We start from the raw sequence: 56,451 nt of genomic DNA, 5'->3' as shown, positions 1-56,451 counted from the left end.
CGCCACGGCCGACGTCGTCTGCTTCTGCGACTGCGACGCCTCCCTCGACCCGGCCGGCCTGGTGCCCTTCGTGCGCCGGATCGCCGCGGGCGAGGCCGACCTGGTCCTCGGCAGGCGCCGCCCCGCGAGCCGCGGCACCTGGCCCGCGCACGCCCGCGCCGGCAACCTCGCCGTCACCCGGCTGCTGCGCCGCCGCACTGGCGTCCGCCTGCACGACCTGGGCCCGCTGCGCGCCGCCCGGCGCGAGGCCCTGCTCGGCCTCGGCCTCACCGACCGGCGCAGCGGCTACCCCCTGCAGATGGTCGTCCGCGCCGCCGACGCCGGCTGGCGCATCGCCGAGTACGACGTCCCCTACCTCCCGCGCACCGGCGCCTCGAAGGTGACCGGCACCTGGCGCGGCACCTGGCAGGCGGTGCGGGACATGAGCCGGGTGCTGTCCGAGCCGCCCGTGGCACCCCGCGTACCGGAAGGAACCTGCCCGTGACGCCCCCGGTCACCCTGCTCGTCATCGCCAAGGAGCCCCGCCCCGGCCGGGTCAAGACCAGGCTGACGCCGCCGTTCACCCCCCAGGAGGCCGCGGGGCTGGCCGAGGCGGCGCTCGCCGACACGCTGGACGTGGTCGCGCGCACGCCGGCCCGCCGCCGCGTACTCGTCCTGGAAGGCGAGCCCGGCCCCTGGCTGCCGCCCGGCTTCGACGTCGTACGGCAGTGCCCGGGCGGTCTGGACGAGCGGCTGGCCGCTGCCTTCGCGCAGTGCGACGGCCCGGCCCTCCTCGTCGGCATGGACACCCCCCAGGTCACCCCCGCCCTCCTCACCGTCGACTTCGCCGGCTGCGACGCGTACTTCGGTCCCGCCGCGGACGGCGGCTTCTGGGCCCTGGGCCTGGCCGAACCGGACCCCGGGCTGCTGCGGGGCGTGCCGATGTCGACGCCGTTCACCGGCGCCGCCCAGCGCGCCCGCCTGAACGGCCTGCGCGTGCGGGACCTGCCGGAGCTGCGGGACGTGGACACCGCCGACGACGCGGACCTGGTCGCGAAGGCGGCGCCGGAGGGGCGCTTCGCCACCGAACTGGCGCGCCTGGCTCCGGTGGGCCGATGAGCGGCGTACGGGAGGCGACCGGAGTCCGGATCGGTCGCCAGCCGGACAGCGCGCGGGAGTCCGCAAGCTGGTCCAACGACCCCTACTCCCGTGCCCTGCGCACCGGCCGGGGCCCGCTGTTCCTGCGGCGCGCCGACGGCTGGCTGCTGCCGCTGGACGTGGAGCGGTGGTGTGCGGAGGCCGACGCCGTCGATCTGCAGGTGCTGCGGCGCTGCGAGGGCGCCGTGCTGGACGTCGGCTGCGGACCGGGCCGCCTGGTCGCCGCGCTGGGCGCCCTCGGCCGGCCGGTGCTCGGCATCGACGTGAGCGCGGCGGCCGTCGCGCGCACGAACCGCCTCGGCGGTCAGGCCCTGCGCCGCTCCGTCTTCGAGTCCCTGCCCGGCGAGGGCCGCTGGGGCACCGCGCTGCTGATCGACGGCAACGTGGGCATCGGCGGCGAGCCGGTCGCACTGCTCGACCGGATGTCCCAACTCCTGTCCGCCGACGGTCTGCTGATCGTCGAGACGGTGCCCGGGACGGATGTCGACGAGCGGGTGCGGGTGCGGGTCACCGACGCCAGGGGGGCCGTCGGGAGCCCGTTCCCCTGGGCGCGGATCGGCACGCCGGCCCTGCTGCGCCTCGCGGAGCGCGCGGGCTGGCGTGCCGTCGATCAGTGGGCGGCCGGCGGCCGCTGCTTCGTCGCCCTGCGCCGGCGTGACGCCCGCAGCGCGAACAGCAGCGCCGAGCCGCCGAACAGCGCCGCGGTCACCAGCAGCCAGCGGGCCGGATAGCCGTCCGAGGACAGTGCGGTGGCGTGGCCGTAACGGCCCGCCACCTGCCCGCTGATCAGCGGGAACCACACGAGCAGGAGCAGCAGCGACAGCGCGGCGGGCACGCGCACGTAGGCCACCGCCCGCCGCCCGCGCGCTCCGGCGCCCTTCACCAGGGCGCGGTCCGCCGCCGCGTACAGCGGAAGCAGCACCAGGTCGTGCAGGAGCGCCGCGCCCACGACCCACAGCGCGACGCCGAACCAGTCGCCGTCCAGCAGGCGCACGCCCGCATAGGCGGCGAGCGCGAACGAGCAGACGAGCAGCAGGAGTTGGAGCGGGCTGCCGAGGACGATCCTGGGGCGCATCACAGGTCTCCGAAGGTCAGTTCGGCCACCCACTTGGTGTTGAGCACACCGGGTGCCGCGGGCACGATGATCCGCGCCGGGTGGCCGTGGTCGGGGGTGAGGTCCTCGCCGTTGACGGACAGGGCGAGCAGGGAGCGGGGGTCGGCGACCTGGTTGGCCCGCAGGGCGGCCCGGCGGAAGGCGCCGTGCCGTTGCAGCGACTCGACGAGGACGTCCGGCGGATCGGTGTCATGGCCGACGAGCGCGGCGAGGTCCCGCAGCCGTACGCCACGCCACCACTGGTCGGAGGTCGACCAGCCCTCGACGCAGGCGATGGGCAACGCAGCGCTGTGCAGGGGCAGGTGAAGCAGCTCGGCCCGGCTGAGCCGGACGGTTCCGCCGCGCCCCCGCACCACCAGCCGCCAGGCGTCGCCGGCGGTCTCGGCGGGGCGGATCCCGGCGTAGGCGGCGGTCTTGTTGATCTGGAAGCCGCCGGGTCCGGAGCCCGGGTCGCGGCGGCCGTGCGGGGCGAAGAGCGCCGTCCAGCGCAGTGCGTCGGAGCTCTGCCCGGCCGTGGTGGCGAACAGCAGAAGCGAGCCGCCGCCGACCAGGCCGAGCGCACCGCGCCGGGAGACGGTCTCCGGGTCCGGGTCCGGGGCGGTCAGCCCGGTCGGCTCGGCGCGCTCGGCGCCCTCCGCCGGCTCGGCCCGCTCCTCCCGCATGCGCCGCAGATTGCGCAGGGCGGCCGGCGTCTTCAGCACGGCGTGGGCGACGAACGCGGCGAAGAAGATCCAGGCGCCGTAGAAGTGCAGCGGGTAGAAGGAGCCGGGGAAGACGTAGTCCAGCTGGACGTTGAGCACGCCGGTGACGAACTCGAACAGGCCGCCGCCGACGAGCAGCAGCAGGGAGAGGCGTTCCAGGGCGTGGGCCAGGGAGCGGGCGGGCGGCAGCGTGAACAGCCTGGGCACGACCGACCACAGCTTGGCCAGCAGGACGGGGATCAGGGTGATGCCGAGGGTGACGTGCACGCCCTGGGTGAGCCGGTACAGCCAGTGCGGGTGGGTCGGCCAGGCGAAGAGGTAGAAGCCGAGGACGCCCTTGTCCGGCGTCTTGTCGTTCACCGGGGACAGGCCCGGGTTGTACGCGGCGTAGGACAGCAGCCCGGTCACGAACAGCACGGTGATCCCGACGAGCAGGACGACACCGAGCACCGAGGTGAGCCAGGGGCCCCGCAGCGGGCTGCGCCAGAAGCGGGGGGAGAAGGGAGAGAAACGCGACGGTTCCATGCCCCGACCGTAGGTCCGCGCGCCCCCGGGAAGGGGCTCGCGAACCATGACGAAACTCTGACGTCCGCGCATGTCAGCGCTCCGGACGGCGCCGCGCGCCCTAGCGTCGTCGGCGTGTCCCCACCTCCTCCGCACCCTCCCCGCCGTGCGCTGCGCCGCGATCTGTACGCCGTCGCGGCGGCCGCGCTCCTCGTCCTGGCGGCGGTGACGATCGGCACCGCGATCGAGCATCGTGACGGCTCGCTCCGCGTCGGCTGGCCGCCGCTCCTGGCGACCTGGGACCCGCACGTGGGCCCCGGCACCCCGGCCGCGCTCGCCGTGGCGGTCGCGGCCGTCGCCTACGGCCCGGCGCTCGCCGCCCGCCTCCCCTGGCGTGCCGTGCTCCTGGCCGGGTGGGGCGCGTCCCTGGCCTGGACGTGGTCGCTCGCGCTCGTCGACGGCTGGTTCCGGGGCGTCGCCGAGCAGTTGACGACCCGCAACGAGTACCTGCGGGTGATCGACCGCTTCCACGACATCCCGCGCGCCTTGCGGGACTTCGACCACCACATCCTGATCGACGCGCCCGCCAACTGGCCCGCCCATGTCGCCGGCCACCCGCCGGGCGCCACCCTCACCTTCGTCCTCCTCGACCACGCGGGGCCTGCGCGGCGGCGGCTGGGCGGGCGCGTTCGTGATCACGGTCGGTACGACCGCCGCGGTGGCGGTCCTGATCACCCTGCGGGCGCTCGCCGACGAGCAACGCGCCCGTCGCGCCGCGCCGTTCCTGGTGCTGATGCCGGGTGCGGTGTGGGTGGGCACGTCGGCCGACGGGTACTTCACCGCGGTCGCCGCCTGGGCGGTGGCGTTCCTGGCGCTGGCGGTCACCGGCCGCCGTCCGGCCGCGGCCGGCTTCGCCTCGGGCCTGCTGTTCGGGCTGACCGCCTATCTGTCCTACGGCCTCACCCTGTTCGCGCTGCTCGCGGCGGCCGTCCTGCTCCTCGGCCACCGCCGCACCCGCCCCCTGCCCTTCCTCCTCGCCGGACTCGTCATCGTCCCGGTCGTGTTCACCGCGCTGGGCTTCGACTGGTGGGAGGCGTACCGCCTGTTGGTCACCCGCTACCGCCAAGGAGCGGGCGGGGTAAGGCCGTACGGCTACTGGGTGTGGGCCAACCTGGCCTGCACGGTGTTCATCGTCGGCCCGGCGACGGTGGCGGGCCTGCGCCGTACGTGGGTGTCGCGCGCCGATGCCCTCGGCGGCACGTGGGTGTCGCGTGCCGATCCCCTCGGCACGCTCGTGGCCGCCGCACTCCTCGCCGTGCTGGTCGCCGACCTGTCCGGGATGAGCAAGGCGGAGACGGAGCGCATCTGGCTGCCGTTCGCGCTCTGGCTGCTTCCGGCGTGCGCGGCGCTGCCCCGGCCGCGCGTCTGGCTCGCGGCCCAGGCGGTGCTGGCGCTGCTCGTCAACCACCTGCTGCTGACGGGCTGGTGAGCCTCAGGGCAGCGGCTGTTCCGTCCAGATCACCTTGCCCTCCGGCGTGTACCGGGTGCCCCATCGCTCGGTGAGCCGGGCGGCCAGGAACAGCCCGCGGCCGCCCTCGTCCTCGTTGCGGGCCCGGCGCAGGCGGGGGGAGGTGCCGGAGCGGTCGGAGACCTCGCAGATCAGCGCGCGGTCGCGCAACAGGCGCAGCTGGACGGGGCCGTGGGCGTGCCGGATGGCGTTGGTGACCAGTTCGCTGACGACCAGTTCGGTGGTGAAGGCGAGGTCGTCCAGCCCCCAGGCGGTGAGCTGTTCGGTGGCGGCGGTGCGGGCGCGGGAGACGACCGCGGGGTCGCTGGGCAGGTCCCACTGGGCGACCCGGTCCGGGCCGAGGACATGGGTGCGGGCTACGAGGAGGGCCACGTCGTCCGTCGGCCGGGCCGGCAGCAGGGCGTCGAGGACGGCCTCGCAGGTCTCCTCCGGGGCCCGTTCGGGAACGGCCAGGACGGCGCGCAGCCGGTCCAGTCCGGCGTCGATGTCCCGGAGCCGGTCCTCCACCAACCCGTCGGTGTAGAGCACCAGTTGGCTGCCCTCGGCCAGCTCCAGCTCGACGGTCTCGAAGGGCATGCCGCCCAGGCCCAGGGGCGCACCGGCGGGCAGGTCCACGAACTCGACGGTGCCGTCCGGCCGTACCACCGCGGGCAGGGGGTGCCCGGCGCGGGTGAGGGTGCAGCGCCGGGACACCGGATCGTAGACGGCGTAGAGGCAGGTCGCCCCGACGATGCCGGAGTCGGCCGGGCCGCCCTCCACCGCCCAGCTCTCGCCCCGGTCCAGGCGCCCGGCGAGGTCGTCGAGGTGGGTGAGGAGTTCGTCGGGCGGCAGGTCCAGGGCGCAGAAGTTGTGCACGGCGGTGCGCAGCCGGCCCATGGTGGCGGCCGCGTGCAGGCCGTGCCCGACGACGTCCCCGACGACCAGCGCCACCCGGGCGCCGGACAGCGGGATCACGTCGAACCAGTCGCCGCCCACGCCCGCCTGCGCGGGCAGGTAGCGGTGGGCGACCTCGACGGCGCTCTGCTCCGGCCGCCCCCTGGGCAGCAGGCTGCGCTGCAACGTGAGGGCGGTGTGGTGCTCGCGGGTGTAGCGGCGGGCGTTGTCGATGCAGATCGCCGCGCGGCTCGTCAGCTCCTGGGCGAGGGAGAGGTCGTCGTCCTCGAAGGGGGCGGGCTTCTCTGACCGGTAGAAGGAGACCGCGCCGAGGGTCGCGCCGCGGGCCCGGAGCGGCACGGTGATCAGGGAGTGTATGCCGGCCGCGAGGGCCCGCTCCAGCCGCGAGGGGTCCTGCGCCCGCCAGCCGCCCGAGTCCGAGAGCACGGGTTCCAGCACGGCCCGTCCGCTCTCCAGGCAGCGGGCCTGCGGCGTGGACGCCACGTACGCGACGGCGTCGCCCACGGACCACAGATGGGACTCCTCGTGCACGGCGCCCAGGGCCACCCGGCGCAGCCGGGTCTTCGCCCCGAGCGGTCCGGGCTCCTCGCCCCGCAGCACCGCGTCGGGCAGGTCCACGGCGACGAAGTCGGCGAACCGGGGGACGGTCACCTCCGTCAGTTCCTCGGCGGTGCGCGCCACGTCGAGGGTGGTGCCGATGCGCACCCCGGCCTCGTGCAGCAGCTCCAGCCGCCTGCGCGCGAGCACGGCCAGCCGCCCGACGCCGGGCTCCCCCACCAGCAGCAGCCGGCTGCCGCCACCGCCGAGGATGTCCCCGACGGTCTCGGGAGGAGCGGTGGCAGAGGGAGTGGGTGGTACGGACGTGGTGACCAGACGTGCGGACACGGCGGGCGCCTTGGGCGCGCGCATCTCGCCACGGACGCCGGTACCAGCACTGTCACGCACGCTGGTACCGACACCGGCACCAGCACCAGCACCAGCACCAGCACCAGCACCAGCACCCGACAACGGTCCTGCGCCGGCGTCCGTGTCCGGTGCGGCCGCCGTCCCGCCCAGCCCCGTCACTCGCGTCCCGCCGGAGACACGGGCCTCGACCGCCACTCCCAACTCGCCGTCCGCACCGCGGACCAGGCGCCGCAGCAGGGTGGCCACCCGGCCGCCCGGCAGCGCGACCTCGTCCAGCGTCCGGCGCGGGGAGGCGAGCAGTTCCTCGGCGCGTTCCCGCAGGAACGCGAGGTCGATGCGGCCCAGTGCGACCCCGTCCCCGTCGCCGCGCTCGTCCCGCCGCCCCATGCCGCCCGGTGCCGGCCCGGCCCGCCGGTACGCGGCGAGCAGCGCCCGTTCGCGTCGCGTCGCCTGCTCCAGCATCCGGGGCCTCGATGTCGCGGGCGGCCTCGCGGACCAGCCGCACCATGGTGGGGTCGCCGTCGTCCCGCAGACAGGTCAGGTCCAGGACGGCCTCGATGCGCCCGCTGAGCGGATCGCGCACGGGGGCGCCCGCGCAGGCGAAGGGCTGCAGGCAGTCGGCGAAGTGCTCGCGGCCGACCACGTAGACGGGGCCGCGTTCGGCGAGGGCGGTGCCGATGCCGTTGGTGCCGACCACCGGCTCGGAGGCGTCGAAACCGGGGGCGAAGCTGACCGCGTCGAGCCGGTCGCGCAGCCGCCGGTCGCCGCCGAACCGCCGCACCATGCGCCCCCGGGCGTCGCACAGCGCGACGGCCATGCCCACGTCGGCCAGCGAGGCGGTCAGCGTCCGCAGCACCGGCTCGGCCGCCCGCAGGAGCCGCTCGTCCATACGCACGTCGGGCGCGTAGGGGACGAGGAGCCGGTCCGGTTCGAGCCCCGCGGAGCGGCACCGCTTCCAGGACTCGAGCACGGGGCCCCGTACGTCCGCCTCGACGAGCGCACCGGCCAGGAATCGTTCATGGGCATCGACGAGCCCGCCGATGTCGTCCCAGGGGACGGACAACGAGATCACTTCCCTCGCCCGGAGCCGGTCCGGTCGCGCGCCGCCGATCGGCGCGCCCCGGCGGGGCCTCCAAGCGCTTTCACCCTAGACCTGGTGTGACCCACGCCACAACACCGACACTTGTGGGGCGGGACCCCCACGGGGAGGGAGGAAGGCCGCTCACCCGGCTAACCGGCGGTGCGCCTGATCCGGCCGGCGTACCGCTTCTCCAGTTCCAGGTTGCCCTCGAAGCCGCCGGGCACGTTGGCCGAGACGTACACCGGCGGCCGCTCCCCGGCGTCGAGCAGCATCCTGGACGCCTCGGCCACCGCCATCTGCACCAGCATCACACCGGTCAGGGTGGACAGCGCGCACACCGAGCCGCCGTCGGGCAGTTCCAGCAGCGCGTCCCCGCGCGGCGCCCGGTTGTCGAGCACGACGTCGGCGATGTCGGCGAGCTTCCTGCCACTGGCGTGTCCGGCCGGGACGGCCCGGGTGTGGCTGAGCGAGGTGATGGCCAGCAGCGGGTGCCCGTGCTCCTTGGCGAGCAGCGCCGTCTCCACGACGACGTTGTTGACGCCCGAGTTGGAGATGATCACGAACAGGTCCTGGGGGCGTGGCGCGGCGAGGCCGTACAGCCGCTCGGCCACCCCCGCCCTGCGCTCCAGGAGCGGGTCGTCGAGGACAGCGGGGTCCTCGCCGCCGTAGAGCACGAGGTCGGCGATGCTCAGGCGGTTGGTGGGCACCAACCCGCCCGCGCGTCCGGCGAGTTCGAGGACGATGGCCTGGGAGTGGCCGGTGCCGAAGGCCTGGATCACGCCCTCGGAGCGCACGCAGTCGGCGATGAGCCCGGCGGCGCCCGCGACCTCCTCACGCCCGGAGGCGGTGATCCGCGTCAGGACGGCCAGGCTCTCCCGCGCGAAGCCCTCGGCGCTCACAGACTCGACGGACACGCGACACTCCCCACTGGTGGATCGAACCACCCTGTACTACCCGCTGGTGAATCAATAGATCACACGGCCGGGGCGGCGGGCAACGAGCCAGCGTGAACCACGTGATCGGGGCCTTGATCCGGTCCTGGTATTCACATCATGCCCTCAGGGGTGGCTGATACCTTCTCCTCATGCCCTCGACGGACGTCACCACACTGATCCGCACCGAGCTGCCGCGGCTGGCCGGCTCCCTGAGGAAGGTCGGCGAGCTGATCCTGGCGGACCCCGCGGCCGTCACCCACTGCTCGGCCGCCGAGCTGGGCCGCCGCACCGGGACCTCGCAGGCGACGGTGACCCGCTTCTGCCGGGCGATCGGCCTCGACTCCTACCAGCACCTGCTGATCGAGCTGGCGCAGGAGCGCGGCCGGGGCGAGGCGTCCGACTGGGGTTCCGCCGAGATCATCTCCGAGATCTCGCCGGACGACAGCCTGGAGAAGGTCGTCCAGATCGTCGGCAGCGCGGACCTGCGCGCGATCCAGCAGACCGTCGACCGCATCGACCTGGACGCACTGGAGCGCTCGGCCCAGGCGCTGGCCAAGGCCCGCCGCATCGACGTGTACGGCGTCGGCGGCAGCGGCGCGGTGGCGCAGGAGACGGAGACCCGGCTGTTCCGCATCGGCTGCGCGGTGCGCGGCTGGACCGAGGTGCACGGGGCGGCCACCTCCGCGGCCCTGCTCACCCCGGCCGACGTGGCGATCGGGATCTCCCACTCCGGCGCGACCCGCGAGACCCTGGAGCCGTTCGAGATGGCCCGCGAGCGCGGCGCCACGGCCGTCGCCATCACCACCGACCCGCGTTCGCCGCTGGCCCGGGCCGCCGACGTCCGGCTGATCTCGGCCGCCTCGGAGACCAGCTTCCGCACCGGCAGCATCGGCGGCCGGCACTCGGTCCTGATGATCGTCGACTGTCTGTACGTCCGCGTCGCCCAGCTCTCCTACCAGCGCGCGAGCGCCTCCCTGGCGCTCACCGACCACATCACGCCGCAGCACGCGGTGAAGTCGCGCCGGACGAGGTGAGCCCTCGCGCGTCCTTCGCACCCTCCGCGTCGCATGGATGAACCACCAGTGAGACGTAAAGATGGTTGCCCGGGCCGGTCACCGGAGTTGGTGACGTCGACGGTAACGAGTACGGCGGCTACGTCGACGAGAGCGCCGAGCCGCGCCACGTCTTCTGCCACGGGCTGTCGTACACGGCCTCCCACTACGGGCCGCCCCGCCTCGACGGCCGTACCGTCTGTCCTTGTGGTTGTAGAACACGGGGCGTTGGGCCGCCGAACGTGGGAGGGACACGGGCAGCCGGCGGGCCGGTTCGGCCCGCCCGAGCAGCACCTCGGCGATCGCCTCGAACCCCCAGCTCTCCCGCAGCAGTGTCGCGGTAGCGGGGGCCGTCCTCGGGCGCGCGGGTGGCCGCGGGCTGGGGAGTCGGCATGAGGCCGGTCCTCTCGGGGTGCGGTCAGAGGGAGAGACGGGCGAGGGACACCGCTCCCGCGCAGCCGTCGGTGACCCGGTCGAGGGTGAGGCCGAGGGCGGTCAGGCGGATGGTGAGGGGGGCGGTCAGCGGGCCGTCGGGGCCGAGCAGGCCGCCGGTGACGACGAGTCGCTCCCCCGGCAGTGGCGCCAACGCCCGCACGGCGTCGGCCAGATGGTCGGCCGCCCGGTCGAGGATCTGCTGCGCGAGGGTGTCCCGCTCCCGGGCCGCCTCGGCCACCAGCGGAGCCAGCCGCGCGAGCCGGGTCGGCGCCTCGGCCATGACGACGGGCAGCAGATGCGCCCGGTAGGCCTCGCGCGCGGCCCGCGTCCAGTCGCCGTTCGACGGCTCGTCCGCCCCGGAACAGGCGGACGAGCCGTCGGCGCCGCGACGGCCCACGGAACCGCTCCCCGGCAGCACCCGTGCCGGCAGCCCCAGCGCCTGTCCCACCGCTCGCGCCAGCACCGTCCCGCCGCCCCGCCCGTCGGCCATCCGCAGCGCGGCCCGCACCGCCTCGCGGCCGATCCAGAAGCCGCTGCCGTCGTCGCCGAGGAGCCAGCCGTCGCCGTCGACGGTGAACGCGCAGCGGCGGTCGGCGATGCGCATCGCGACCGCGCCCGTGCCGGCGACCAGGGCCAGCCCGTCGGCCGGTGCGCCGGGCGCGGAGGCGAAGGCGGCCTCGATGTCGCTGCTGACGGTGAGCCGTTCGGTGGCGATATCCAGCCGGCGCAGGGCGGTCGTGAGGGCGGTCAGGGCGTTGCGCCGCCCGGGGTCGGCCTCGTCGGCGCCCGTGGCGCCCGCGAAACCGCCGGCCACGGCGGCGACGGCGCCTCGCGCGGACTCCGGCACGGCGCGGGCGACGGCCTGGGCGAGGTGCTCGGTGAGCCGGGGCAGCGGGACGGTCAGGGCGTTGCCCGGACCGGCGGCGCCCTCGCCGAGGGTGCGGCCGTCGGCGGCGTCGGCCAGCACGGCACGGGTGCGGGTGCCGCCGGCGTCGAGGCCGACCACCAGCGCTCGCGCCCCGCTCGAAGCTTCTGCCGGGCCCGGCTCCGGTGCCGCCCCACCCACAGCTTGGTTCAAATCGCTATTCATTACCGGCCATGGTGGTTGATACATTCAACGAGGACAAGACCCGTCCCCTGACGGACGCGCTCCGTTCCGGGGACCGGCCCCGGCCCGAGGAGGATCCCATCCCCGCAGTCCGCTTCGGCGTCAACCACACGCCCCGCCGCGGCTGGTTCCACTCCTGGCACGACTTCGACCCGGAACACGCCCGCGAGGACCTCGCCCGGACGCCCGCACTCGGCCTCGACCACATCCGGGTCTTCCACCTGTGGCCGCTGCTCCAGCCCAACCGCACCCTCATCCGCACGGCCGCCGTCGACCAGCTCCTGCGCCTGGTGGACCTGGCGGCCGAGACCGGCCTCGACGTCATGGCCGACGGCGTCCAGGGCCATCTGTCGAGCTTCGACTTCTACCCCGAGTGGACCCGCGGCCGGCACCACCGCGACGCCTTCACCGACCCCGAGGCGATCGAGGCCCAGGCACGGCTGCTGCGCACCCTCGGCCACGCCCTGGCCGACCGCCCGAACCTCATCGGCCTGCAGCTCGGCAACGAGCTCAACAACCTGGTCGAGCACAACCCGGTGACACCGGCGGAGGTGGACCACTACCTCGACACGCTGCTGGCGGCGGCCCGCGAGGGGCTGCGCGAAAGCCGGCTGGCCACCCATTCCGTGTACGACGCGGCCTGGTACGGCGACGACCACCCGTTCACCCCCGAGGCCTCGGCCCGCAAGGGCGATGTGACGACCGTCCACCCGTGGGTGTTCTCGGCGAACTGCGCCCGCCGCTAGGGCCCCCGCTCCTTCGAGGTGCTGCACCTCGCCGAGTACGGCACGGAGCTCGCCGAGGCGTACGCCGACGCCCCCTCCCGCCCGGTCCGGGTCCAGGAGACCGGCGCCCCGGAACCCCACATCCCGGCCGCCGACGCCCCGCACCTCGCCCGCGCCACCCTCCTCAACGCGGCCGAGTGCGCGCGCCCGTGGGGCGTGACGTGGTGGTGCTCCCACGACGTGGACTTCGAGGCGTGGACGCGGCTGCGTGCGGAGGGCGGCCGTCCGGCGGTGGTGCTCGCCGACGGGCGGACGACGCCGGTCACTTGGCGGCGCGGGGCATCGACAGGATCGTACGGCTGCCCTGACGGGCCGACCTCAGACGCCGGCCAGCACCTCGGCCACGGCCCGCAGGTTGACCCGTCCCCGCCCGTAGGAGCAGAGGGCGCCGCCCTCCGGCAGCCCGGTGTCCACCCGCATCGCGTCCGGACGCCGGGCCAGCAGGGCGTCGCGCAGCCGGGCCTGCCAGGGGTGCAGCCCGGCGTCGCACGTGGCCACGACCAGCGGCGCCCTGGCCGAGATGCGCAGGATGCCGTCGGCGAGGGCGGCGGGGTCGGCCGGCTCCCCACTGACCGCGGTGCCGCCCGCCGTGGGGTCGGCCTGCCGCAGCTCGCTCAGCAGGTCCTCGCCGCCCCAGTTGAGGGCGGGATGCGGCGGCGGGAAGAGGTCGACGAGGTGGGCGCCGGGCACCGGGGACGGCACGCCCCGGGCCCGTACCGCGCGGCGGGCCGCCTCCGCGCCGGCCCCGGCGTCCCAGGCGGCGACCGGTCCGGCGACCGGCTTCGCGTACCGCTCGGCGAGCCGCCGCACCCGGCCGGCCGCCTCCATGATCCGCTCCTCGGTCAGCCGGCCCGAGCGCACCGCGTCCAGGACCTCGTCGCGGCAGCCGAGCGAGACCTCCAGGTCCGGTACGGCCACGACGACCTGGTCCGCGCCCGCGGCGAGCGCGATCCGGGCGCCGGCCGCCTCGCCGTAACGGTCGGCGATCGCCTTCATCTCCAGCGCGTCACTGACCAGGACGCCTTCGAAACCGAGGTCGAGGCGGAGGATGTCGCCGAGGATGCGGCGGCTGAGGGTGGCGGGGCGGTTGGTGTCGAGCGCCGGGTAGACGACGTGGGCGCTCATCAGCATCGGCACACCGGCGGCGACGGCCGCGCGGAACGGTTCGAGATCGGTGAGCAGTTCGCCGTACGGCCGCGGGTCGACGGCGATGTCGTGGTGGCTGTCGGTCTCGGTGCCGCCGTGGCCGGGGAAGTGCTTGGCGCAGGAGGCGATGGACCGGGCCTCGGTGGCGGCGATCCAGGCCCGCAGGTGGCGGGCGGCGAGTTCGGGGTCGGCGCCGAAGGAGCGGGTGCGCACGAGGGGGTTACGCGCATGGTGCTGGAGGTCGGCGACGGGGGCGTAGGAGGCGGTGACGCCGAGGGTGGCGAGGTGACCGGCGAGGGCGTCCGCGCAGCGGGCGGTGAGGTTCGGGTCGTCGACGACGCCGAGGGCGTAGGAGCCGGGGACGTCGGGGGCGCCCGCGGTGACCAGGTGGCCGATGCCGCCGCCCTCGTTGTCGATCGCGACGAGCAGGTCGGGCCGGATCGCCCGCAGTGCGTCGGTCAGCTCGCGGACCTGCTCCGCGTCGCGGACGTTGCGGGTGAAGAGGATGACTCCGCCGAGCCCGCGGTCGATGAGCCGCTTGAGGGTGTCGGGGAAGGTCGTGGTGCCTTCGAAACCGGCGACGAGGCAGCGGTGCACCGCCTCGTCCAGCTCGGAGGAGACGGGAGACGGGGGCTGGGTCTCGAAGATGTGCGCGGAGCTCACCTCTAGAATTCTTCTGACTCAATCATCCAGAAGTCAACCCTTAATTGGATGATTGATTCACGGGGCGGGCCGTCCTCGGCCAGTGTCCCCCCTGTCCGCCATGTCCGCCATGTCTGCGGCGTCGCTGATTCGCCCGCCCCGCTCAGGCTCCCGGACACCACCCCGTCACGCCGGGAGGGAACGGTCCCGCCGTCCCCTCCGCCTCGCCCCCGCCACGCCCCGTGCCGCGCCGCGGTCCGGGGCCGACGTGAAAGGACGACGTGCGCCGTGCCCCCACCGCCGCTCGACGAACCCCGCGGACTGCTCGCCACCCCCGCCCTCGCTCCGGCCGCCGTCTTCCCCGTTGCCCTCACCGGCCTCCTCCCCGCCCCCCGCCGCCTGCTCCGCCGCCTGCTCGTCCTGCTGCCCCCTGTCCTGCTCGGGGTCTGGGCGGCGGTGGACTGGCGGACCGTGTCCGACGGCACCGTGCGGCTCGGGTCCGCCGACCCGGGGTGGATGCTGGCCGCGCTGTTCTTCACCTGTCTGACCTGGCTGCCGGCCGCGTGCGTACGGCAGGGTGCGCTGCCCGAGCGGCTCCGACGGGGCATCTGATCGCCTCGCAGTTCGCCGCCGGCGCCGCCGACCACGTCCTGCCGACGAGCCTCGGAGCCCACGCCGTCACCCTGCGCTTCCTGCGCGGCCAGGGCGTCCCGCTCGCCCGCGCGACCGCCTCGGCTGCTGATCGCCTCGCAGTTCGCCGCCGGCGCCGCCGACCACGTCCTGCCGACGAGCCTCGGAGCCCACGCCGTCACCCTGCGCTTCCTGCGCGGCCAGGGCGTCCCGCTCGCCCGCGCGACCGCCTCACTGGCCCTCTGCTCGCTGGTGCGGCCGGTCGCGAAGACGCTGGTGCTGCTCGCCTTCCTGATGACCTCGCCCGGCTGCTGCGCCTCGGCGCCCTCCTGCCGGACGGCCGCACGTCGACGCTGGTCGGGTCGGGGGTGCTGCTGGCCGGGGTGACGAGCGTCGTGCCGGCGACGACCGTGCCGCCCCTGCGGCGCCCGGTCCTTGAGTGCGCCCGTGCCGCGCTGACGGACGTACGGGCGCTGCACCGCCGTCCCGCCCGGGTTCTCGCCCCGTGGGGCGGCGCGGCGGCGGCACCCGTGCTCCAGGCGACGGTGATCTTCTGTGTGGGGGCCGCGCTGGGTCTGCCGCTGACCTGGGCGCAGGTCGCCTTCGGGTTCCTGGCCGCCAGCACCGCGGTCGGTTCCGTCCCGGCCCACGGCGGCATCGGCCCGTCGACGCGGCCCGGGTGTTCACGCTCTCCGGCGCGTACGGCGCCCCCGTGGAGCCGGCCACGACGGCGGTGATCGGCTACCGCGTCCTGACGGTCTGGCTGCCGCTGCTGCCGGGCGCGCTGCTGCTGTCGGTGCTGGCGCAGCGCAAGGTGCCGTGAGCCGGCGGCGGGGTCGGCACCCGGCCGCCGGCCGTGATCTCAGCTCTCGTCCGGCGTCAGCCGCAGCGAGATGGAGTTGATGCAGTACCGCTGGTCCGTGGGCGTGGGATACCCCTCACCCTCGAACACGTGCCCGAGATGTGATCCGCAGCGCGCGCAGCGCACCTCGGTCCGCACCATCCCGTGCGAGCGGTCCTCGATGAGCTCGACCGCGTCGGAGTCCTTCGGGTCGTAGAAGGACGGCCAGCCGCAGTGCGACTCGAACTTGGTGGTGGACGTGAACAGTTCGGCGCCGCAGGCCCGGCAGGAGTAGACGCCCTTGGTCTTGGCGTCGGTGTACTCACCGGTGAACGCCGGCTCCGTGGCGGCCTGCCGCAGGACCGCGTACTCGGCCGGGGTCAGCTCCGCACGCCACTGCTCGTCCGGCTTTTCGACGTCGTACGACATGAAGCTCAGCCCCTTACTTGGCGAGACGGTCCAGAATGCGCGGGCCGAGGTCGGTGACATCGCCCGCGCCCATGGTGAGAACGAGATCACCGGCCTTCGCCATTCCCGCCACCGCCGCCGGCACCTCGTCCTTGTCGTGGACCGCCGTCACGTCCGCGCCCGCGGCCCGCGCGGCCTCGATGATCAGCTCGCTCGTCACCCCGGGGATCGGGTCCTCGCGGGCCGGGTAGATGTCGAGGACCACGGAGGCGTCCGCGAGGGCGAGCGCCTGCCCCATCTCCTTGCCGAGCTCCTGCGTCCGCGAGAACAGGTGGGGCTGGAAGACGACCAGGATGCGGGAGCCGCCTGCGGCCGCGCGCATGGCCTCCAGGTCGGCCGCCATCTCGGTCGGGTGGTGGGCGTAGGAGTCGATCACCTGGACGCCGGCCGCCTCGCCCTTGAGCTGTAGCCGCCGCTTCACACCGGTGTACGCGGCCAGCGCGGGCGCCAGCTCGGCGGCCGGGACGCCCAGTGCGACGCCGGCGGCGAGGGCGGCCACGGCGTTGTGCGCGTAGTGCCGGCCGGGCACGGAGACCGTGAAGGTCAGCTCCTCGCCGCCGAGCAGGACGGTGACCTCGCTCTTGAGTCCCTGCGCCCGTACCGCCAGCACGCGGACGTCGGCGTCCTCGGCGTCGCCGTACGTCACGGTCCGCACCGAACCGGCCAGCCGCCGGGTCAGCTCCCGCGCGCCCTCGTGATCGGCGTTGATCACCAGCGTGCCGCCGGGCACGATCCGTCCGGCGAACGTCTCGAAGGACTCGTAGATCTCGTCCATGGACGCGTAGTTGGCGTGGTGGTCGAGCTCCACGTTGAGGACGATGGCGACCTCGGGCGCGTACTTGTGGAAGCTGCGGTCCGATTCGTCCGCCTCGGCGACGAAGATCTCGCCCTCGCCGTGCAGCGCGTTGGAACCGGGGGCGTCCAGGTCGCCGCCGATCGCGTACGACGGGTCGAGGCCGAGCTCGGAGAGGGAGACCGCCAGCATCGAGGTGGTGGTCGTCTTGCCGTGCGTACCGGCGACGGCGAGCGGACGCAGGTTCTCCATCAGCGCGGCGAGCGCGTCGGACCGGTGGACGACCGGGACGCCCAGCTCGGCCGCGCGGGCCAGCTCCGGGTTGTCCTCGCGGATCGCCGACGACACGACGACACAGCTCGCGTCGTCGGCGAGGTGCCCGGCCGCATGCCCGATGTGCACGGTCACGCCCAGCGCCCGCAGCGCCGCGGCGGTCTCGGAGTCCTTGGCGTCGCTGCCGGCGACCTTCGCCCCGCGCTGCGCCAGGATCTTCGCGATCCCCGACATCCCGGCGCCGCCGATGCCGATGAAGTGCGGTCGGTCCATGGCGAGGGGAAGGCCGGGTGCCATGCGGTGTCTCCTGGGGTACGGCGGACTGTGAGCCACCCAACCCTATGGCACCCGTCCCGGCGGGCGGGTGAGGCCTCAGGCCTTGCTGTGCGAGAACAGCTTCAGCACCGGCACCCCCACCTTGTGGCGCGCCCTCGACGCCCAGTCGCGGTGGAAGAACTCCTCCACGTAGTGCGGGTCGGTGAGCACGATCACCTCGTCCGCGTTCACCTCGTCGACCAGGGTCTTCAGGGCGTCCAGCGGGTGGTCCTCGATCAGCCGGCCCTCGGCCTCGCTGCCCGAGACCCGCAGCGCCTGCAGGGAGACCTCCAGGGCCCGCTCACCGAAGGGCCGCGCGGCCTCGCCCTCGGGGACCTCGTGTTCCCGGGCGGCCTCGTCCAGCTCGCCCAGCGCCACGTCGTCGATCGCCCGCAGCAGGCGGTCCGCCTGATCGCCGCGGGGCTGGAGCAGCACATGGAAGAGCACCTGTTCGTCCCCGTGCAAGCCGGTGACGAACTCCACATCTGCGGACGTCAGGGCCTTCTCGATCATCAATACGCTTGTGAACAACGGGGCGCCCCTTCTGCGGAAACCATCCTGCCCCGTCGTGTCACGGGGACTGCGAAAATCAGTGTGCCCGCCGGAACCAAAGCGGAACGGTAGATTCCACTGTTTCCGGGACCATCGGCACCGCTGAACCAATATCAGGTGCGCTGGTAGCGCCCGTACAGGAACCCCTCTTCCTCCAAGAGGGAGACCAGCGCGAAACGTTGCGGAACCGGAACCGACGGACCGCCCGCGATGCGCTGGGCGTCGCCGGCCGTGAGCATCGGCGACACGGTCACGCAGAGCTCGTCCAGCACGCCCGCGGCCACCAGCTGGCCCAGCAGCCGCGGCCCGCCCTCGGTCAGCAGCCGGGTGTGGCCCAGCTCGGCGAGGGCCCGCACGGCGCGGTCGGGTTCGACCCCCATGCCGTCGCCGGCGATCAGCACGCGCGCCCCGGCCTTCTCCGCCGCCACCACCCGCTCCGGAGCGGCCGCGGCGCCGGTCAGGACCAGGGTGGGCACCAGCGGCGAGGCGAACAGCGGCAGCGAGAAGTCCAGGTCCAGGCTGGCGGTGACCACGGCGATCGCGGGCGCCGGCGCCTGACCGGCCGCCGTGCGCGCGGCCGCGAACTCCGCACGCGCGCGGGCGGGCCGGTACCCCTCCTGACGGACGGTTTCCGCACCGACGACCACGACATCGGCCAGCGCCCGCAGCGTCCCGAAGATCCGCATGTCGGTCGCGTTGGAGATCGGCTGCGACTTCCCGTCGTGCTGCGCCGCCCCGTCGAGCGTGGAGACCATGTTGGCCCGCAGCCACGGCACCCGCTGCCCGCCGGCCGACGGCTCGGGGTAGGCGTAGGCGGTGGCGAGTTCGGCGAGGCTCCACTCGCGGTCGTCCGGGTCGCCGGCACGTCCGCCGGAGGCCGTCGGCACTGTCTGGTCGGTCACAGGGAACAGGCGTCGCATGTCGTGCAGTGTTCCACGACGCTTAGCATGGGTAACCGTGTCGTCCATGCCTTCCGCTCCCGGTATCGATGCGATAGCCGACGCGGCCCCGCTGTCCCTGTGCGCCCGTGAGCCGCACGTCCCCGCGGACCGCCTGGTGGCCGAGATGGTGCCGCCGCCGCGCTTCGACTCGGTGCGCTTCAGCACGTACATCCCGGACCCGAACCAGCCCAGCCAGACCGAGGCGGTGCGGGTCCTGGAGGGCTTCGCGGCCGGGCTCGGCGGAGCGCACGCGGTCGGCGGCGGCAAGCGCGGCTTCCTCGGCCTCGGCAGGCCCAGGGCGCCCAAGGCGCCGGCCGGCCCCCGCGGGGTCTACCTCGACGGCGGCTACGGCGTCGGCAAGACCCACCTGCTCGCCTCCCTGTGGCACGCCACCCCGGCGGAGCCCGCGCTGAAGGCGTTCGGCACCTTCGTGGAGCTGACCAACCTGGTCGGCGCCCTCGGCTTCCAGAAGACGGTGCAGACCCTCTCCGGCCACCGGCTGCTGTGCATCGACGAGTTCGAGCTCGACGACCCGGGCGACACCGTCCTGGTCTCCACCCTGCTGGGCAAGCTGGTCGAGGCGGGCGTCGCCCTGGCCGCCACCTCCAACACCCTGCCCGGCAAGCTCGGCGAAGGCCGCTTCGCGGCGGCCGACTTCCTGCGCGAGATCCAGGGCCTGTCCGCCCGCTTCCGCACCCTGCGCATCGACGGCGAGGACTACCGCCACCGCGGTCTGCCCGCGGCACCGGCGCCGTACGCGGAGGAGCAGGTGACGCAGGCCGCCCACGCCACCGCGGGCGCCTCGCTCGACGACTTCCCGCGACTTCTCGGCCATCTGGCCAGGGTCCACCCCAGCCGCTACGGCGCCCTGACCGACGGCCTGAGGGCGGTCTGCCTCACCGGTGTCGAGCCGGTGCCCGACCAGTCGACGGCGCTGCGGCTCGTCGTGCTCGCGGACCGGCTCTACGACCGCGAGGTACCCGTCGTGGCCTCGGGGCTGGCCTTCGACCGGCTGTTCAGCGAGGAGATGCTGAACGGCGGTTACCGCAAGAAGTACTTCCGGGCGATCTCCCGGCTCACGTCCCTGGCCCGGGACGGCGCGCGGCTCGTCGCGACCGACTAGATCACGCCACCCCAGCAGCGCATTTCAGGCTCTCTTCCACTGGAAACGTCGCGTTAACCCTGCAAACAACTTTGCAGGGTTAACGTGTTTCTTGACCGGTAGTTGACCATCCCTTGGTCGACGCAAAAGCCGTGGTGCGCGGGGAGGGAGGGGCATGTTCCGAGGCAGGACGCGTTCGGCCGCGGTGGCCCTGTTCGCCGCACTCCTGCTCGCCCTCCAGTTCTTCGCGCCGACCGCCTCCTTCGCAGCCGCGCACACGGCCCGTCACGCACTGGCCAAGGATCTGCCCGGAACCAACCCCTCCGGCAAGGCGCTGCGTGACGAGTCGGCGACGGTCCGCCACTGCGATCCCTCCGGTGGCCCCACCGGTCCCCTGCGCACCCGCGACCGTCACCCGAGCACCGGCTGCGCCTCCGAGGAGCCCGAGCGCCGGCCTTTGGCCGACGGCCCGGCGTCCGGCCACGAACCGGTCGCGCTGCGCGCCCTTCGTCTGTCGAGACCCTCGACATCCCCCTCTCCGGCGGCACTTCAGGTCTTCCGCTGCTGAGAGAGCCGAGCAGAACAGAGCAGTTCCCCCACCCTGTCCTGCCCACACCGACGCGCCCCCCACGGCGCGCCAGGAGGAGACGCCACCATCATGCAGCCCCTCATCGACAACGCCCGTACGTTCGGACAGCGCCCTGAGGAGTTCGCCGGACTCGCCGAAGGCCAGTCCCCGCAGGTGCTGTTCATCACCTGCTCCGACTCCAGGGTCGTGCCGGCCCTGATCACCGGCGCCCGCCCGGGCGAGCTCTTCGAGCTGCGCACCGCGGGCAACATCGTGCCCCCGTACGCCTCCGAGCACCCCACCAGCGAGGCCTGCACCATCGAATACGCCGTGGAGGTCCTCGGCGTCCGCGACATCGTGGTCTGCGGACACTCGCACTGCGGCGCCGTCGGCGCCCTGGTGCGCGGCGACGACCTGGACGCCGTACCGGCGGTGCGCGACTGGCTCGCCCACGCCACCCCGCGCCCCTCGGGCGCGGCCGAGGACCCGACCGTCGCCGAGGGGGTCCAGAGCCACGTCCTGACGCAGCTGCTGCGGCTGCGCTCGTACCCCTACATCGACAAGAAGCTGACGGACGGCGACCTCACCCTGCACGCCTGGTTCTACGAGGTCCACACCGGCGCCGTCCTGGCGCACGACCCCGCCGCCGACGCCTTCAAGGCCCTGTGAGCCGGCGATGACGACCAAGTACCCCTATCTGAGGCAGGACTTCCTCGCCTCCATAGTCGTCTTCCTGGTCGCCGTGCCCCTGTGCGTCGGCGTGGCGGTCGCCTCCGGTGTCCCGGCGGAACTGGGCCTGGTCACCGGCATCGTGGGCGGCCTCGTCACCGGGTTCCTGCCCGGCAGCAGCCTCCAGGTCTCCGGGCCGGCCGCCGGTCTGACCGTGCTGGTCTTCGAGGCCGTCAGCGAGTTCGGCGTCGGCACCCTCGGCGTCATCGTGCTGATGGCCGGCCTGTTCCAGCTGGCCATGGGCTTCTTCAGGATAGGCCGCTGGTTCCGGGCGATATCCGTGTCCGTCGTCGAGGGCATGCTCTGCGGCATCGGCCTGGTGATCATCGCCGGGCAGATCTACGCGGCGGCGGGGCTGAAGGCCCCGCAGACCGGCATCGGCAAGATCGCGGGCCTGCCCGGGGCGTTCGCCGACGCGCTCGGCAGCAGCAAGGCCCTGGCCTCGCTCGCGATCGGAGCGGGCACCATCGCCGTCATCGTGCTGTGGAAGCGGCTGCCCAAGGCGGTGCGGTCCGTGCCGGGCGCCCTGGCCGCGGTGGTCCTGGCCACGCTCGCCACGCTCGCCTTCGGGCTGCCGGTCGCCACCGTCGAGGTGGAGGGCCTGTTCGGGGTCGTCCAGGTGCCGGGCGCCGACGCCTTCGGCGAGCTGGCCTCCCCGGCCGTCTGGGGCACCATCGTGGCGTTCACGTTGATCGCCTCGGCCGAGAGCCTGTTCAGCGCGGCGGCCGTGGACCGGCTGCACGACGGTCCGCGCACCCAGTACGACAAGGAGATGGTCGCCCAGGGCGTGGGCAACACGGTCTGCGGTCTGCTCGGCGCGCTGCCGATGACCGCGGTGATCGTGCGCAGCTCCGCGAACGTCGCCGCGGGCGCGCGGACGAAGGCCTCTCGGGTGCTGCACGGCGCCTGGCTCCTGCTGTTCGCCGCCGCCCTGCCGTCCGCCCTGGCGCTGGTCCCCATCCCGGCCCTGGCCGGCATCCTGGTCCACGCGGGCTGGAAGCTGATCCCGTTCCGCCAGATCACGGCGCTGTGGCGCGGCCACAAGGGCGAGGCGCTGATCCTCGTGGCCACGGCCGTGTCGATCGTCGCGGTGAACATGTTCGAGGGCGTGCTCATCGGTCTGGCCCTGTCCGTGGCCAAGACCGCCTGGGAGGCCTCGCACCTCAGGACCGAGATCGTCGACAAGGGCGCGGGCCCGGTCCAGGTCCACCTGACGGGCAACGCCACCTTCCTGCGGCTGCCGAAGATCCTCGACAGCCTGGAGGCGCTGCCCCAGGACCGCCCGGTGGAGCTGGACCTCTCCGGCCTGCACCACCTGGACCACGCCTGCCGCACGGCCCTGGAGAACTGGGCGGAGCGGCACAGCTCGGCCGGGACCGAGCCGGTGCGCGTGACGACGGCCGCATGACCCTCCGTTTGACGACGGCCGGATGACCGTCCGACGGCCGGTCCGGGGCCCCTCGTGGCCCGGGACCGGTCATCGGGCATATCGTGGCAGGGGCAGACAGAAAGACCTCTCACACAGGGGGTCACCATGGTCCCTGAGCTGGTGACGGCCGCCGTGGCGGTGGGCACCGCCGGCCTCGTCTACGTGGCGTCCGCGGCGCGCGTGGTCAAACAGTACGAGCGCGGGGTGCTCTTCCGGCTCGGGCGGCTCGGCGGTGAGGTGCGCAGCCCCGGGTTCACGATGATCGTGCCGTTCGTGGACCGGCTGGCCAAGGTCAACATGCAGATCGTCACGCTGCCGGTCCCGGCCCAGGAGGGCATCACCCGGGACAACGTGACCGTGCGTGTGGACGCCGTCGTCTACTTCAAGGTCGTCGACGCGGCGGCGGCGCTCGTCAACGTCGAGGACTACAAGTTCGCCGTCTCGCAGATGGCGCAGACCTCCCTGCGCTCGATCATCGGCAAGAGCGACCTGGACGACCTGCTCTCCAACCGGGAGAAGCTCAACCAGGGCCTGGAGCTGATGATCGACAGCCCGGCCATCGGCTGGGGCGTGCAGATCGACCGGGTGGAGATCAAGGACGTCTCGCTGCCGGAGTCGATGAAGCGCTCGATGGCCCGGCAGGCCGAGGCCGACCGCGAGCGTCGGGCCCGCATCATCAACGCCGACGCCGAACTGCAGGCCTCCAAGAAACTCGCCGAGGCCGCCAAGGAGATGTCCGAGCAGCCCGCCGCGCTGCAGCTGCGGCTGCTGCAGACGGTCGTCGCCGTCGCCGCCGAGAAGAACTCGACACTGGTGCTGCCCTTCCCGGTGGAGCTGCTCCGCTTCCTGGAGAGGGCCCAGGAACAGCACCCGCCGAACCCTCGACTGGAGAAGTGACGGGTGCCGCGCGGCGTGGGCCGCGGGCGCGTGCTCATGGCCCTGGCGGCGGTGACCGGGCTCGTGTCGGCCTGCGGGGACGGCGGCGGTACGTCCGTACCCTCTCCCAGCGCCGCGCACCGCATCTCGGTGTCCTCTCCCGCCTTCACCGACGGCGGCACCGTCCCGCGCCGCCACACCTGCGACGGCGAGGACGTCTCCCCCGCGCTGGACTTCTCCGGTGTCCCCGCCGGCGCCACCACCCTGGCGGTCCTGGTCCAGGACCCCGACGCCCCGCACGGCGCCTTCACGCACTGGCTGGTGTGGAACGCGGACGCGAGGCGCGCCGGCTGGCCGGCCGGTCAGGTGCCCCCGGGCGCGACACAGGGCCGCAACGGCTTCGGGAAGCGGGGGTACGGCGGCCCCTGCCCGCCCAAGGGCACCCGGAGCAGCCCCCACCACTACGTCTTCTCGGTCTACGCCGTCGACCGCACCCTCCGCCTGCCCGCCGGTGCCTCGGCCGCCGACCTCGAGCACGCGCTGGCCGACCACGTGCTGGCCGCGGGAACCCTGACGGGCCGTTACGGCCGCTGATCGCTGGCAACCCGCCCACCGAGGCCGCAGGATCGAGTCAGACCGGACCGGAAGGGGTGCCCCGTGTCCCAGGACGGCAAGAGGCAGAAGGCCGCGACGGCGGATCTCAAGGCGCTGTTGCGGGTGCCCCGCGGCGAACCGATCGACCTGGCGGCGTACGACACCCGGGCCGCCCCCGCCGGGCCCGGCGGCAAGTCCGCGGGCCGCGCGGCCACCGCACGCCTCGGCAAGCGCCTCGCCGGGCTGCAGGAACGCCTGTGGGCGGCGGGCCTCACCGGCGACCGCCGCCGGGTGCTGCTGGTGCTGCAGGGCATGGACACCAGCGGCAAGGGCGGCACGATCAAACACGTGGTGGGCCTGCTCAACCCGGCCGGCTGCCGGGTCAAGGGCTTCCGTGCGCCCACTCCGGAGGAGCGGGAGCACCCCTTCCTGTGGCGGATCGAGAAGGAACTCCCCCGGCCGGGCGAACTGGGCGCCTTCGACCGCTCGCACTACGAGGACGTGCTCGTCCCCCGCGTCCGCGCGCTGGTCCCCCGTGACGAGATCGAACGCCGCTACGACGAGATCAACCGCTTCGAGCAGCGCCTGGTCGACGACCGCGTCACCGTCGTCAAGTGCTTCCTGCACATCTCCTACGAGGAGCAGCGCCGCCGCCTGCTCCGGCGCCTGGACCGCCCCGACAAGCGCTGGAAGTTCAGCCCCGGCGACATCGACGACCGCGCGCTGTGGCCCGCCTACCAGGAGGCGTACGAGATCGCACTGCACCGCTGCTCGACGCCGTACGCCCCCTGGTACGTGATCCCGGCCGACCGCAAGTGGTACCGCGACTGGGCGATCGCCCGGTTGCTCCTGGAGCATCTGGAGGCACTGGACCCGCGCTACCCGGAGCCGGACTTTGACCTTCAGGAGTGCCGGGAGCGGCTGCAGAAGGGGGCTTGAGGCCCGGCACGCCCGCACCGGTCCACAAAGGGAACGATTCATCCCTTTATGTTCGTAGGGTGATCATTCGAGTACGACGAGCTGCGGCCGCCTGTGCGCTCGGCGCCGCGCTCACCGCCTGCGGCGCACCCGCCGCACCCCGTGCCGCCCACCCGGCGCCCACGGCGACCCGTGCCATCCCCTCCAGGCCCCCGACGCTCGCCCCCGGCCCCACCGGTCTCACCCCCGTCTTCAGCAACGGCCCCCGCACCGACGGCCGGACGGTCGCCCTCACCTTCGACGCCGACATGACCGCCGACGAGGGCGCACGGGCGGCACGCGGGGAGCGCTTCGACAATCCGCAGCTCATCGCGACGCTGCGGGCGCTGAAGGTGCCGGCGACCGTGTTCATGACGGGGCGCTGGGCCGACGAGTATCCGCTGCAGGCGCGGTCCATCGACCGGGACCCGCTCTTCGAGATCGCCAACCACTCCTACAGCCACTACGCCTTCACCGGGGACTGCTACGGACTGCCGACCGTGCCCGAGGACCGCATGCGGGCGGACGTGGAGCGCGCGTACGCCGCCTTCCGCAGGGCCGGCGTGACGGACGCGATGCCCTACTTCCGCTTCCCTGGCGGGTGCTACGACCGGGCGGCCCTGAAGGCGCTCACCCCGACCGGGGTCACCGCCGTCCAGTGGGACGTGGTGAGCGGGGACGCGTTCGCCACGGACTCCGACGCGGTGGCCCGGCAGGTGCTGGAGGGGGTGCGTCCGGGCTCGGTCGTCGTCATGCACTGCACCCGCAGCGCGGCGCCGGCGACCGAGCGGGCGGTGCGCACGATCGTGCCCGAACTGCGCGCGAAGGGCTACCGGTTCGTGAAGGTCTCCCAGCTGATCCGGTCCGCGGGCGAGCGCAGGTGAGCCGCTTACGCTGGAGGCATGAGCGACGAAGGTGACGGCTACTGCGCGATCGGCGACACGACGAGGCCGCCGAAGGCGGACAGGCCGCCGTACGCGGAGTGCGTGCTGTGCCGGGAGCCGACGGAGTACGCGGAGTCGTACAGGGGCGTCACGCTGTGCCCCGTGTGCGAGTGGCAGGAGGCCCAGCGGAGCGCCTGTTCAGGGTGAGCGGCGGGACGCCAGGGCGCAGGCCGCCGCGGTCGCCGCTGCCGCGAGGGCGGCCGCCGCGGCCAGCGGCAGCAGCGGTACCGGGACCGTTCCCGACTGCGAGCCGGTGACCAGGCCGCTGACCGCCGCCTGCGCCGGGGAGCCCGTCGCCACCACCGACGTCAGCGCCGCCAGGAGCATCGCCGGGACCGCCCGGCCCGGTGAGCGCAGCAGCGGCCAGTTGGTGAGCGCCCCGACGGCCGTGCCGAGCAGCGCGCAGGCCGCGGCGGCGAGCAGGCCGGCCGCGGCGGCGGGCAGCACGGCCACCCGGGTGCGGTGGTCGGTGCTCACGGGATCGCTGATCAGGGTCACGACGAGGACGGCGGCCGCGCCGAGCGCCGCCGCGGCGGCCAGGGCGACGAGCAGCCGGGCCAGATGCGCCCGCCCGGGCCCTGCGGCGGCCGCGACGCACGCGCGCGCGGCGGCGGGCTCCACGCCGACGCAGATCCGTACCAGCCAGGCGGCGACCGGGAGCAGGGCCGCGGCCGCGTAACCCAGGGAGTCGAGGACCGGCTGGCCGCTCTGCACGCCGATGCCCAGGAAGGCCGCGTAGAGGACGACCGGTGGCAGCCAGCGCTGGGAACGCAGCAGAAGGGCCGTCTGGTAGCGGAGAAGGGCGGTCATCCGTCGCTGTCCTTGTCATTGTCGTGGTCGTCGTCTTCGCCGGGGCCGTCGTTCTCGTCGCCTTCGCCGGGGTCCTCGCCGAGGGGGCGCACGCTGACCACGTGCCACGGCGGACGGGCCGTCAGCAGGGTGCGCAGCACGACGTCCGAGTGGGACGCGGGGACGCTGAGCCGGTGGCGGCCGGGCGCGGTCTCGGTGACGGTCGCGAGGGGGTGCGCGGGCGGTGGACCCTGCACCTCGATGTCCGTCCGGGCGCCGGAGCCGGTGCCGTCCTGCCGGACACGGCGTTCCAGACCGCCGTCGCGCACGGTGTACGTCGTCTCGGGCGTCCCCGCGAGGCGGTGCGGATCGTGGTCGACGAAGACGACGGCACCGCCGGCCTCGGTCCGCTCGGCCACCGCCCGTTCCAGCTCCTCGCGGGCGTCGACGTCCAGGCCGGTCCATGCCTCGTCGAGAACGAGGAGCTCCGGCTCGGCGAGCAGGGCCTGGGCCACGGCGACCTTCTGGCTGCTTCCCTTGGAGAGCCGGGCCATGGGGGTGTGGGCGTACGCGCCCGCGCCGAAGCGCTCCAGGTGGACGGCCGCCGCCCGCTCGGCCGAGGCGCGGGACAGTCCGTGCACCGCGCCGAGGTGGGTGAGGTAGCCGAGCGGGGTGAAGGGCAGGGACGCCGGGAAGCGTTCGGGGACGTACGCGGTGCGGGGGCGGCCGGTGACGCGGCCCTCGGTGGGGCTGTCGATGCCGGCGAGGAGACGGAGGAGGGTGGACTTGCCGGTGCCGTTGGGGCCTTCGATGCGGGTGAGGGTTCCGGGGGCGATGGTCAGGTTCAGGCCGCGCAGGACCCAGGGGCCGCGCAGGCCGTAGCGGCGGCCGACGTCGTGCAGCCGTAGATCGCGTCGCATGAGGGCATCTTGCCCTGCCGGGCGGCTGCGTGGGCCGCCCCCTTAGGGTGGGCGGATGTGAGCCACACGTCGACGAGTGACAGTCCCTTCCGGTCCGAGCGCACCCCCCGTGACGAGGCGCCGCAGTTCGTGCTGCCCCTTGTGGTACGGGTGGAGAAGGCCGCGCCTCCGGCTCGTACCGACGCGCTGGAGACCGCCGCGCGGGCCGTGCTCGTGATGCTCGCCGACGAGCGGTCGGCCGGCGACGGCGAGTGGGCCCAGGTCATGCGGGACTGGCAGGACGCCCGCATCCGCAAGGTCGTGCGGCGGGCCCGCGGGGCGGAGTGGCGGCGGGCCGAGACGCTGGAGGGGATCACCGTCGCCGGGAAGTCGGCCGAGGTGCGGGTGTTCCCGCCGGTACCGCTCGACGGCTGGCCGAAGGACCTGGCCAGGCTGCAGGTGTCCGGCACCGAACTCGACGATCCGGAGCCGGTGTTGGCGGCCGAGCCGGGGGTGCCGGTGCTGTGGATGAACCCCGAGCTCGGCATGTCGGCCGGGAAGGCGATGGCCCAGGCGGGACACGGGGCCCAACTGGCCTGGTGGGGGCTGTCGGACGAGGAGCGGGCCGCCTGGCGTGACGCCGGGTTCCCGCTGGCCGTGCGGACCGCTGAGCCTGGGCGCTGGCGCGAACTGACCGGCAGCGGGCTGCCGTTGGTACGGGACGCGGGGTTCACGGAGATCGCGCCCGGGTCGTGCACGGTGGTCGCCGATCATCCGGCGCTGCGCACCCGGTAACCGCCTCGACTTCGCCTGCCACCGGGGCCCGTCCGTCCGCGAACCTCAAATGTTGCTCTGAAGGTGAGCGGCGCGCGGTTCGGGCGCGGGCGCCGGGGCCATACCCCCGTCACGTTCTCGCGGGGAGACGGCAGGGAGGGGAAGACCATGGAGCGACTGGGGACGGGCATCGGATGGCGGCCGGAGATCGCCGGCGCGGTGGAGTCGATGCCCGGCATCGACTGGGTCGAGGTCGTGGCCGAGAACGTGTGCCCGGGCCATCTGCCGGAGTCGCTCGGGCGGCTGCGCGAGCGCGGGGTGACCGTGATCCCGCACGGTGTCTCGCTCGGCCTGGGCGGGGCGGAGCGGCCCGACGCCGGTCGCCTCGCGGCGCTCGCCGACCGCGTCCAGGCCCTGGGGGCCCCGCTGGTCACCGAGCACATCGCCTTCGTCCGGGCCGGCGGCGCCCGCACCGCCTCTCCCCTGCTGGAGGCCGGGCACCTGCTGCCCGTGCCCCGCACCCGGGACGCCCTCGACGTGCTGTGCGAGAACATCCGTATCGCCCAGGACGCGCTGCCGGTGCCGCTCGCCGTGGAGAACATCGCCGCGCTGATCTGCTGGCCGGGCGAGGAGATGACCGAGGGGCAGTTCCTGTACGAACTGGCCGACCGCACCGGCGTGCGGCTCCTGATCGACGTGGCCAACCTGCACACCAACCACGTCAACCGCGGCGAGGACCCGGCCAAGGCGCTCGCCGAGCTGCCCCTGGAGTCCATCGCCTACGTCCATGTGGCGGGCGGCTTCGAACGGGACGGCGTCTGGCACGACAGCCACGCCCATCCCGTCCCGCAGCCGGTCCTGGACGTGCTGGCCGACCTGGCCTCGCGCGTCTCGCCGCCCGGCGTGCTGCTGGAGAGGGACGAGAACTTCCCGGAACCGGCCGAGCTGGAGCGGGAGCTGGAGGCCGTCCGGGGGGCGCTGGAGAAGGGGGCGGCGGCACGGGGGGCCGCTCGGGCGGCGGGGGCCGCGGAGGGGCTGCGGGCGACGGCCTCCGGGGAGCCGACCGAGCCCGCCCGGCAGCGGCTCGCGCTCGCGCAGACCGCGCTGCTGTCCTCGCTGGTCTCCGGGACGCCGGTGCCGGAGGGCTTCGACGGGGTGCGGCTGGGGTCCAGGCACGGGCGCTCGCCGGGAAGCGGGCCGATGTGGTGGGGAAGATCGCGCCCGAGTTGCCGGTGATCCTCGGCACGGCGTACCGGGACCTCTTCCTGGCGTACGCCCACGGGCACCCGATGAGCGGCGGATATCGGCGCGACGCGCTGGACTTCGCCGAGCACCTGCTCGCCTCGCAGGCCCTGCCCCAGGGCCCTGCGCGGCGGGAACTGCGCGCGTGGTGGCTGGAACGGTCCGGGCCGGCGCCGCGCTCGCGCAAACCCGTGGTCCGGGCGGTGCGGGCCGCGCGGAGGGTGCTGCAGCACCGGTGACCCCGCAGCGGTCGCCCAGGACTGCGCAGTAACATGCCTGCCAGTCCCGCACCCGAAACCGCCCAGCGTGCGGTGCCGTACCAGGAGGCACCATGCGACCGCGACCGCCCCTCAGGGGCCGAGGCATCGTCAGTGGCACCGGCGTCATCGTCGTCGGCCTGACGGCGACGCTGCTGGCCCTGATCTTCCCGATCTTCTCCTACGCCGACCGTTCGGGCACCGGCGTGAACGTGCTCAGCGACCAGACCGTCGCCACGAGCTACGGACCGCTGTCCGGGCTCGACCGGGACTTCGTCACGAAGGTCCGGCTGGCCGGTCTGTGGGAGCTGCCCGCCGGCCAGCAGGCGCAGCAGAAGGGCACCACCCAGGCCGTACGGACGGCCGGGGAGCACCTGGTCGAGGGGCACACCGCCCTCGACCAGCAGGTCCGGGACGTCGCCGGCAAGCTCGGGCTGCAGCTGCCCGACCAGCCCACCGACCAGCAGAAGCAGTGGCTCCAGACCCTGAGCGCGGCACAGGGCACGGACTACGACCGCGACTTCGTCAACATCGCGCGGCTGGCGCACGGCAAGGTCTTCTCGCTCGTCGCCGAGGTGCGCGCCACCACCCGCAACACGCTCGTGCGCTCCCTGGCCGACGACGCCAACACGACCGTCCTGGACCACATCAGGGCCCTGGAGGCCACCGGGTACGTCGACTGGGACGCACTGGCCCGGGACATGGCCTCGGCGAGCACGGCCCCGCTCACCCCCTCGCCGGCCCCGCCCGGTCCGACCGCGGACCCGGTCCCGGCCGCCCCGCTCACGCCGACGTACACGCTGCCGCCGGCCGAGTCCAGTCCGCCGCCGCCGCAGTAGCGCGCTTCCGGACAAACGGAACGTCACGTACAGACAACACTCCGTCCGTATCGTGAACGGGGCATGGCGTTCGGTGAGGCCCTTGGCATAGAAACGCGGCATGTTCTGGGTCCTTCTCCTGCTGCTGGCCTGGGCCGTCGCGGGGACCGCGTGCACGCGGCTGTGCCTGGCCGCCGTCCGCGCCGCGGCCGACGCCACGGATGCGTCCCAGCACGATCTGACGCTGTACGAAGCCGCGTTCCTGTCCGGCGGCCCCCGCCGGGTCGCCGATCTGACGATGGTCTCCATGGCCCGGCAACGCCGACTGCTGCTCGCACACACCGGCTGGGCGACGGTCGTCGACCCGCAGGGGCGCGACGACATCGAGCAGTCCGTCATCGGGGCCATCGGGCCGGAGGGGCAGAGCCGCATCGCCCCGGTGCGGGCCCGCGCGGCCTGCGCGGACGCCGTGGGCGACCTCGGCGAGCGGCTGGTCGACGCCGGTCTCGCCGTGCCCGCGGGCGACCGCACCACGGTCGCCTCCGGAGTGCGCCAGGTACGGCTCGCCGCGCTAACCGTCCTCGGGCTGGGCGCGATCGCGCTGCTGGTGCCCGCTCAGCCCGACATGCCCCGCGGGCTGGTCGCCCTGTGGTTCGCGCTGCCGCTCGCCCTGACGCTGAGCTGCCTGGCCATAGCCCGGGTCGAGGTCCACCCCTACTCGCGGTGGGCCTCCCCGGCCGGACAGCGGCTGCTGGGCACCCTCGCCCGGCGAGCCGGCGGCGACGACCGCACCTACCTCACCCGCGTCGCCGTACGCGGGGTGCGCGCGATCGGCGAGCCGGACCTGCGGGCCGCCTTCACCCACCGGGACCAGCCCTAGGAGCCCCGCGCCCCCGCGTGCACCGCGCGCCGGGGGCGCACGGGGGTCATTGGGGCCGACACCGGCCGGGCGGTGCTTGCCTTCACCGAGCACCGAACGAAACATCCCTTTTGTCGCCGCCGTGCACCGAAGGGATACGCGATGCGATCAGCCGCCCTCTACTCGGCCGCCGGGTCCTTGCTCCTGACCACCCTCACCGCCGCCCCGGCAGGCGGCGCGTCCGCCGCCCCGGGTCTGGCCGAGCGCAGCGGCACGGCGGTGGCCGCCGCCCGGGCCCTGGCCGCCGGGGTCGACTTCGGCAAGTGCTCCGACGCCCAGGACACGCCGGGCGCCCTGGAGTGCGGCTCGGTGTCGGTACCGCTGGACTACGCGCACCCGGACGGCAGGCAGATCAAGCTGATGGTCAGCCGGGTCCGGGCGACGCACAAGGACCCGCACAACAGCAAGCGGCGGGTGCCCCGGCAGGGCGCGCTGGTCTACAACCCGGGCGGCCCCGGCGGCGACGGACTGTACTTCCCGCTGGTCGGCTTCATGCCGCAGTGGAAGCGCCTCGCGGCCGCCTACGACCTCGTCGGCTACTCCCCGCGCGGTGTGGGCCGCTCGGCCCCGCTGTCCTGCCAGGACCCCAAGCGCTTCTTCAAGGGGCCGTCGCCGTCGCCGACCCACCCCGACGCCTCGTACAAGAAGGAGCGCATCGCGCGGGCGAAGGCGTACGCGCGCGGCTGCGCGCAGCGCACGGGGAGCGCGCTGCGGTTCTACAACTCGCTGAACAACGCGCGCGACCTGGACGTGCTGCGGGCGGCGCTGGGCGAGGAGCGGCTGACGTTCATGGGGGCGTCGTACGGCACGTACTTCGGCGCGCTCTACGCCACGTTGTTCCCCTCGCACGTGCGGCGCATGGTGTTCGACTCGGCGGTCGACCCCCACCCGGAGCGGGTCTGGTACCACGACAACCTCGCCCAGTCGGCCGCGTTCGAGGAGCGCTGGGAGGACTTCCGGGAGTGGATCGCCCGCCACGACGACGTGTACGGGCTGGGCGCCACGGCCGCCGCGGTGCAGCGCAGCTACGAGAAGGCGAGCGCCCGGCTCGCCGCCGAGCCCGCCGGGGGCGAGGTGGGGCCGGCGCAGCTGCGGGGGGCCTTCCTGACGGCCGGGTACTTCGACGACTACTGGCCGCAGCGGGCCGAGGCGCTCTCGGCGTATCTCAAGGGCGACCCGAAGCCGCTCGTGCAGCAGGCGGCGCCCGTGCGGGAGGCGGCCGCGGAGGCGGAGAACTCCAGTGCGGTGTACACGGCCGTCGAGTGCAACGACGCGCCCTGGCCGACGGACTTCAGCGTCTGGGACCGCGACAACACGCGGCTGGCGCGTGTGGCGCCGTTCGAGACCTGGGACAACGTGTGGACGAACCTGCCGTGCGCGTACTGGCAGGCTCCTCGGCAGCGGCCGGTCGACGTGCGGACCGGTCCCGGCGAGCTGCCGCCGACGCTGATCCTGTCGGCCGAGCGGGACGCGGCCGCGCCGTACGAGGGGGCGCGGGAGCTGCACCGGCGGCTGTCGGGGTCGGTGCTGGTGACCGAGCGGGACGCGGGGTCGCACGGGGTCGCGGGCGGCCCCAACCGGTGCGTCAACGCCTACCTGGACGCGTATCTGCTGGAGGGCCGGCTGCCGGTGCGGCGCGCGGCCTGCGCACCGCACCGGGAGCCGGAGCCGGTCGACCCCGCCCGGAAGGCGGCCCTGCGGCCCGTCCGCTGATCAGGCGAGGCCCGCGATCAGCTCCGCGACGTCCTTGCGGCGGCCCGTGTAGAACGGGATCTCCTCGCGGACGTGCATGCGGGCCTCGGAGCCGCGCAGATGGCGCATGAGGTCGACGATGCGGTACAGCTCGTCGGCCTCGAAGGCGAGGATCCACTCGTAGTCGCCGAGGGAGAACGAGGCGACCGTGTTGGCGCGGACGTCCGGGTAGCCGCGGGCCATCTTGCCGTGGTCGGCGAGCATGCGGCGGCGGTCCTCGTCGGGCAGCAGGTACCAGTCGTAGCTGCGCACGAAGGGGTAGACGCTGATGTAGTTGCGCGGCGTCTCGTCGGCGAGGAACGCCGGGATGTGCGAGCGGTTGAACTCGGCGGGGCGGTGCAGCGCCATGTTCGACCAGACCGGCTCCAGCGCGCGGCCCAGCTTCGTGCGGCGGAAGAGGTTGTACGCCTCCTGGAGCTGGTCGCTGGTCTCCGCGTGCCACCAGATCATGAGGTCGGCGTCGGCGCGCAGGCCGGAGAGGTCGTACGTGCCGCGGATCGTCACGTCCTTCGCGGCGAGCTGGTCGAACAGCTCCTGGACCTCGTCGGCGTAGCCCGCGCGGTCCTCGGGGAGGACGTCCTTCAGCTTGAAGACGGACCACAGGGTGTAGCGGATGACCTCGTTGAGGTCCTTGGCCAGCTTGCCCTTGTTCGGGATACGCGCGGCCTCGGTGGTGGGGGCGTCGTCACTCATGTCCTTCATTCTCCCGCTCCTCCGTGCAGAGACTGCACCGGGTTGGCGGTGAGCTCCTGCACACCGCCCAGGTCTCCGTCGAGCTGGTCCACGGCCGCGTACGCGCTCGCGATGCAGGCCGGGATGCCGACGCCGTCGTACTGCGCGCCGCACACGGCGAGGCCGGGCAGCTTGCCGAGGTGCTCGCGGACGCGGGCCACGCGCGCGTGGTGGCCGACCGGGTACTGGGGCAGGCCGTCCATCCAGCGGGTGACGCGCGTCTCGACGGGGGTGGCGTCCAGGCCGGTGGCCGCCCTCAGGTCGTGGCGGGAGACCTCCACCAGGCCCGCGTCGTCGCGCTGGAGGATCTCCGTCTCGCCGTAGCGGCCGACGGACGTGCGCACGACGACGACGTCCGGGTTCTCCTCGGCGATCCAGCCCCACTTCTGGGAGGCGAAGGTGGACGCCTTGACGGTGTGGCCGTCGACGGGCGGCACGAGGAAACCGCTGCTGCCGTCGGGGAGGGAGATGTCGGCGCGGCGGTAGGCGAGGGTGACCAGCGCCATCGACGCGTACTCGACGGCGGCGAGCTCGGCGGCCGCCTCGGGTGCCTCGGGGCGCAGCAGACGGGCGGCGGCCGGGGCGGGTACGGCGACGATCACGGCGTCGGCCCGCAGGACGCGGTCCCCGGCGGCGACCCGCCAGCCGCCGGACGCCTCGCGGCGCAGCTCGGTCACCGGGGTCCCGGTGAGGATCTCGCCGCCCCGCGCGCGCACCGCGTCGGCGACGGCGAGCGGCAGGGTGCCGATGCCGCCGGTGATGCCCATGAACACCGGCCCGGTCTGCTGAGCGGCCGCCGCCTTCGCCTGGATCTCGCGCACGCCCTCGGTCAGCGAGGTGTGGGTCTTGGCGATCTGGAAGAGCTGCGGGACGGCGGAGCGCATGGAGATGCGGTAGGCGTCGCCCGCGTACACGCCGCCGAGGAGGGGTTCGACGAGGCGGTCGACGACCTCGCGGCCCAGCCGTTCGGCCACGTACTCCCCGACCGCCACGTCGTCGCCGACCTCCGTGCGCGGCAGTTCGGCGTCGCGCTCGATACGGGCCAGGCCCTCGTCGGACAGAACGCCGGTGAGGGCGGACGCCGTGCCGGGGACGCCCATGACGTGCCCCTTGGGCATGGGGCGCAGGGCGCCGCGGGTCCACAGAAAGGCCGTCGCGGTGGCCGGCGGCCGCAGCCGGTCGGTGAGGCCCACCTCGCGGGCCAGGCCGACCGCCTCCGGCCTGCGGGCCAGCATCGACTCGGCGCCGAGGTCGACGCGGGCGCCGGCGATCTCGCCGGGCAGCAGCTTGCCGCCGACCCGGTCCGAGGCCTCCAGCACGGTCACCCGCGCGCCCCGCTGCAGCAGCCGGTGGGCGGCCGCCAGGCCCGCGATCCCGGCTCCGATGACGACGACCCGGCCCTCGGCCGGAGGTGATCCACTCATGTGCTCCACCCTCTCAGACGCCACCGACACCCACGCGAGGGCCATGTGGCCCTGACGAGTCCCGACCGTGACCGCATCGGGACCCGCGCCCGCCAACGTCCCGGGCCCTTGCGGCGTCGAAGGAGCGTCATCGTCACCGACCCTCGGGGGTGGACCCGCATGCGCGCACGACGTTCCGTACGACCTGTCCGGGCCGTGGCCGGCATCCTGCTGGCCGCGGCGCTCGCGCTGACCGGATGCAGCGGTGCCGGGAGCGACTCCGGGGGCTCCGCCGCCGACGGGGCCGCGAGGAGTGAGGCCAAGGGCTCCGCTCCCGGCGGCCAGAGGGACGCGTCCGGTGCCGCGGCGAAGCGGACGCCGAAGCTCACCGGGAGCGACATCATCCGGACCGCCTCCCTCACCGTCCAGGTCCGCGACGTGCCGAAGGCCCTCGACGAGGCCCGCACCGCCACGGAGAACGCGGGCGGCTACGTCGGCGACGAGACCACCACGCGGGACCCGCGGGGACACGAGCACACGCGCGTGGTGCTGCGTGTGCCGACCGAGAAGTACGACGAGGTCCTGACCGAACTCCAGGGCACCGGCAGGCTCCTCGAGCGCACCTCCAAGGCCGAGGACGTCACCGACCAGGTCGTCGACGTCGACAGTCGCGTCAGGTCGCAGCGGGCGAGTGTGGCCCGAATCCGCGAACTGATGGACCGGGCGACCAAGTTGAGCGACGTGGTGGAGCTGGAGGGCGAACTGGGCAGCCGGCAGTCCGACCTGGAGGCGCTGCTCGCGCAGCAGAAGTCCCTCAAGGACCGCACGAGCCTTGCCACCATCACACTCTCCCTGTCCGGGGCACCGGCGAAGAAGCCCGCGAAGGACGACGAGCCCGGCTTCGTGGACGCGCTGTCCGGCGGCTGGGGCGCGTTCGTGACGATGCTGCGCTGGCTGGCGGTGGCGTTCGGCGCGGTGCTGCCGTTCGCCGCGGTGGCGGCGGTCCTGGTGCTGGTGTGGCTGCGCCTGCTCCGGCCCCGGCGCGCGGTCCCCGCACCCGCGGCGAGCACCCCCGGCCCGCTTCCCGCGGCCCGGCCCGCACCCCGGGCCACGAGTTCGCGGGAGGACGGCGAGCGGGACTGAAATGCCCCGCCCCCGTAGCGTGTTCGCATGACCATGAACGGTGCGAGGGAACGACTGGTGGTGATCGGCGGCGACGCCGCGGGGATGTCCGCGGCGTCACAGGCACGCCGGCTGAGGGGCCCGGACGAGCTGGAGATCGTGGCGTTCGAACGCGGCCACTTCACCTCCTACTCGGCGTGCGGCATCCCGTACTGGGTGGGCGGCGACGTCTCCGACCGGGATCAGCTGATCGCACGCGGACCGCAGGAGCACCGGGAGCGGGGCATCGACCTGCGGATGCGCACCGAGGTCACGGAGATCGACGTGGCGCGCGGCCGGGTACGCGCGCGTGACGTCGACTCCGGCGCCGAGTCCTGGACGTCGTACGACAAGCTGGTGATCGCCACCGGGGCCCGTCCGATCCGCCCGGACATGCCGGGCGCCGACGCCTCCGGTGTGCACGGGGTGCAGACCCTGGACGACGGCCAGGCGCTTCTCGACTCGCTCACGCGCACGCGTGGGCGGCGGGCGGTCGTGGTGGGTGCGGGCTACATCGGCGTGGAGATGGCCGAGGCGCTCATCAACCGCGACTACGCGGTGACGGTCGTCAACCGCGGCAGCGAACCGATGTCCACCCTCGACCCGGACATGGGCCGCCTGGTGCACGAGGCCATGGAGGGCCTCGGCATCACCATGGTCAACGACACCGAGGTCACCAAGATCCTCACCGGTGACGACGGGCGGGTGCGGGCGGTGGCCACCGAGGACGCCGAGTACCCGGCGGACGTGGTGGTCCTGGGCATCGGGGTCAGCCCCGAGACGTCCCTGGCCGCGGCCGCCGGTCTCCCCCTCGGCGCCCACCGGGGCCTGCTCACCGACCTGGCCATGCGGGTGCGCGGGCACGAGAACATCTGGGCGGGCGGCGACTGCGTGGAGGTGCTGGACCTGGTCTCCGGCCAGGAACGCCACATCGCGCTGGGCACCCACGCCAACAAGCACGGCCAGGTCATCGGCACCAACGTCGGCGGCGGCTACGCGACCTTCCCCGGAGTGGTGGGCACCGCGGTCAGCAAGGTCTGCGACCTGGAGATCGCCCGTACGGGCCTGCGCGAGAAGGACGCGCACAGGGTGGGCCTGCGGTTCGAGGCGGTGACCATCGAGTCGACGAGCCGGGCGGGCTACTACCCCGGCGCCTCCCCCATGACGGTGAAGATGCTCGCCGAGCGCCGCACAGGCCGCCTCCTGGGGGTGCAGATCGTCGGCCGGGAGGGCGCGGCCAAGAGGGTCGACATCGCCGCGGTCGCCCTCACGGCCGGCATGACGGTGGAACAGATGACGGCCCTCGACCTGGGCTACGCGCCGCCGTTCTCCCCGGTCTGGGACCCGGTACTGGTGGCGGCCCGCAAAGCGACAAAGGCGGTGCTGAAGGCTCTTTAGGGGCGCGGGGCTGTGTCGATCCGCGGCTCCGCCGCGGGGCGCGACGAGCCACGACGAACCCGCACCCGCGCCCCTGCGGCGTGCCGCCGACGGCGAAGCCCTACGCGCTGCCGTTGATCCGCTCGATCGCCTGCCGCGCCTGCTCCGCCGGAGGCCGCGGCGGCAGCGACGACACGGACGCCGTGGAGGTGACGGCGGGCGGCTGCTCCCCCGCGGGCTTCGCGTGCGCGGCACTGCGCACGGTGCGCAGCCGGTGGCTCACCGCCTCGTCCAGGGTCACCGGCCGCTGCATCTGGGAGGCCAGCCGCCCGGCCTCCTGACCCAGCCGGGCCACGTCCTCCCACGGCAGCCTCACCACCAGGGAGAGTTCGGCCTCGCCGTCGGGGAGCGCCTGCATCGCGGGGGTAACTCGGTCGTTCATCGCCTGTTCCTCACGTCGTCCCCGCGACCCGCCTTCCCCGTGCCGCGGACGGTTGACGAGACATACGCACGCGCGCGTGCCGGTGTTCACCGATTCGCCGAGCCCATCGGGGGCAGTACTTTCTTGTGGTCATCCCCGTTCATGACGTGAACCCGGTGCGCCGGACCCCCTGGGTGACGTACGCGCTGATTGCCGCGAACGTCTTCGTGTTCCTGTCCACACCCGGCATCGCCGGTTCCGTGGCGGGCGGCAGCGACCTGTCGCAGACGTGTCATCTGCAGGCGTTCCTGGACCACTACGCGGCGGTTCCGCGGGAGTTGATCCACCATCAGATGCCGCGGCTGGTCCCCACGGGTGAGATCGGCACGAGCGCGAGCGGCCACGCTGGCTGCGTGGTGGCCCCTCCGGGCTACGACAAGTCGCCGCCGCTGTCCGTCCTCACGGCGATGTTCCTGCACGGCAGCTGGCTGCACCTGCTGGGCAACATGCTGTTCCTGCTGATCTTCGGCAACAACGTCGAGGACCGCATGGGTCACATCCGCTTCACGCTGTTCTACCTCGTCTGCGGCTATGCGGCGGGCTACGGCTTCGCGCTCCTCAACGCCGACTCGGCCGACCCCCTGATCGGCGCCTCGGGCGCCATCGCGGGGGTGCTGGGCGCCTATCTGGTGCTGTACCCGAAGGCCCGGGTGTGGGTGCTGGTGCCGTTCCTGATCTTCCTGCCGCTGAGGCTGCCCGCCTGGCTGGTGCTCGGCTTCTGGTTCGTGCTGCAGGCCTTCTACTCGGCGGGCGAGGGCGTCTCCGCCGCGGGCACGGTGGCGTACGCGGCGCACGTGGTGGGCTTCCTCGCCGGCATGCTGCTCGCCCTGCCCCTGAAGGCGGGCACTCCCCCGCCGCCGGAGCCGCGCGGCCTGCTGTTCGGCAGGCGCGCCCAGCCCCGGCACACCTGGTGAGTCAGCGCGCCGTCCGCGTGTGGACGTAGTCCACGAGCCGGGTCAGCGCGTCGGGGTCGGTGGACGGCATGACGCCGTGGCCGAGGTTGAAGACGTGGCCCTCCAGACCGGCCGCCGCGTCCAGCACCTCGCGCGTCTTGGCCTCGACGATCTCCGGGGTGGTGAACAGGACCGTCGGGTCCAGGTTGCCCTGCAGCGCCTTGCCGGGGCCGACCCGGCGGGCGGCCTCGTCCAGCGGGACGCGCCAGTCGACGCCGACGACGTCCGCGCCGGCCTCGCCCATCAGGTTCAGCAGCTCGCCGGTGCCGACGCCGAAGTGGATGCGGGGGACGCCGTAGCCGGCGACGGCGTCGAAGACCTTCGCGGAGGCGGGCATCACCGAGCGCCGGTAGTCGGCGGGGGCGAGGGAGCCGACCCAGGAGTCGAACAGCTGGACCGCGGAGGCGCCGGCCTCGATCTGCACCTTGAGGAAGGCGGCCGTGATGTCGGCGAGGCGGTCGAGCAGGTCGGCCCACAGCTCGGGGTCGCCGTACATCATCGCCTTGGCGTTCTCGTACGAGCGCGACGGGCCGCCCTCGATGAGGTAGCTCGCGAGGGTGAACGGCGCGCCCGCGAAACCGATCAGCGGGGTGGCGCCGAGCTCGCGGGTGAGCAGGCCGATGGCCTCGGTGACGTAGGAGACGTCCTCGGGCGTGAGGTCGCGCAGCTGCGCGAGGTCGGCGCGGGTGCGGATCGGGCGGTCGACGACCGGGCCGACGCCGGGCTTGATCTCGAGGTCGATGCCGATGGCCTTGAGCGGGACGACGATGTCGCTGTAGTAGATCGCCGCGTCCACGTTGTGGCGGCGCACCGGCTGGAGGGTGATCTCGGTGACCAGCTCGGGGCGCATGCAGGACTCGAGCATCGGGATGCCCTCGCGGACCTTGCGGTACTCGGGAAGCGAGCGCCCGGCCTGCCGCATGAACCACACCGGGGTGTGCGGCACGGGTTCGCGCCGGCAGGCCCGGAGGAAGGCGGAGTCGTACGTCGCGGACGTCTGCGGGGTCTCGTTGGCGCTCACGGGGCAAGTCTGACATGACGTCCCGGTAACTCCCGCCCGGGTGTCTTGCCCTGCGCCGAGCCGCGGTTCCCCTAATCTTCCCGCATGGCTGCGGCTCAAGGACGACTGTCGGACGGCGCTGACGGAATGGACGACACCCAGGAGGGGGACGGGGATGGCATCGGTGCGGCTCCGCCGGCTTTCCAGGCCGCGGTGCAGGCTCTGCGCGGCAGTCGGCTGAGGCCGCAGATCGAGGTCGAGCCGACCCGCGCACCGAAGCGGCTCGCGCCGTTCGCCTACGCCCTGGAGGCGGCCGTCGTCGACGGTGAGCAGGACCTGGCCGACGGGCGGCTGGTGCTGCTGCACGACCCGGCCGGGCACGACGCCTGGCGGGGCACGTTCCGGCTGGTGACGCTGGTGCGGGCGGAGCTGGAGCCGGAGATGGCCGCGGACCCGCTGCTGCCGGAGGTGTGCTGGTCCTGGCTGACCGGCGCGCTGTCCGCGCGCGGGCTGTCGTACGGCGAACCGAGCGGGACCGTCACGCGCGCGAGCTCGCACTACTTCGGCGGGCTCGCGGAGCGCCCGGCGGCCTCGCAGATCGAGATCCGCGCCTCCTGGACGCCCCGTGAGGGCCTCGGCGGCGCCCCGGACACCTCGGCGCACCTGGCGGCCTGGTGCGACCTGCTGGCCCAGGTGGCGGGTCTGCCGCCGGCCGGGCCGGGCGACGCGTCGGTGGTGACGCTGCCGCAGCGGCGCGGACCGCAGCAGTCCCGCTGATCCCCACGTTCGAGTTTGCGGTGGCCGTTTGACCGTCACTTTGTCGATACGGCCACATTCAGTCAGGAATGAATCCTCGAACGAACCGATTCGCTCACCGAACGATCGACCACCTGTCCGAATTGAACCGATTGTTACTCACTAAATCGTGATCTTTCTCTAAAGGACCTCAGGCTTGCTGCCGAAGACGGTGGTGACCTTCGAAAGCCTTCCCGCCCCCCCCAGGAGGCCTGGTGTCCGTTCTCCTCGAGCAGCCCGCAAGCCTGGTCGCCTACCGCCCGAACAAGCCGACCGCCATGGTGGTCGTGGCCGACCCGCGCGTCCGCTCCACCGTCACCCGCCACCTGTGGGCGCTCGGTGTGCGCGACGTCATCGAGGGCCTCGTCCATCGCGGAGGCTCGTCCCCGCATCGGCAACCCCCGCGACATCTGCGTCGCCGACGTCCACCTGCCCGACGGGTCGGGCCTCACCATCCTCTCCGAGACCCGGGCGGCGGGCTGGCCCAACGGCCTGGCCCTGTCCGCCGCCGACGACATCGGCGCCGTGCGCAACGCCCTCGCGGGCGGCGTCAAGGGCTACGTCGTCACCGGCACCCGCACCAACGTCGGGCTCCCCACCCGGCCCGGTGCCGCCCCCATCGGTTCCGCCGCGGCCCGTATGCACCGCCGCCCCCCGGGTGCCCCGAGCCACCCGGGCGGCTACCGCGAACTGTCCGGCCGGGAGGTCGAGGTGCTGAGACTGGTCGCGGAGGGCCAGTCCAACAAGGCGATCGGCGTCTCGATGGGCCTGTCCGCGCTGACCGTCAAGAGCCACCTCGCCCGGATCGCCCGCAAGCTCGGCACCGGAGACCGGGCCGGAATGGTCGCCGTGGCCCTGCGCACCGGCATCATCCACTGAAGGCCACCCCGCGAAGTTCACGCACGTGAACCACAGCTGTCACCTGGCTGACTGGTTTGCGACCCCCCGGCGCCTGCCGACGGAACGTTCCGTCGGCAGGCGCCGTCCATACACGGATACCCTTGACAGGTGACCGACGCCCAAGACACCGCAGCAGACGTTTCACTGCGAACCACCGGAGGCGCCCCTCCGGACGACGGCGGATCTTCTGCAGCGGAGGCGCCGATCCCTCTGCTGGAGCCGCGCGAGGGCATTCCGCCCGTCGTCGCCGACGCGGACGCGCTCGCCCGGGTGATCGCCGCGTTCGCGGGCGGCACCGGGCCCGTCGCCGTCGACGCCGAACGCGCCTCCGGCTACCGCTACGGCCAGCGCGCCTATCTGGTGCAGCTGCGCCGGGAGGGCGCGGGGACCGCCCTGATCGATCCCGTGGCCTGTCCTGACCTCTCCGGTCTCGGCGAGGCGCTGTCGGACGTCGAGTGGGTGCTGCACGCCGCCACCCAGGATCTGCCCTGTCTGCGCGAGATAGGCATGATGCCGACGCGGCTGTTCGACACCGAGCTCGCGGGACGGCTGGCAGGCTTCCCCCGGGTCGGCCTCGGCGCGATGGTCGAGGGCGTCCTGGGCTTCGTCCTGGAGAAGGGGCACTCCGCCGTCGACTGGTCGACCCGGCCGCTGCCCGAGCCGTGGCTCAGGTACGCGGCACTGGACGTGGAGCTGCTGGTCGATCTGCGGGACGCCCTGGAGAAGGAGCTGGACCGGCAGGGGAAGCTGGAGTGGGCCCGGCAGGAGTTCGCGGCGATCGCGGCCGCACCGCCCGCCGAGCCGCGCAAGGACCCCTGGCGCCGGACCTCCGGAATGCACAAGGTGCGCCGGCGCCGGCAGCTCGCCGTCGTGCGGGAGATGTGGCAGACCCGCGACCGGATCGCCCAGCGCCGGGACGTCTCGCCGGGCAAGGTGCTCAGCGACGCGGCCATCGTGGAGGCCGCGCTCGCCCTGCCGGCCGATGTGCAGGCGCTCACGGCGCTGAACGGCTTCGGCAACCGCATGGGGCGGCGCCAGCTGGAGCAGTGGCAGGCGGCCGTCGACCGGGCGAAGACGCTGTCCGAGTCCCAGCTGCCCGCACCCGGGCAGCCGGTGACCGGGCCTCCGCCGCCGCGTGCCTGGGCCGACAAGGACCCGGCCGCGGCCGCGCGGCTGTCGGCGGCGCGGGCCGGGGTGTCGGCACTGGCCGAGCGGCTGAACATGCCCCAGGAGAACCTGATCTCGCCGGACACCGTGCGGCGGGTGTGCTGGGAGCCGCCGAGGGTCGCGGACGCCGAGTCGGTCGGGGCCGCGCTGGCCGGGCACGGGGCGCGGGCCTGGCAGGTCGAGCAGGTCACACCGGTGCTGGTGGCCGCGCTGTCCGCGAGCGCCCAGGCCTCCTGAGCTCGGCGCCCTGATCCCTCCTCACTTGGTCGCTCCCCGTGTGAAGCCGTTGTAGATGTACCGCTGCAGGCACAGGAAGACGACCAGCGTGGGGAGGATGACCAGGATCGCCCCGGCCGAGATCGTCTCCCAGTGGGCGCCGAAGGGGCCCTTGAAGCGGAACAGGGACGTCGAGATCACGCCAAGATCCTGGTTCGGCATGTAGAGGAAGGGGATGTAGAAGTCGTTGTAGACGGCGATCCCCTTCACGATCACCACCGTCGCGATCGCCGGCTTGAGCAGCGGAAAGATGATCCGCCAGTAGACCGTGAACGCGTTCGCGCCGTCCAGGCGGGCCGACTCGTCCAGGCTCACCGGGATCGAGCGGACGAACTGCAGGAAGATGTAGATCGAGACGATGTCCGTGCCCATGTAGAGGGCGATCGGGGCCCAGCGGGTGTCGAACAGGCCGAAGCTGGTGACGATCCGGAAGGTCGCCACCTGGGTGGTGACCCCGGGAACCAGGGCGGCGAGCAGGAACAGGGCCACCACCGGCTTCTTCAGGCGGAACGTGAACCGGTCGATCGCGTAGGCCGTCATCGAGCCGATGAGGACCGTGCCGCCGACGGAGACGACCAGGATGAAGGCCGTGTTGCCGAAGGCGGAGAGCATCCGGCCGTCCTGGAACGCCGTGACGTAGTTGTGGAAGTTGAGCAGGTCGTGGGGCAGGCTGAGCGCCCCCGTGTCGTTCGACGTCTCCCGTTCCGTCTTCAGGGACGTCAGCAGGACGACGATCAGCGGCAGCAGGACGACCACGCTCGCCGCGATCAGGGACAGGTAGACGAGGGTGCGGGCCACCGCTCGGCGTGTCATACGAGATCCACCTTGTCGTCGGGGACGAGGCGCCGCTGGATCCAGGTCACCAGGAGGATGATCAGCAGCAGGACGACGGCGGCCGCGGAGGCCAGGCCCGTCTTGTTGAACTGGAAGGCCAGCTTCACCGTCTGGATCACGAAGGTCTCGGTGCCGGTCGCGCCGCCGGTCATGATGTAGGGGATCTCGAAGACCGACAGCGACCCGGAGACGGACAGGATCACGCTGAGGCTCAGCACGGGCCTGATGCCGGGCGCGATGATGTGCCGGAACTGCTGCCAGCGGCCCGCGCCGTCCAGTTCGGCGGCCTCGTACAGCTCCCCCGGGATGGACTGGATCGCGCCCAGGAACAGCACGAAGTTCAGGCCCGTGTAGCGCCAGACGGAGACCCCGGCCAGGGAGACGTTCGCGGACACCGGGCTGCCGAGCCACGCGTGGTCGGAGTGGACGCCGAAGAGCGCGAGGACGCAGTCGAGGGTGCCGCCGTCCTGGAAGAAGTAGAGGAAGACGAAGCCGATGGCCACCCCGTTGATCAGGTACGGGAAGAACAGCACGCCCTTGAAGAGGTTCCGGAAGCGGACGTCGAAGCTGAGGATCGTGGCGAAGTAGAGCGCGACGGCGATCTGCACCACCGAGGCGGCCAGGTAGTAGCCGCTGACCCAGAAGACCTCGAACAGGTCGGGGCGGGTGAACAGTTCGGTGTAGTTGCCGATGCCCGTGTAGTGCAGCTCGGGGCTGAGGCCGTCCCAGTCGGTGAAGCTGTACGCCAGCATGTTGACGATCGGCGCGTAGGTGAAGGTGATCAGGAAGGCGAGGGGGACGAGCAGGAACAGCCAGGGGGTCAGGCCCCGCCACACGCGCGCGCGACAAGGGGCGGGGGCCGGGAGGGGCGCGTCGGGCGGCGGCTGCGCGGGGGCCCGCTCGGGCGCCTTGGGGGTGGTGTCCGTCATCTCAGGACCCCAGGGTCTTCTGGGCCTCGGTCCACTTCCCGCTCAGGCCGGCGAGGAAGGAGTCCAGGCTGCCCTTCCTGGCGCCGCGCGCGAGGTCGACCAGGTCCTGGCGGTAGTCGGGCTTGTTGATGCCGACCTCGGACTGGTCGTCGATCGCCTTCACCCGTGCGCCCTCGGTGTCGTCGAGCTCGATGAGCTTCACACCCTGCTCCTCGTAGGGCTTCAGCACGTCGGGCAGCGGGGCGCTCTTCAGCGGTGAGATCGCCAGGTTGTCCCGGTCGTAGCCGGACTTGTCGGTGAACCAGTCGATCCAGGCGCGGGCCGCCTCCTTGTGCTTCGAGTGGACGTTGACGGCCTGGTTGTAGTCGGGGCCGACGACCGCGCAGAACTTCCCGTCCACCTGGGCGGGGAAGGGCATGAAGCCGATGTCGTTGGGGTTCGCTCCGGCCTTCTTCGCGGCGTCCCGGAACTGGACGATCGCCCAGGTGCCGAGCCACTGCGTGGCGATCTTCCCCTTGGCCAACTGGGGCTTGGACAACTCCCAGTTGGTGGTCGTCGGGTCCTTCTCGGCCAGGCCCTGGTGCACGATGTCGTACAGCAGGGTGTCGCCGACGCGCAGGTCGCTGCCCTTCGCCCAGGGGTCGCCCTCGGCCAGTTTCGTGGTGGCCCCGGTGTCGCAGCCGACCGAGCCGTTGACGAAGGTCCACGACGTCAGCGGCCACTGGGCGGCGAAGTTGGTGTAGTAGGGCACCGCGTCCGTCCTGGACTTGATCGCCTTGAGGTCGCTCAGGAACTCGGCGGGCGTGGTGGGCCACTTGGTGACGCCGGCCTCGCGCCAGACCTTCTTGTTGTAGACGAAGCCGGGAGCGACGCCGATCGGGCTCTGGCCGTAGACCTTGCCGTCCACCGTGGTGAAGTCCGTGAAGCGGTACTTCTGGGCGCGCTCCGCCCGGGTGCCGAGGGAGGCGAAGAAGCGGGGGTAGTCGCTCTTCTTCACCACGCCCGGGATCATCAGGACGTCGCCGTAGTTCTCCGTGTTCATGCGGATCTTGACGTCGGCCTCGTAGTTGGTGAGGGCCTCGAACTCGACCTTGACCTTGGGGTACGTCCTGTTGAACGCGGCGGCGTACTTCTTCATCGTGCCGTCCTGCACGAGGTCGGTGCGCTGGGTGAGGACCTTGATGGTTCCGCTGACCTTCGCCGGGTCGTCGGGCGCCTTGGCGTCCGCGCCCTTGGAGGCGGCTCCGGTGCCGGTGCAGGCCGTGAGGACGAGAGCGGCTCCGGCCGCGACGGCCAGGACTGTACGGCGGGACATGTGCATCAGCTCCGTTCATGGTTCACGTTCATGGGACGGACGAGCACGAGCGGGTTGGCTGGTTCGGTACTCTGACAACGTTTTCTTAACCGGTAAAGTCTGTATTCCGCCAAGGCTGTCGAAAGCTTTCCGCTGACTGGACTGAAACGGTTTAGGGAGTGTGCATGCTGGAGGCGACACCGCTCACCGAGGGATGGATCCTGCGGCACGAAGGGGAGGAACTTCCGGCAGCGGTGCCGGGCTGTGTGCACACCGATCTCCTGGCGGCCGGGGTGATCCCGGACCCCTTCCTCGGCGCGAACGAGACCGAGGTGGCGTGGGTCGCGCGGCGGGAGTGGACGTACGAGAGGGAGCTGCCGACCGGGGCCGGGGGCCATGAGCAGACCGATCTGGTCTTCGACGGGCTCGACACGGTCGCCGAGGTGACGGTCGACGGCCGGGTGCTGGGCCGGACGCGGAACATGCACCGCACTCACCGCTTCGACGTCACCGGTCTTCGGGGCCGGCTGTCGGTGCGGTTCGTCTCGGCGTACGCCGAGGCGGAGGCGGTGCGCGGGCGGGTGGGCGAGCGGCCGGCCGCCTACGCGGAGCCGTACCAGTACGTGCGCAAGATGGCCTGCTCGTTCGGCTGGGACTGGGGGCCCACGCTGGTGACGGCCGGAATCTGGCGGCCGGTGCGGCTGGAGTCCTGGTCCACCGCCCGGATCGCCCGGGTGCGGCCCCTGGTGACGGTCGAGGACGGCCTGGGCGTGGTGGAGCTGCACATCGAGGTCGAGCGCAGCCGGGTGGAGGCACCGCTCGCCGTGGAGGCGACGGTCGGCGGGGTCCGGGTGCGCGGGGAGATCGAGGGAACGGCCGGGGTCGTGCTGCTCCGGGTCCCGGACGCCCGCCTGTGGTGGCCACGCGGGTACGGTGAACAGCCGCTGTACAACGTCGAGTTGACGCTCCTGCACGACGGGGACGCGCTGGACGTGTGGCGGCGCCGGGTCGGTTTCCGGACGGTGCGGCTCGACACCTCGGCCGACGCGCACGGCTCCGGCTTCACCCTCGTCGTCAACGGCGAGCGGCTCTTCGCGCGCGGCGTGAACTGGATCCCGGACGATGTCTTCCCCTCGCGGGTCACACGGGAGCGCTACCGGGAGCGGCTCGGGCAGGCCGCCCGCGCCGGGGTGGACCTGGTGCGGATCTGGGGCGGCGGGATCTACGAGAGCGAGGACTTCTACGACGCCTGCGACGAACTGGGCCTGCTGGTCTGGCAGGACTTCCCCTTCGCGTGCGCCGCCTACCCCGAGGAGCAGCCGCTGCGGGGCGAGGTGGAGGCGGAGGCGCGGGAGAACGTCGTACGGCTGATGCCGCATCCGTCGCTCGTGCTGTGGAACGGCAACAACGAGAACCTGTGGGGGTTCCGGGACTGGGGATGGGAGGCGCGGCTCGCCGGGGGCTCCTGGGGCGAGGGGTACTACCTGGGCCTGCTGCCGCGCGTGATGGCCGAGTCGGATCCGACCCGGCCCTACACGGCGGGCAGTCCGTGGTCGGGTTCGTGGGAGCGGCATCCGAACGATCCGGCGCACGGCACGCACCACTCCTGGGAGGTGTGGAACCGGGCGGACTACAGCGAGTACCTGCGTGAAGTGCCGCGCTTCGTGGCCGAGTTCGGCTGGCAGGCACCGCCCGCGTACGCCACGCTGCGGCGGGCGCTGCCGGACGAGGAACTCGCCCCCGACTCCCCCGGCATGCTGCACCACCAGAAGGCCGACGACGGCAACGGCAAGCTGGAGCGCGGGCTGGCCCGGCATTTCGCCGTCCCCGAGGGGGACTTCGACCGCTGGCACTATCTGACGCAGGTCAACCAGGCGCGGGCGGTGGCCGCCGGGATCGAGCACTGGCGGTCGCACTGGCCGCAGTGCGCGGGCACGATCGTATGGCAGCTCAACGACTGCTGGCCGGTGACGAGTTGGGCCGCGATCGACGGGGACGGCCGGGAGAAGCCGCTCTACCACGAGCTGCGGCGGCTGTACGCGGACCGGTTGCTGACCCTGCAGGCGCGGGATGCGGGGCTGGTGCTGGCAGCCGTCAACCAGTCCGGGCGGGCGTGGACGGGCACGGTGACGCTGCGGCGGATGTCCGTGCAGGGCGCGGTGGTCGCGGAGGCGGCTGTGGAGTTCCGGGCGGAGCGGCGGGCGGTCGCCTCCGTGGCGGTGCCGCGGGAGCTGGAGCCGGCCGGGCCCAAGGAGTTCCTGGCGGCCGACGCGGACGGGCTGCGGGCGCTGTGGTTCCCCGTGCCCGACTGTGAAGTGCCCTATCCTCAGCCGGAGTTCGAGGTGACGGTGGCGCCGGGCGCGGTCACCGTGACGGCCCGCACGCTCGTACGGGACCTGCTGCTGCAGGCCGACCGGCTGGGGCCCGAGGCGCGCGCCGACCGGGGGCTGGTCACACTGCTGCCCGGGGAGCGGGTGACCATCGGGGTCAGCGGCTGGGACGATCCCGACCCGGACGCCGCCCGCGCCGCCCTGTACTGCCTGGAGCCGACCGCATGACGACCTCCCGCGTCACCATCAAGGACGTCGCCGCGCGCGCAGGTGTGTCCAAGGGGGCGGTGTCGCTCGCCTTCAACCACAAGCCGGGCCTGGCGGAGGCGACCCGGGACCGGATCTTCGAGGCGGCCCGGGAGCTGGGGTGGGCGCCGAGCACGACCGCGCGGACGCTGGCGGGGTCCCGGGTGGACGTGGTGGGGCTGGCGATCTGCCGGCCCGCGCGGCTGCTGGGGCTGGAGCCCTTCTACATGGAGTTCGTCTCCGGGGTGGAGAGCGTGCTGACCGAGCGGTCCTGCTCGCTGCTGCTGCGGCTCGTGCGCAGCGTGGAGGAGGAGGCCGGGCTGCTGGAGTCGTGGTGGCGGGGGCGGCAGGTCGGCGGATCGATCCTGGTCGACTTCCGGCTGGACGATCCCCGGGTGGCCGCGGCGGAGCGGCTGGGGATGCCGGTGGTGGCGGTCGGGCATCCCTCGCTGACCGGTTCGCTGACGTCGGTGTGGACCGACGACGCGACGGCCGTGACGGAGGCGGTGCGCTACCTCGCGGCGCTCGGGCACCGGAGGATCGCGCGGGTGGGGGGTGCGGCGGCGCTCGGGCACACGGCGACCCGGACGGCCGCGTTCGACGAGGCGGCGCGGGCCCTGGAGCTGGCGGGGGCCTGGCAGGTGACCACCGACTACTCGGGGGAGTCGGGGGCGCGGGCCACCCGGTCGCTGCTGACGGCGGCCGCGCCGGACCGGCCCACGGCGATCGTCTACGACAACGACATCATGGCGGTGGCCGGGCTGTCGGTGGCCGCGGAGATGGGGCTGAGTGTGCCGGGAGACGTCTCCCTGCTGGCCTGGGACGACTCGCAGCTGTGCCGCCTCACCCGTCCGACGCTCTCCGCCATGAGCCATGACGTGCACGGATTCGGGGCGGACGTGGCACGTACGCTGTTCGGCGTGATCACCGGCAAGGGGCCCGGCTCGCATCCGGTGCCCACTCCGGTCCTCACCCCCCGGGGGTCCACGGCTCCGCCGCGGGTGTGACCTTCGCCGCTGTGGCCGTCAGGGGTGTGCAGTTACGTTACCCGCAAGTAGCATGGGCCTGAGCGCGCGCTCAGCGCGGCCGCAGCAGTGCAGATCCCGCACCCTGGAGGAGAGCCATCGTGCCTCGTACCGTCAGGGACGTCGTCTTCGTAGACGGCGTCCGTACCCCGTTCGGCAAGGCGGGCCCGAAGGGCATCTACCACGAGACCCGTGCCGACGACCTCGTCGTGAAGGCGATCCGGGAGCTGCTGCGCCGCAACCCCGGTCTCGACCCGAAGAAGATCGACGAGGTCGCCATCGCGGCGACCACGCAGATCGGTGACCAGGGCCTCACCATCGGCCGTACCGCGGGCATCCTGGCGGGTCTGCCGCAGTCGGTCCCGGGCTACTCCATCGACCGCATGTGCGCCGGTGCGCTGACCGCCGTCACCACCGTGGCCGGTTCGGTCGCCTTCGGCGCCTACGACATCGCCATCGCCGGTGGTGTCGAGCACATGGGCCGCCACCCCATGGGCGAGGGCGTGGACCCGAACCCCCGCTTCGTGAGCGAGAAGCTCGTCGACGAGTCGGCCCTGTTCATGGGCATGACCGCGGAGAACCTGCACGACCGGTACCCGACGATCACCAAGCAGCGCGCCGACGAGTACGCCGTGCGCTCGCAGGAGAAGGCCGCCAAGGCGTACGCCAACGGCAAGATCCAGGCTGACCTCGTCCCGATCTCCGTGCGCCGCACCAACCCGGAGGCCGGCGAGACCGGCTGGGGCCTGGTCACGGCCGACGAGCCGATGCGCCCGGGGACCACCCTGGAGAACCTGTCGGGTCTGAAGACGCCGTTCCGCGTGCACGGCCGGGTCACCGCGGGCAACGCGGCCGGTCTGAACGACGGCGCCACCGCCTCCCTCATCGCCTCCGAGGACTTCGCCCGCGAGAACGACCTGCCGGTGAAGATGCGCCTGGTCGCGTACTCCTTCGCGGGTGTCGAGCCGGAGGTCATGGGCTACGGCCCGATCCCGGCCACGGAGAAGGCGCTCGCGCAGGCGGGTCTGTCGATCTCCGACATCGGTCTCTTCGAGATCAACGAGGCCTTCGCGGTCCAGGTCCTGGCCTTCCTGGAGCACTACGGCATCGCGGACGACGACGCGCGCGTCAACCAGTACGGCGGCGCCATCGCCTTCGGTCACCCGCTGGCCTCCTCCGGTGTCCGTCTGATGACGCAGCTGGCCCGCCAGTTCGAGGAGCAGCCGCACGTCCGCTACGGCCTGACCACCATGTGCGTCGGCTTCGGCATGGGCGCGACGGTCATCTGGGAGAACCCGCACTTCGACGGAGGCAGCAAGTGAGCACCACCGCTGAGCTTTTGAAGGGTGCAGCCGAGCTGTTCCCCGACGAGGTCGTCACGTCCGCGCACGTACGCCACCTCGACCTGCCGTTCAACGCCGGGCGCTTCGCCCTGATCACGCTGGACAACGGCTTCGACCACACCAAGCCGACCACCTTCGGCCCGGCGTCGCTGGCGAACCTGAACACCGCCATCGACCAGGTCGAGAAGGAGGCGGCGGCCGGCGAGATCGTCGGTGTCGGCATCACCGGCAAGCCGTTCATCTTCGCCGTCGGCGCCGACCTCAAGGGCGTCGAGCTGCTCAAGGAGCACAAGGACGCGCTGGCCATCGGCAAGGGCGGCCACGAGGTCTTCAAGCGCCTCGGCGGCCTCGCGGTGCCGACCTTCGCCTACTACAACGGCGCCGCCATGGGCGGTGGCGTCGAGGTCGGTCTGCACTGCTCGTACCGCACGGTGTCCGCGGCCCTGCCCGCCTTCTCGCTCCCCGAGGTCTTCCTCGGCCTGGTCCCCGGCTGGGGCGGCTGCACGCTGCTGCCGAACCTGATCGGCGCCGACAAGGCCGTCTCGGTGATCATCGAGAACTCGCTCAACCAGAACAAGCAGCTCAAGGGCGTCCAGGTCTACGAACTGGGCATCGCCGACGCGCTCTTCGAGGGCGCGGACTTCCTGGAGCAGTCCCTGCTGTGGACGGCGTCCGTCCTCAAGGGCGAGATCGTCGTCGAGCGTCCGGTCATCGATCGCGGTGAGGCCTGGGACCAGGCCGTCGCCAAGGGCCGCTTCATCGCGGACTCCAAGGTGCACGGCGCCGCCCCGGCCGCCTACCGCGCCCTGGACATCATCGCCGCCGCCAAGAACGGCGACCTCCAGCAGGGCTACGACGCCGAGGACACGGCGCTCGCCGACCTCATCATGGGCGGCGAACTGCGCTCCGGCATCTACGCGTTCAACCTGGTGCAGAAGCGCGGCAAGCGTCCCGCCGGCGCCCCGGACAAGAACCTGGCGCGCCCGGTCACCAAGGTCGGCGTGGTCGGCGCCGGTCTGATGGCCTCGCAGCTGGCGCTGCTGTTCCTGCGCCGCCTGGAGGTGCCGGTCGTACTGACCGACATCGACCAGGAGCGCGTCGACAAGGGTGTGGGCTACGTCCACGCCGAGATCGACAAGCTGCTCGGCAAGGGCCGTATCAACCAGGACAAGGCCAACCGCCTCAAGGCGCTGGTGACCGGTGTGCTGGACAAGGCCGAGGGCTTCGCGGACGCGGACTTCATCATCGAGGCCGTCTTCGAGGAGATCGGCGTCAAGCAGCAGGTGTTCGCGGAGGTCGAGGCGGTCGCCCCGGCGCACGCGATCCTCGCCACCAACACCTCCTCGCTGTCGGTGACGGAGATGGCGTCGAAGCTGAAGAACCCCGAGCGGGTCGTCGGCTTCCACTTCTTCAACCCGGTCGCGATCCTCCCGCTGCTGGAGATCGTCCGCGGCGAGCGGACCGACGACGCCTCGCTCGCGACGGCGTTCGCCGTGGCCAAGAAGCTGAAGAAGACCGCGGTCCTGGTCAAGGACGCCCCGGCGTTCGTCGTGAACCGCATCCTGACCCGCTTCATGGGCGAGATCCAGAACGTCATCGACGAGGGCACCCCGGTCGAGGTGGCGGAGAAGGCGGTGGAGCCGCTGGGCCTGCCGATGTCTCCCCTCGTCCTGCTGGAGCTGGTCGGTCCCGCGATCGGCCTGCACGTCTCGGAGACCCTCAACCGGGCCTTCCCCGACCGCTTCACGGTCTCCCCGAACCTCGCCGCCGTCGTCAAGGCGGGCAAGCGCGGCTTCTACGTGTACGACAGCGGCAAGCCCGAGCTGGACCCCGAGGTCGCCGCGCTGCTCAAGCAGGGCGACTCCGTCCTGAGCGAGGAGCAGGTCCGCGCGCGCGTCCTGGACGCCGTCGCCCAGGAGATCGGGCTCATGCTCGACGAGGGCGTCGTCGCCGAGGCCCAGGACATCGACCTCTGCCTGATCACGGGTGCCGGCTGGCCCTTCCACCTGGGCGGCATCACGCCGTACCTGGACCGCGAGGGTGTCTCCGAGCGCGTGACCGGCAAGAAGTTCCTGGCACCGGGAGTGGCGTCGGTTCCGGCGTAACACCCGAGAACGACTGAAGAGGGCCTCCGCCGACAGGTGGAGGCCCTCTTTTCGTGGGTCCTGTCACGACCGCCACGGACCCAGGGGGCGGCGGCCGCCCCGAGCGCATACCAAATGTTTAACCTTCACAGGATCGGCACATCATCAGCAAGCACGCACACTGCTGTCATGAACAGACGGAAATGACAGAAACCACATACAACCCTTGTGTCTCAACGGACGTCTGATGACCGGTGGGCGACTGCCCATCGTCGCGGACCGGCTCGGTCTCTCCCCCACACACATGCCCTGAGCCACTGGTCGAGGAGAGAGGACCGACGCACATGACGCACGCCCTGACGGAGACGGACCCGGAGGGATCACGGCGCGCGCCGTCGGGCCGCCGGGGCGGGGTGCCGAGGAAGCGCCGCCGCGTCTGGCGCTGGATCGCGCTGAGCCTGGTGCTGCTGGTGGTGGCCGCGGGTGGCGTCGGCTACTGGCTGTACAGCGATCTGAACAGCAACATCAAGGGCGTCGACCTGGACAAGGCGATCGGCGACGACCGGCCCGAGAAGCTGCCCACGTCGGGGCAGAACCTGCTGGTGCTCGGCTCCGACTCACGCGCGGGCGCCAACGGGAAGCTGAGCGGGGACACGGCCGCCGGGGCCCGCTCCGACACCGCGCTGGTGATCCACATACCCGAGGGCCGCCGCCAGGCCGTCGCCGTGAGCATTCCGCGCGACACCCTGGTGACGCGGCCCGAGTGCACGGCCAAGGACGGCTCGGCGCTGCCGTCGGCGAAGCGCGTGATGTTCAACTCCGTGTACTCGCTGGCCGGACCGGCGTGCGTGGTCAAGACCGTGGAACGGATGTCGGGCGTCCGCATGGACCACTTCGTCGAGATCGACTTCGCCGGCTTCAAGGGACTGGTCGATGCCATCGGCGGGGTGACCGTCACGGTCGACCGGGACATCCACGACCACAACAGCGGTCTCGACATCACCGCGGGCACCCACAAGCTCGACGGCACCCAGTCACTGCAGTTCGTGCGCACCCGGCACGGCGTCGGCGACGGCAGCGACCTGGGGCGCATAGGCCTGCAGCAGCAGTTCCTGATCGACCTGCTGAGCGAGATCAAGAAGCAGGATCTGCTCGGCAGCCCCACGAAGTCCTACCGGATCGCCGACAAACTCACCCAGTCCCTCACCACCGACTCGGGCCTGGCCTCCCTCACCAGACTCGCCGAGTTCGGCCGCAGCATGAACGGCATAGACCCCTCCACGATGGAGACGATCATGCTGCCGGTGCGGTACGACACCCAGGACCCCAACCGCGTGGTCGCCGCCCAGCCCCAGGCCGGGCAGTTGTGGCAGGCGCTACGCAAGGACCAGGAGATCCCGGCCTCCGCGAAGAAGTCACCGGCCACGGGCGGCTCGACGAAGACGGGGGCCTCGACGTCCTGAGGGGTCCTGGGGCCGGGAGGCTCACACCTCCCGCCACGCCTCCAGCGCGAGCCCCGGTTCGTTCTTGCGGCGGGTGAGGAGGAGCAGGCCGGTCGACGGGGAGGACGTCGCGGCCACCACCCGGTCGTCCTCGTCCACCGCGAGCGAGACCCCGGCGTCCGCCGGGAGCGCGGGGCCGGACTCGGCCCACCAGGCGCCCGCCGACTCCTGCTCGGTCGGGTAGGCGGCGAAGGCGACCCGGCCGCTCGCCGAGCGCTGGGCGAGCAACGTGCAGTCGTAGCCGTCCAGTTCGCAGCGCACGGCGGAGACGGGGCCGGGGCCGGCGGAGGACAGCAGGGCGACCGGTTTGGCGCCGGGACGCCAGGCGCACAGGTCGCCCGAGTCGTCGGTGTAGAAGAGGGTGGTGCTCTCGGCGGAGGTGGCGAGCGCGTGCAGGGTGCCAGGGCGGACCGGTGCCTCGATCGCCTCCTCCAGGACGGGCTGGGAGCCGGGCTCCTCCTGACGCCAGTGCAGGATGCCGCCGGACACGGCCGCGTAGAGCTCCACGCGCCCCGCCTCCCCCGTCACCGCCGCCAACTCGTCCTGTACGTCACGTCCCTTGAGGTCCCGCCAGGGGTCCCAGCCGCCCTTCTCCCTCTGCGCGACCATGCTCACCCCGCCGCCCTGGTTGCGGACGAAGACATGGGCGCGGCCCGCGGCGTCGACCGCCACGGCGGGCATCCCGGTCAACGGCCCCTTCTTGTCGGGATGCCCGATGGGGTTCCAGTCCAGGGCGGCGAGCCGGGGCCGGAAGTGGGTGGAGTGCACGAGCCCGGACTCGCCCGCCGTCGTGGGCCGCCAGGAGACGAGGTGCGCGTAGCGGTCGCCGCCCTGACCGACCGCCAGGGACGGCCGCAGCCTCTGTTCCCCGCCGACCTTGCGTGCGGGCGTCCAGGTGCCGCCGGGGGTTCGTTCCGCCCGGCACAGGACGGCGTCGTCGGTCGGAAGGTAGACACTGAGCCGGCCGTCACGGCCGCGCAGGAGCCAGTCGCCGTTCACCAGTTCACCTTAAGCGGGCGGGTACGGCGGCCGTCGGCCGGGCCCCGCGTGGCAGGGGCGTCGACGGGCACGTCCGGGCCCGGAGGGGGCAGGCTGTATCTCGGCAACCGCAAGGACAGACGTGAGAAGGAAGCCGACCTCATGACCGATCAGCTCACCGTGGGCGTTCTCGGCACGGGCATCATGGGCG

48 protein-coding genes and 6 pseudogenes (2 of these 54 only partly in view) are annotated in these 56,451 nt (G+C 72.9%); 34 read left to right on the top strand and 20 right to left on the bottom strand.

The features are described from left to right. The 3 genes in view from LN251_RS24065 to LN251_RS24055 are tightly spaced (each overlapping or abutting the next) and all read left to right on the top strand, a layout consistent with a single transcriptional unit that may run on beyond the window. Positions 1-484: the 3' portion of a glycosyltransferase family 2 protein gene (locus LN251_RS24065; RefSeq protein WP_458246192.1), read on the top strand. 248 nt of this gene lie to the left of the window's left edge; only the last 484 of its 732 coding nucleotides appear in the window; its start codon lies beyond the left edge, outside the window; it ends in the stop codon at positions 482-484. Further along, positions 481-1,098 (top strand): TIGR04282 family arsenosugar biosynthesis glycosyltransferase, encoded by a 618-nt coding sequence (locus tag LN251_RS24060; RefSeq protein WP_458246191.1) that lies wholly within the window; start codon positions 481-483, stop codon positions 1,096-1,098. The genes LN251_RS24065 and LN251_RS24060 overlap by 4 nt, the downstream gene beginning before the upstream one ends. Beyond that, positions 1,095-1,868 (top strand): class I SAM-dependent methyltransferase, encoded by a 774-nt coding sequence (locus LN251_RS24055; RefSeq protein ID WP_458246190.1) that lies wholly within the window; start codon positions 1,095-1,097, stop codon positions 1,866-1,868. The genes LN251_RS24060 and LN251_RS24055 overlap by 4 nt, the downstream gene beginning before the upstream one ends. A 343-nt stretch (positions 1,869-2,211) precedes the next feature. Here the strand turns inward: LN251_RS24055 and LN251_RS24050 are convergent, their stop codons facing one another. Beyond that, positions 2,212-3,477, bottom strand: a complete 1,266-nt coding sequence (locus LN251_RS24050; protein WP_458246189.1) for a molybdopterin-dependent oxidoreductase — start codon at positions 3,475-3,477, stop codon at positions 2,212-2,214. Positions 3,478-3,591: 114 nt separating this feature from the next. Between LN251_RS24050 and LN251_RS24045 the strand changes: the two are divergent. After that, positions 3,592-4,945 (top strand): annotated as a pseudogene (locus LN251_RS24045) (hypothetical protein). 3 nt (positions 4,946-4,948) lie between these two features. Here the strand turns inward: LN251_RS24045 and LN251_RS24040 are convergent. The 3 genes from LN251_RS24040 to LN251_RS24030 all read right to left on the bottom strand — a co-directional run bounded on the left by LN251_RS24040 (position 4,949) and on the right by LN251_RS24030 (position 8,779). Beyond that, complete coding sequence (locus LN251_RS24040; RefSeq protein WP_458246785.1) at positions 4,949-6,661, bottom strand: ATP-binding SpoIIE family protein phosphatase; 1,713 nt, start codon at positions 6,659-6,661, stop codon at positions 4,949-4,951. Positions 6,662-6,815: 154 nt separating this feature from the next. After that, a complete protein-coding gene (locus tag LN251_RS24035; protein ID WP_458246784.1) occupies positions 6,816-7,601 on the bottom strand; it encodes a GAF domain-containing protein in 786 nt (261 codons plus the stop codon). Positions 7,602-8,014: 413 nt separating this feature from the next. After that, positions 8,015-8,779, bottom strand: a complete 765-nt coding sequence (locus LN251_RS24030; protein ID WP_458246188.1) for a sugar isomerase domain-containing protein — start codon at positions 8,777-8,779, stop codon at positions 8,015-8,017. A gap of 170 nt (positions 8,780-8,949) precedes the next feature. Between LN251_RS24030 and LN251_RS24025 the strand changes: the two genes are divergently transcribed. After that, complete coding sequence (locus LN251_RS24025; protein WP_458246187.1) at positions 8,950-9,834, top strand: MurR/RpiR family transcriptional regulator; 885 nt, start codon at positions 8,950-8,952, stop codon at positions 9,832-9,834. A 436-nt stretch (positions 9,835-10,270) separates the two neighbouring features. Here the strand turns inward: LN251_RS24025 and LN251_RS24020 are convergent, their stop codons facing one another. Next, a complete protein-coding gene (locus LN251_RS24020; protein ID WP_458246186.1) occupies positions 10,271-11,293 on the bottom strand; it encodes an N-acetylglucosamine kinase in 1,023 nt (340 codons plus the stop codon). Positions 11,294-11,385: 92 nt separating this feature from the next. Between LN251_RS24020 and LN251_RS24015 the strand changes: the two are divergent. After that, positions 11,386-12,488, top strand: a pseudogene (locus LN251_RS24015) (glycoside hydrolase 5 family protein). Positions 12,489-12,498: 10 nt separating this feature from the next. On the opposite strand, the gene LN251_RS24010 reads toward LN251_RS24015, so the two are convergent. Further along, positions 12,499-13,989, bottom strand: a complete 1,491-nt coding sequence (locus LN251_RS24010; RefSeq protein ID WP_458246185.1) for a glycoside hydrolase family 3 N-terminal domain-containing protein — start codon at positions 13,987-13,989, stop codon at positions 12,499-12,501. A 343-nt stretch (positions 13,990-14,332) separates the two neighbouring features. Between LN251_RS24010 and LN251_RS24005 the strand changes: the two are divergent. Together LN251_RS24005 and LN251_RS24000 are read left to right on the top strand one after the other, a co-directional pair. Further along, a pseudogene (locus LN251_RS24005) lies at positions 14,333-14,565 on the top strand (UPF0104 family protein); the annotation flags it as partial. 129 nt (positions 14,566-14,694) lie between these two features. Continuing rightward, positions 14,695-15,421 (top strand): annotated as a pseudogene (locus tag LN251_RS24000) (lysylphosphatidylglycerol synthase transmembrane domain-containing protein); the annotation flags it as partial. Between the two features lie 39 nt (positions 15,422-15,460). Here LN251_RS24000 and msrB read toward each other — a convergent pair. The 4 genes from msrB to LN251_RS23980 form a co-directional block, all read right to left on the bottom strand. Further along, positions 15,461-15,868 carry a peptide-methionine (R)-S-oxide reductase MsrB gene (gene msrB / locus LN251_RS23995; protein ID WP_058922403.1) on the bottom strand — a complete coding sequence of 136 codons (408 nt, stop codon included), beginning with the start codon at positions 15,866-15,868 and terminating at the stop codon, positions 15,461-15,463. A gap of 13 nt (positions 15,869-15,881) precedes the next feature. Beyond that, a complete protein-coding gene (murC, locus tag LN251_RS23990) occupies positions 15,882-17,270 on the bottom strand; it encodes a UDP-N-acetylmuramate--L-alanine ligase (protein WP_458246184.1) in 1,389 nt (462 codons plus the stop codon). 75 nt (positions 17,271-17,345) lie between these two features. Next, positions 17,346-17,801, bottom strand: a complete 456-nt coding sequence (locus LN251_RS23985; protein WP_404157125.1) for an indole-3-glycerol phosphate synthase — start codon at positions 17,799-17,801, stop codon at positions 17,346-17,348. Positions 17,802-17,953: 152 nt separating this feature from the next. Further along, positions 17,954-18,760, bottom strand: coding sequence for a pyrimidine reductase family protein (locus LN251_RS23980; RefSeq protein WP_458246183.1), 807 nt, complete (start codon positions 18,758-18,760; stop codon positions 17,954-17,956). A 37-nt stretch (positions 18,761-18,797) separates the two neighbouring features. Between LN251_RS23980 and zapE the strand changes: the two genes are divergently transcribed. From zapE to LN251_RS23935, 9 genes are all read left to right on the top strand, one after another. After that, positions 18,798-19,904: a cell division protein ZapE gene (zapE, locus tag LN251_RS23975; RefSeq protein WP_458246182.1), complete on the top strand. Its 1,107-nt coding sequence runs from the start codon at positions 18,798-18,800 to the stop codon at positions 19,902-19,904. Positions 19,905-20,058: 154 nt separating this feature from the next. Then, positions 20,059-20,451: a hypothetical protein gene (locus LN251_RS23970; RefSeq protein ID WP_458246181.1), complete on the top strand. Its 393-nt coding sequence runs from the start codon at positions 20,059-20,061 to the stop codon at positions 20,449-20,451. 90 nt (positions 20,452-20,541) lie between these two features. Then, positions 20,542-21,120: a carbonic anhydrase gene (locus LN251_RS23965; RefSeq protein ID WP_458246180.1), complete on the top strand. Its 579-nt coding sequence runs from the start codon at positions 20,542-20,544 to the stop codon at positions 21,118-21,120. A gap of 7 nt (positions 21,121-21,127) precedes the next feature. Then, entirely contained in the window at positions 21,128-22,588 is a 1,461-nt protein-coding gene (locus tag LN251_RS23960) for a SulP family inorganic anion transporter (RefSeq protein ID WP_458246179.1), read from the top strand. Positions 22,589-22,714: 126 nt separating this feature from the next. Further along, on the top strand, positions 22,715-23,506 hold the full coding sequence (locus LN251_RS23955) for a slipin family protein (protein ID WP_458246178.1): 792 nt from the start codon (positions 22,715-22,717) through the stop codon (positions 23,504-23,506). 3 nt (positions 23,507-23,509) lie between these two features. Further along, complete coding sequence (locus LN251_RS23950) at positions 23,510-24,079, top strand: YbhB/YbcL family Raf kinase inhibitor-like protein (protein WP_458246177.1); 570 nt, start codon at positions 23,510-23,512, stop codon at positions 24,077-24,079. Positions 24,080-24,142: 63 nt separating this feature from the next. Then, on the top strand, positions 24,143-25,018 hold the full coding sequence (locus tag LN251_RS23945) for a PPK2 family polyphosphate kinase (RefSeq protein ID WP_458246176.1): 876 nt from the start codon (positions 24,143-24,145) through the stop codon (positions 25,016-25,018). 59 nt (positions 25,019-25,077) lie between these two features. Further along, a complete protein-coding gene (locus LN251_RS23940; RefSeq protein WP_458246175.1) occupies positions 25,078-25,920 on the top strand; it encodes a polysaccharide deacetylase family protein in 843 nt (280 codons plus the stop codon). An 18-nt stretch (positions 25,921-25,938) separates the two neighbouring features. After that, a complete protein-coding gene (locus LN251_RS23935) occupies positions 25,939-26,127 on the top strand; it encodes a hypothetical protein (protein WP_458246174.1) in 189 nt (62 codons plus the stop codon). On the opposite strand, the gene LN251_RS23930 is transcribed toward LN251_RS23935, so the two are convergent. Both LN251_RS23930 and LN251_RS23925 read right to left on the bottom strand, forming a co-directional pair. Further along, positions 26,119-26,790, bottom strand: coding sequence for an ABC transporter (locus LN251_RS23930; RefSeq protein WP_458246173.1), 672 nt, complete (start codon positions 26,788-26,790; stop codon positions 26,119-26,121). The two genes, LN251_RS23935 and LN251_RS23930, sit on opposite strands and share 9 nt — an antisense overlap. Continuing rightward, positions 26,787-27,689, bottom strand: coding sequence for an ABC transporter ATP-binding protein (locus tag LN251_RS23925; RefSeq protein WP_458246172.1), 903 nt, complete (start codon positions 27,687-27,689; stop codon positions 26,787-26,789). The genes LN251_RS23930 and LN251_RS23925 overlap by 4 nt, the downstream gene beginning before the upstream one ends. 57 nt (positions 27,690-27,746) lie before the next feature. Between LN251_RS23925 and LN251_RS23920 the strand changes: the two genes are divergently transcribed. The 5 genes and pseudogenes from LN251_RS23920 to LN251_RS23900 all read left to right on the top strand — a co-directional run bounded on the left by LN251_RS23920 (position 27,747) and on the right by LN251_RS23900 (position 33,391). Beyond that, complete coding sequence (locus tag LN251_RS23920) at positions 27,747-28,463, top strand: aminoacyl-tRNA hydrolase (RefSeq protein WP_458246171.1); 717 nt, start codon at positions 27,747-27,749, stop codon at positions 28,461-28,463. A 147-nt stretch (positions 28,464-28,610) separates the two neighbouring features. After that, positions 28,611-29,923 (top strand): annotated as a pseudogene (locus LN251_RS23915) (DUF692 domain-containing protein). Between the two features lie 92 nt (positions 29,924-30,015). Then, positions 30,016-30,780, top strand: a complete 765-nt coding sequence (locus LN251_RS23910) for a DUF4142 domain-containing protein (protein ID WP_458246170.1) — start codon at positions 30,016-30,018, stop codon at positions 30,778-30,780. A gap of 100 nt (positions 30,781-30,880) precedes the next feature. Beyond that, on the top strand, positions 30,881-31,639 hold the full coding sequence (locus tag LN251_RS23905) for a TIGR04222 domain-containing membrane protein (protein ID WP_458246169.1): 759 nt from the start codon (positions 30,881-30,883) through the stop codon (positions 31,637-31,639). Positions 31,640-31,780: 141 nt separating this feature from the next. Next, positions 31,781-33,391: an alpha/beta hydrolase gene (locus tag LN251_RS23900; RefSeq protein ID WP_458246168.1), complete on the top strand. Its 1,611-nt coding sequence runs from the start codon at positions 31,781-31,783 to the stop codon at positions 33,389-33,391. Here LN251_RS23900 and hemQ read toward each other — a convergent pair whose 3' ends face one another. Beyond that, a complete protein-coding gene (gene hemQ / locus LN251_RS23895) occupies positions 33,392-34,123 on the bottom strand; it encodes a hydrogen peroxide-dependent heme synthase (RefSeq protein WP_058922421.1) in 732 nt (243 codons plus the stop codon). A 5-nt stretch (positions 34,124-34,128) separates the two neighbouring features. After that, positions 34,129-35,586, bottom strand: a complete 1,458-nt coding sequence (hemG, locus tag LN251_RS23890; RefSeq protein WP_458246167.1) for a protoporphyrinogen oxidase — start codon at positions 35,584-35,586, stop codon at positions 34,129-34,131. 159 nt (positions 35,587-35,745) lie between these two features. Between hemG and LN251_RS23885 the strand changes: the two genes are divergently transcribed. Both LN251_RS23885 and LN251_RS23880 read left to right on the top strand, forming a co-directional pair. Then, complete coding sequence (locus LN251_RS23885; protein ID WP_458246166.1) at positions 35,746-36,708, top strand: DUF4349 domain-containing protein; 963 nt, start codon at positions 35,746-35,748, stop codon at positions 36,706-36,708. A 27-nt stretch (positions 36,709-36,735) separates the two neighbouring features. Then, a complete protein-coding gene (locus LN251_RS23880; protein WP_458246165.1) occupies positions 36,736-38,124 on the top strand; it encodes an FAD-dependent oxidoreductase in 1,389 nt (462 codons plus the stop codon). A 100-nt stretch (positions 38,125-38,224) separates the two neighbouring features. On the opposite strand, the gene LN251_RS23875 is transcribed toward LN251_RS23880, so the two are convergent. Further along, entirely contained in the window at positions 38,225-38,545 is a 321-nt protein-coding gene (locus LN251_RS23875) for a hypothetical protein (RefSeq protein WP_142143345.1), read from the bottom strand. A 125-nt stretch (positions 38,546-38,670) separates the two neighbouring features. Between LN251_RS23875 and LN251_RS23870 the strand changes: the two genes are divergently transcribed. Further along, positions 38,671-39,498: a rhomboid family intramembrane serine protease gene (locus LN251_RS23870; RefSeq protein ID WP_249838537.1), complete on the top strand. Its 828-nt coding sequence runs from the start codon at positions 38,671-38,673 to the stop codon at positions 39,496-39,498. Between the two features lies 1 nt (position 39,499). Here LN251_RS23870 and hemE read toward each other — a convergent pair whose 3' ends face one another. Then, positions 39,500-40,558, bottom strand: coding sequence for a uroporphyrinogen decarboxylase (gene hemE, locus LN251_RS23865; RefSeq protein ID WP_458246164.1), 1,059 nt, complete (start codon positions 40,556-40,558; stop codon positions 39,500-39,502). Positions 40,559-40,684: 126 nt separating this feature from the next. On the opposite strand from hemE, the gene LN251_RS23860 reads away from it, so the two are divergent. The 3 genes and pseudogenes from LN251_RS23860 to LN251_RS23850 all read left to right on the top strand — a co-directional run bounded on the left by LN251_RS23860 (position 40,685) and on the right by LN251_RS23850 (position 43,636). Next, on the top strand, positions 40,685-41,314 hold the full coding sequence (locus tag LN251_RS23860; RefSeq protein WP_458246163.1) for a DUF3000 domain-containing protein: 630 nt from the start codon (positions 40,685-40,687) through the stop codon (positions 41,312-41,314). A 233-nt stretch (positions 41,315-41,547) separates the two neighbouring features. Continuing rightward, positions 41,548-42,211: pseudogene (locus LN251_RS23855) on the top strand (LuxR C-terminal-related transcriptional regulator). A gap of 129 nt (positions 42,212-42,340) precedes the next feature. After that, positions 42,341-43,636, top strand: a complete 1,296-nt coding sequence (locus LN251_RS23850; RefSeq protein ID WP_458246162.1) for an HRDC domain-containing protein — start codon at positions 42,341-42,343, stop codon at positions 43,634-43,636. A gap of 21 nt (positions 43,637-43,657) precedes the next feature. On the opposite strand, the gene LN251_RS23845 is transcribed toward LN251_RS23850, so the two are convergent. From LN251_RS23845 to LN251_RS23835, 3 genes are read right to left on the bottom strand one after another with little or no spacing between them, the layout of a single operon-like run. Further along, entirely contained in the window at positions 43,658-44,488 is an 831-nt protein-coding gene (locus tag LN251_RS23845) for a carbohydrate ABC transporter permease (protein WP_458246161.1), read from the bottom strand. Continuing rightward, entirely contained in the window at positions 44,485-45,438 is a 954-nt protein-coding gene (locus tag LN251_RS23840) for a carbohydrate ABC transporter permease (protein ID WP_458246160.1), read from the bottom strand. Before LN251_RS23840 ends, LN251_RS23845 begins: the two co-directional genes overlap by 4 nt. A 1-nt stretch (position 45,439) precedes the next feature. Continuing rightward, complete coding sequence (locus LN251_RS23835) at positions 45,440-46,753, bottom strand: ABC transporter substrate-binding protein (protein WP_458246159.1); 1,314 nt, start codon at positions 46,751-46,753, stop codon at positions 45,440-45,442. A gap of 164 nt (positions 46,754-46,917) precedes the next feature. Here LN251_RS23835 and LN251_RS23830 point away from each other — a divergent pair, with 164 nt between their 5' ends. The 5 genes from LN251_RS23830 (at position 46,918) to LN251_RS23810 (ending at position 55,223) form a co-directional block, all read left to right on the top strand. Beyond that, complete coding sequence (locus tag LN251_RS23830; protein ID WP_458246158.1) at positions 46,918-49,290, top strand: glycoside hydrolase family 2 protein; 2,373 nt, start codon at positions 46,918-46,920, stop codon at positions 49,288-49,290. Further along, on the top strand, positions 49,287-50,315 hold the full coding sequence (locus LN251_RS23825) for a LacI family DNA-binding transcriptional regulator (protein ID WP_458246157.1): 1,029 nt from the start codon (positions 49,287-49,289) through the stop codon (positions 50,313-50,315). Before LN251_RS23830 ends, LN251_RS23825 begins: the two co-directional genes overlap by 4 nt. Before the next feature lie 119 nt (positions 50,316-50,434). Then, positions 50,435-51,655 (top strand): thiolase family protein, encoded by a 1,221-nt coding sequence (locus LN251_RS23820; RefSeq protein WP_458246156.1) that lies wholly within the window; start codon positions 50,435-50,437, stop codon positions 51,653-51,655. Then, on the top strand, positions 51,652-53,781 hold the full coding sequence (locus tag LN251_RS23815; protein ID WP_458246155.1) for a 3-hydroxyacyl-CoA dehydrogenase NAD-binding domain-containing protein: 2,130 nt from the start codon (positions 51,652-51,654) through the stop codon (positions 53,779-53,781). Before LN251_RS23820 ends, LN251_RS23815 begins: the two co-directional genes overlap by 4 nt. A gap of 323 nt (positions 53,782-54,104) precedes the next feature. Next, the gene (locus LN251_RS23810) at positions 54,105-55,223 is read left to right on the top strand and encodes an LCP family protein (protein WP_458246154.1); all 1,119 of its coding nucleotides are present in this window, start codon (positions 54,105-54,107) and stop codon (positions 55,221-55,223) included. Between the two features lie 21 nt (positions 55,224-55,244). Here the strand turns inward: LN251_RS23810 and LN251_RS23805 are convergent, their stop codons facing one another. Next, complete coding sequence (locus LN251_RS23805) at positions 55,245-56,261, bottom strand: hypothetical protein (protein ID WP_458246153.1); 1,017 nt, start codon at positions 56,259-56,261, stop codon at positions 55,245-55,247. A gap of 141 nt (positions 56,262-56,402) precedes the next feature. On the opposite strand from LN251_RS23805, the gene LN251_RS23800 reads away from it, so the two are divergent. Beyond that, on the top strand, positions 56,403-56,451 hold the beginning of the coding sequence (locus LN251_RS23800; protein ID WP_458246152.1) for an NAD(P)-dependent oxidoreductase. The gene runs 842 nt beyond the window's last position; the window shows 49 of its 891 coding nt (coding positions 1-49); its start codon is at positions 56,403-56,405; its stop codon lies beyond the right edge, outside the window.

Source organism: Streptomyces sp. MAI_2237, assembly GCF_054189285.1.
Note: the sequence above shows the minus strand (reverse complement) of the source record. Positions and strands in the feature narration are given on the sequence as shown.

What these genes read in the sequence shown, in the direction of transcription:
- LN251_RS23985 (WP_404157125.1), bottom strand. Translation starts at nt 17,801, where the DNA reads ATGATCGAGAAGGCCCTGACGTCCGCAGATGTGGAGTTCGTCACCGGC.
- LN251_RS23910 (WP_458246170.1), top strand. Translation starts at nt 30,016, where the DNA reads ATGCGACCGCGACCGCCCCTCAGGGGCCGAGGCATCGTCAGTGGCACC.
- LN251_RS23840 (WP_458246160.1), bottom strand. Translation starts at nt 45,438, where the DNA reads ATGACGGACACCACCCCCAAGGCGCCCGAGCGGGCCCCCGCGCAGCCG.
- LN251_RS23860 (WP_458246163.1), top strand. Translation starts at nt 40,685, where the DNA reads ATGGACGACACCCAGGAGGGGGACGGGGATGGCATCGGTGCGGCTCCG.
- msrB (WP_058922403.1), bottom strand. Translation starts at nt 15,868, where the DNA reads ATGTCGTACGACGTCGAAAAGCCGGACGAGCAGTGGCGTGCGGAGCTG.
- LN251_RS23880 (WP_458246165.1), top strand. Translation starts at nt 36,736, where the DNA reads ATGACCATGAACGGTGCGAGGGAACGACTGGTGGTGATCGGCGGCGAC.
- LN251_RS23830 (WP_458246158.1), top strand. Translation starts at nt 46,918, where the DNA reads ATGCTGGAGGCGACACCGCTCACCGAGGGATGGATCCTGCGGCACGAA.
- LN251_RS23810 (WP_458246154.1), top strand. Translation starts at nt 54,105, where the DNA reads ATGACGCACGCCCTGACGGAGACGGACCCGGAGGGATCACGGCGCGCG.
- LN251_RS23835 (WP_458246159.1), bottom strand. Translation starts at nt 46,753, where the DNA reads ATGTCCCGCCGTACAGTCCTGGCCGTCGCGGCCGGAGCCGCTCTCGTC.
- LN251_RS23930 (WP_458246173.1), bottom strand. Translation starts at nt 26,790, where the DNA reads ATGACCGCCCTTCTCCGCTACCAGACGGCCCTTCTGCTGCGTTCCCAG.
- LN251_RS23980 (WP_458246183.1), bottom strand. Translation starts at nt 18,760, where the DNA reads ATGCGACGCCTGTTCCCTGTGACCGACCAGACAGTGCCGACGGCCTCC.
- murC (WP_458246184.1), bottom strand. Translation starts at nt 17,270, where the DNA reads ATGGCACCCGGCCTTCCCCTCGCCATGGACCGACCGCACTTCATCGGC.
- LN251_RS23965 (WP_458246180.1), top strand. Translation starts at nt 20,542, where the DNA reads ATGCAGCCCCTCATCGACAACGCCCGTACGTTCGGACAGCGCCCTGAG.
- hemG (WP_458246167.1), bottom strand. Translation starts at nt 35,586, where the DNA reads ATGAGTGGATCACCTCCGGCCGAGGGCCGGGTCGTCGTCATCGGAGCC.
- LN251_RS23875 (WP_142143345.1), bottom strand. Translation starts at nt 38,545, where the DNA reads ATGAACGACCGAGTTACCCCCGCGATGCAGGCGCTCCCCGACGGCGAG.
- LN251_RS23905 (WP_458246169.1), top strand. Translation starts at nt 30,881, where the DNA reads ATGTTCTGGGTCCTTCTCCTGCTGCTGGCCTGGGCCGTCGCGGGGACC.
- LN251_RS24035 (WP_458246784.1), bottom strand. Translation starts at nt 7,601, where the DNA reads ATGGCCGTCGCGCTGTGCGACGCCCGGGGGCGCATGGTGCGGCGGTTC.
- LN251_RS23935 (WP_458246174.1), top strand. Translation starts at nt 25,939, where the DNA reads ATGAGCGACGAAGGTGACGGCTACTGCGCGATCGGCGACACGACGAGG.
- LN251_RS23825 (WP_458246157.1), top strand. Translation starts at nt 49,287, where the DNA reads ATGACGACCTCCCGCGTCACCATCAAGGACGTCGCCGCGCGCGCAGGT.
- LN251_RS24050 (WP_458246189.1), bottom strand. Translation starts at nt 3,477, where the DNA reads ATGGAACCGTCGCGTTTCTCTCCCTTCTCCCCCCGCTTCTGGCGCAGC.
- LN251_RS24025 (WP_458246187.1), top strand. Translation starts at nt 8,950, where the DNA reads ATGCCCTCGACGGACGTCACCACACTGATCCGCACCGAGCTGCCGCGG.
- LN251_RS24055 (WP_458246190.1), top strand. Translation starts at nt 1,095, where the DNA reads ATGAGCGGCGTACGGGAGGCGACCGGAGTCCGGATCGGTCGCCAGCCG.
- LN251_RS23955 (WP_458246178.1), top strand. Translation starts at nt 22,715, where the DNA reads ATGGTCCCTGAGCTGGTGACGGCCGCCGTGGCGGTGGGCACCGCCGGC.
- LN251_RS23845 (WP_458246161.1), bottom strand. Translation starts at nt 44,488, where the DNA reads ATGACACGCCGAGCGGTGGCCCGCACCCTCGTCTACCTGTCCCTGATC.
- LN251_RS23970 (WP_458246181.1), top strand. Translation starts at nt 20,059, where the DNA reads ATGTTCCGAGGCAGGACGCGTTCGGCCGCGGTGGCCCTGTTCGCCGCA.
- LN251_RS23900 (WP_458246168.1), top strand. Translation starts at nt 31,781, where the DNA reads ATGCGATCAGCCGCCCTCTACTCGGCCGCCGGGTCCTTGCTCCTGACC.
- LN251_RS23885 (WP_458246166.1), top strand. Translation starts at nt 35,746, where the DNA reads ATGCGCGCACGACGTTCCGTACGACCTGTCCGGGCCGTGGCCGGCATC.
- LN251_RS23960 (WP_458246179.1), top strand. Translation starts at nt 21,128, where the DNA reads ATGACGACCAAGTACCCCTATCTGAGGCAGGACTTCCTCGCCTCCATA.
- LN251_RS23925 (WP_458246172.1), bottom strand. Translation starts at nt 27,689, where the DNA reads ATGCGACGCGATCTACGGCTGCACGACGTCGGCCGCCGCTACGGCCTG.
- hemQ (WP_058922421.1), bottom strand. Translation starts at nt 34,123, where the DNA reads ATGAGTGACGACGCCCCCACCACCGAGGCCGCGCGTATCCCGAACAAG.